We start from the raw sequence: 41,077 nt of genomic DNA, 5'->3' as shown, positions 1-41,077 counted from the left end.
GTCGATATCTTTTTAACTGATACACCGCTTTCGCGAGCAAGCCCGCTCCCACAGGGGGGATGTGTTGTCATGCCGGATTCATCATCCCGTGCTTAAGTTTTCCTTTTTTCAGGGAGAACACGCATGAGCGATTTCAATCCGGGGCGTCGGCGGGTCATGCAGGTGGTCGGTGCCGGGCTGCTGATGCCGGGGCTGGCGCCGGCGGTCATCGCGTCGGTCAAGGATCGGCCGCAACTCACCGACGGCGTGCAGTCCGGCGACTTGCAAGGCGACCGCGCGATGATCTGGAGCCGCAGCGATCGCCCGGCACGGATGGTGGTCGAGTGGGACACCCGTAGCCAGTTTCGCCACCCGCGCCGAGTAGTCTCGGCACTGGCCGATGCGCGCACCGACTTCACCGCCCGCGTCGAACTCACCGGGCTGCCCGCTGATCAGGCGATTTTCTACCGGGTGTATTTCAAGGACGCACAATCCGGCGTCGCCAGCGAGCCGTGGCTCGGCCATTTGCGCAGCGCTCCGAAGGCGCGGCGCAATATCCGTTTCGTCTGGAGTGGCGACACGGTCGGCCAGGGTTTCGGCATCAACCCGGACATCGGCGGCATGCGCATCTACGAATCCATGCGTCTGCGCCTGCCGGACTTCTTTATCCACAGCGGCGACACCATCTACGCCGACGGCCCGGTGCCGGCACAACTGACCACCGAAGGTGGACGTATCTGGCGCAACCTCACCACCGAGGCCAAGAGCAAAGTCGCGCAGACCCTTGACGATTATCGCGGCAATTATCGCTACAACCTGATGGACGAAAATATCCGCCGTTTCAACGCCGAAGTCCCGCAGATCTGGCAGTGGGACGACCACGAAGTGGTCAACAACTGGTCGCCGGGCAAGCAGCTCGACGAGCGTTATCAGGAAAAAGATATCCACACCCTGGTCGGCCGCGCGCGCAAGGCCTGGCTGGAATATTCGCCGATGCGTTTGCAGGCGGCAGACGGCGGCGGGCGAATTTATCGCAAGCTCAGCTACGGGCCGATGCTCGATGTGTTCGTGCTCGACATGCGCAGTTATCGCGGGGCCAACGACGACAACCTCGGCGCAGCGAAACCGTTTTTGGGGCGCGAGCAACTGGACTGGCTCAAGCGTGGCTTGAAGCACTCCAAGGCGCAGTGGAAGGTGATCGCCGCCGACATGCCGATCGGCCTCGGCGTGCCCGACGGTGAAGTCAGCCCGGGCGTGGCGCGCTGGGAGGCGGTGGCCAACGGTGATCCCGGCCCGGCGCAGGGGCGTGAGCTGGAAGTCGCCGAGTTGCTCGGTTTTCTGCGGGCGCAGCAGGTGCGCAATTTCGTGTTCCTGACTGCCGACGTGCATTACTGCGCGGCGCATCACTACCACCCGGATCGCGCGGCGTTTCAGGATTTCGAACCGTTCTGGGAGTTTGTCGCCGGGCCGCTGAATGCCGGGAGTTTCGGTCCTAATCCGCTGGACAAGACCTTCGGCCCGGAAGTGGTATTCCAGAAGGCCCCACCCACGCAGAACGCTTCGCCGTTTGCCGGCTTTCAGTTCTTTGGCGAGGTGAATATCGAAGGGCAGAGCGGGGAGATGAGTGTGGTGTTGCGGGATTTGAATGGAGTAGCGGTTTTCGAGCAGAAATTGCAGCCAGTTTGAAGATCAAAAACAACCCTCACCCCGGTCCTCCCGAAACGTCGGACCGCTTGGAGGGTGAGGGCATTTTTCGATTCGCGGCAATTCTTGTGATTTGCTCCAGTACATCATCCATCTGCTGCATCACTTCGAGATTACTGAACCGCATAACTTCAATGCCCTGACGGACCAGGAAAAGCGTCCGACGTTGATCGTGGATCAAGCCCGCTATTTCATAGTGTTGACCCCCATCCAGCTCAATCGCCAGTTTCAGCTCTACACAGTAAAAATCCACGACATAGGGCGGACATGGAAACTGCCTGCGGAATTTCAGATTGGCGACTTGGCGTGAACGAAGTTTTTGCCAGAGTAATTGTTCGCAATCGGTTTGGCTGCTGCGTAACTGGCGGGCGAACTGAGCGAGAGTGAGGCGATTTTGCATGCTTCACGATCCTTGTGAAGTGGCTGGAAATCTCACTGTAGACGAGGACCCTCACCCCAGCCCTCTCCCGGAGGGAGAGGGAGCCTACGGAGTTGTATCGAGTTGTACATCGACCTGAAAGACCGAGTCGATTACGGATTCGGTGAATCACCTTCATAGCGGCGTAATTCGGCATCCCCAATCAGCGCCCCTCTTTTTCGGGGAGAGGGAGCCTACGGAGTTGTATCGAGTTGTACATCGACCTGAAAGACCGAGTCGATTATGGATTCGGTGAATCACCTTCCTAGCGGCGTAATTCGGCATCCCCAATCAGCCCCTCTCTTTTTCGGGGAGAGGGAGCCTACGGAGTTGTATCGAGTTGTACGTCGACCTGAAAGACCGAGTCGATTACGGATTCGGTACATCACCTTCAGGTCGGCGTATTTATCCGGCATCCCCCAATCAGTCCCCTCTCCCTCCGGGAGAGGGTTAGGGTGAGGGGCTCTTTGGCTGAGTCAGTACACGTCGCGGCGATAGCGGCCCTGTTCGATCAGACGTTCGACTTCGGAGGTACCGAGGATGTCGTTGAGTGCCTGATCGACGCCGGCGGCCATGCCCTGCAGGCTGCCGCAGATGTAGATCACCGCACCGTCAGCCAGCCATTTCTTCAGTTCGTCAGCGGATTCGCGCAGGCGATCCTGCACGTAAATCTTTTGCGCCTGATCCCGCGAAAACGCCAGGTCCAGCCGCGCCAGATCACCATTGATCAACCACTCTTCCAGCTCCGCCCGGCAGAGGAAATCGTGCTGACGATTGCGCTCGCCGAACAGCAGCCAGTGACGCTGCTGACCGTCGGCGATGCGTGCTTTGAGCAGGCTGCGCAATCCGGCGAGGCCGGTGCCGTTGCCCAGCAGAATCATCGGCACCGGTTCGTTTGGCAAGTGGAAGCCACTGTTGCGCCGCACGCGCAGGCTGATGCTGCCGCCCACGGGCGCATGCTCGGTCAGCCAGCCGGAGCCGATGCCGAGGCTGCCGTCGCTGTGTTGTTCCTGACGCACGATCAGTTCCAGCACGCCGTCGGCGGCAATCGAGGCGATCGAGTATTCGCGCATGGCCAGCGGCACCATCGCATCCACCAGCGCTTGTGCATGCAGGCCGACCAGATGCGCGCGATGTTCGGGCAACTGGCGGCTGGCGAGGGCGATTTCCAGTGGCTCCTCGAGGCCGTTGATCTTCACCGTGGTTTCGCCACGAATGCCGAGGCCGTCGAGGAAATGCTCGATCGCCCACGCACAGTTGCGCGGCAACACTTCCACCAGATCGCCGGCCAGCCAGCTGCTGGTGCTCGGCGCCTTCAGGCCCAGCAGGTACACCGGCGCGCCGCTGCTGTCGGGGTTCATCAGTTCGCGGCTGACCAGCGTCCAGTTGTCGTAGCTCGGCGCTTGCCAGGTGTCGACCGGCGCCTGCCCGGTCAACTGTCCGAGCTGGGTTTGCCAGTGACGCAGGGCGTACGGGTCGCCGCTGTCGACTTCGACCGGGGCGAACAGGGTCTTGCCGCCGTGCTCGCCCAGCCACTGATGCAGGCGTCGGGCGAAACCGCAGAAATTCTGGTACTGGCGGTCGCCGAGGCCCAGCACCGCATAGTTCAGGCCGTCGAAGCTTGCAGCGTTGCTCAGCACTTTGCGCTCGAAACCACGCGCGCTGTCCGGTGCTTCGCCGTCGCCGAAGGTGCTGACCACGAACAGCGCGTTATTCGATTCACGCAGATCCTGCGCGCTGACGTTCGCCAGCGGCTGCACCTTCACCGGCAACCCGGCGGCTTGCAATTGCCCGGCGGTCTGCCACGCCAGTTGCTCGGCAAAACCGCTCTGGCTGGCGAAACCCACCAGCCATGCCGGTGCATCAGCGGCCGGTGCCTGAAGACCTTTGCGCGTGTCCTGAATCTGCTTTTTCTTGCGTCGGCGATCCAGATACAGCAGCCACCCGGTGATGAAAAACAGCGGCATGCACACGGCGGCGAGGGTGACGATGATCCGTCCGACGAGGCCGAAATAGCTGCCGACGTGCAGTGCGTAAATGCTGGTCAACAGCTGCGCCTTGAAGCTCTTGTCAGCGTAGCGGTCGACACGTTTGACCACGCCGGTGGCCGGGTCGAGGGTGATCTGGTTCAGCGCGCGATCATGCGGCGAGCTGTCGAGCAGATAGAATACGGTCGCCGGTTGCCCGGCCACTGGCGGCATGCGGATGTTGTAGGCCGACAGGCCCGGGCCGGCAGCGCTGTAGATGCTGCTCCACATCGCCGCATAGTCGGCGGTCGGTGCCGGACCTTCTGACGCCGCGCCGCGACCGCCGCGCACGCGCTCGTTTTGCGGCGCATCGGAAAGCAGTCTGGTCAGGCCCTTGTTGTACCACTCGTACGACCAGGACAACCCGGTCAACGCCAGCAGCAGGTACACCAGCAGGCACCAGGTGCCGGCCACCGAGTGCAGATCCCAGTTGAAGCTGCGGCCCTTTTTCTTCCAGTCGAGGGTCAGCCACACGCGCCAGCTGTTCCACTGGCGTGGCCAGCGCAGATACAGCCCGGAGAGGCAGAAGAACAGCAGGATCAGGGTGCAGGCGCCGGTGATGTTGCGCCCGGTGTCGCCCATGGCGAGAAAGCGGTGCAGTTGCAGCATCAGGCCGAAGAAGTCCTGACCCACGGCGTCGCCCATGAACTCGCCGGTGTATGGGTCGAAGTAGCGCATCTCGCCACGGCGTTCGCCTTTGGGCGGGGTGAAGTAGACGCGCGCGGCGTTGCCGCTGTCGGTTTCGACCCAGAGCATCCCGACTTTCTTGCCGGAGTTCGCTTCGATGTGCTCCACCAACTCGACCGGAGGCAGGACGCCAGCGACCTGTTTTTCCACTTGCAACACCGACGGGTTCAGCGCCCGCAGGATTTCGTCCTGGAACGAATAGGCGGCACCGGTAATGCCCATCAGGGCCAGCACCAGCCCGGCAGTGATGCCGAAAAACCAGTGCAACTGGAACAGGGTTTTCTTCAACACGTCGCTCGCCTTGTCCGTTCGAAAATTGTCATCACGGCGCGCATTATGCCGTGGGTTGTCGAGAGCTTCTTTGATTACGCACAAAGGCCCCGTTCAATCTAATGAACGGGGCCGGATCTGCTGATTGCATTAACTGTGGGAGGGGGCTTGCTCCCGAATGCGTCGTGTCAGTCGATATCTATTTCACTGACACATCGCCTTCGCGAGCAAGCCCGCTCCCACATTTAAAGCATCCATCAGAAGTGGAAGTTGGTGCTCAACAGCGCCGTACGGCCCGCCGCCTGGTTGGCGAAGTGGGTCGAGAAGGCTTTGTCGTAGTAGGTTTCATTGGTCAGGTTCTGCACGTTGAGTTGCAGGTCGACGTTCTTGCTCAGCTTGTAGGCGGCCATCGCGTCGTAACGTACATAGGAATCGACCATCGTGGTGTTGGCCACGCTGCCGTAAACGTCGTCGACGTAGAACGCGCCGCCACCGAGGGTCAGCTTCGGTGTGACCTGATAAGTGGTCCACAGGCTGGCGCTGTTTTTCGGCGTGTTGGGCAACTCGTTACCGTTGTTGATTTTGTTGGCCGGCAGGTCACCGCCGTCCACCTGTTCGCTGTCCATGAAGGCGTAGCCGGCGAACACTTGCCACTTGTCAGTGATCTTGCCGCTGGCCGACAGCTCGATACCTTGCACGCGGGTCTTGCCGGCGTTCTCGTAGGAGGTGGTGTCGACTTGTACGCGAGCGTTTTCTTTCTCGGTGCGGAAGATGTCAGCGGTCAGCGACAGGCGATCGTTCAACAGATCCCACTTGGTGCCGATTTCGTAGTTCTTGGTGGTTTCCGGCTCCATGTCGCTCTTGAGCAGGTTGCCGTTGCGATCCGGGGTGCCGCCCAGCGGGTTGCCTTCCTGGCCTTCACCGAGGGTGTTGCCCGGTGGCGTCGCGGAGGTCGCGTAGGAGGCGTAGATGCTGCCGTTCGGTGCCGGTTTGTAGACCACGCCGAACTGACCGGTGACGAATTCGCTGGTGTCATCACCCTTGGAGGTGGTGGTGCCGGCGTTGTTGTAGGTCTTGTAGTCGGTGTCGAAGTGGTCGTAACGCAGGCCCATGTTCACCAGCCACTGCTCGGACAACTCCAGGGTGTCGAACGCATACAGCGCGTAAGTGTTGGCCTTGGTGTCGGTGCCGGCGTAGTTGCGCGAGATCGCGCCGTTCCACGGATCGTTCGGGTTCGGGTTCGACAGCGAGGTGCAGTTGTAGCCGCTCGATGCACCAATCATCGACGGGGTGCAATTGGTGGTCGCAGCGCTGGTGCGCGGCGTGGTGTCAGTGTTGACGTTGTACGAGGACTTCTGGCCTTCCTCGCGGGTGTATTCGACACCGGTGGAGAAGCTGTTCTTGAAACCGGCGACGTAGAAATTGCCGAACAGGTCAGTCTGGTTGGTGGTGGTCTCGGTGTTGCTGACCCGCGTGTTGGCACGGCGCCAGACGCTGCCATTGTTGACGTTGCCCTTGCTGTCGTCCGGCTGAGTCAGGATGTAATCCTGCATGCTGGTGCCGTGGCGCAGGGTGTTCTTGATGGTCAGCGAGTCGCTCAGGTCATGCTCGATGGCGAAGGTCGCGGTGTCGGTGCGGCCCTTGCGGAAGTCGCGATCCAGACCGTAGAAGTTGCTGTGATCACCACCGGCGTACGGCTTGTCCGGGTTGGACTTGGTGCGTGCTGCCGAACCGCCGGCCGGAATGGTGTAGGGAATGCCCGAGTCCGGGGTGTCGTTGCTTTCCAGATGGTAGTAGTCGAGGTTGACGCGGGTGTCGGTGCCCAGGCCAAACGCCAGGGACGGCGCGATGCCCCAGCGATCGTAGTCGACCTTGTCGCGACCGGCGACGTTGCTCTCGTGGCTCATCAGGTTCAGGCGGCCGGCAGCGGTGTCGCTGAACTGGTAGTTGCCGTCCAGGGTGTAACGCTGGGTCTGGTCGGAACCCCAGGTGAAACCACCATCAAACGAATTGCCCAGGTGCGCTTTCTTGCTCACCAGGTTGATGCTGCCGCCGGCTGCGCCACGACCGCCGATGGCGGAGTTCGGGCCTTTGCTGACTTCAATGTTTTCCACGGCGAAGATTTCGCGACTCTGCGAACCGGTGTCGCGCACGCCGTCGAGGTAGGTGTCGCCCTGGGCGTCGAAACCACGAATGAACGGACGATCGCCCTGCGGGTTGCCGCCTTCACCGGCACCGAAGGTGATGCCCGGCACGGTGCGCAGCGCGTCCTGCATGTTCAGGGCGCCGGTGTCTTTCAGGACTTGTTGCGGAATGACGGTGACCGAGCGCGGCGTGTCGACCAGCGGCGCGGTGTACTTGGGCGAGGAGGCTTTTTCGACCTGGTAGGACGTCGAGTCCTGCGCTTCGCCGGTGATGGCGGTAGCGTCCAGAGCGATGGCATTGCCGGAAGCTTTGCTGTCGGTCTTTTCCGCGGCGAAGACCATGTGCCCAGCAGAGCCGGCGGTGATGGCGACACCAATGGCCGAAGCAAGCAAACGTGGTGAACTGACCGGCAATTGAACCTGTTGACGTGACATTTTTATTCCCCTCCCCAAGGATTTGAGGTCGCGGAATATAGGGTAAACAGGTATTCGTATCAATTGCGAAACATTGTTATTCGCGACGAATTTACATTCTTTACAATTTGACCTTACGGTTTTTGCCGATTCATCCGTCGTGCGGGTTTTACACGGCCAATAAGAATCAATACCATTGGCGCCCCTTTACCATCAGGTACGATCGCCATGCTGCTGCACATTCCCGGCTTGTTCGCGAAAGACGAAGTGCAGCGCATTCGCGAGGCGCTGGAGCAGGCGGATTGGGCCGATGGCAAGATCACCGCCGGCTATCAGTCGGCCAAGGCCAAGCACAATCTGCAACTGCCGGAAGGCCACCCACTGGCCAAAGAAATCGGCGCAGCGATGCTCGAACGCTTGTGGAAAAACCCGCTGTTCATGTCCGCCGCGCTGCCGCACAAAGTATTCCCGCCGTTACTCAACTGCTACACGGCGGGCGGCAGTTTCGACTTTCACATCGACAACGCCGTGCGTCAGCCCAAAGGCAGCATCGAGCGGGTGCGCACCGATCTGTCGGCCACACTGTTTTTCAGCGAACCCGAGGATTACGACGGCGGCGAGCTGGAGATCCAGGACACTTTCGGCACGCAACGGGTGAAACTGCCCGCCGGCGACATGGTGCTGTACCCCGGCACCAGCCTGCACAAGGTCAATGCCGTCACCCGCGGCGCGCGTTATGCGTCGTTCTTCTGGACGCAAAGTCTGGTGCGCGAAGACAGCCAGCGCGCCTTGCTGTTCGAGATGGACGGGGCGATCCAGCAGATCACTCAAGATATGCCCGATCACCCGTCGCTGATCCGCCTCACCGGCACCTATCACAATCTGTTGCGGCGCTGGGTCGAGGTATGAGTTTTCAACTGCGACGCGAAGAAGTACTCGACGGCGCCCAGCTCAACGCCATGCTTGAAGAAAGCCCGGCGCGTGCGGCGCAAGCGATTCTGCTCGCGGCCGGCCAGGGCATTGTTGAAGCGCAGGCGCTGCTTGGGCAGATCCTGCTCGATGGCCGTGGCATCGCTCAGGATCAGCCGCTGGCGCTACGCTGGTTTGGCATTGCCGCCGGGCAAGGGCATCTGATGGCGCGCAACATGCTGGGTCGTTGTCATGAGCATGGTTGGGGCTGTGTCGCCAATGCTGCGGTTGCCGCGCAGCATTACCGGGTCGCGGCGGATAACGGACTGGACTGGGCGATGTATAACCTGGCCAATCTGCTCGCCACCGGGCGTGGATTGGCTGAGGATCAATTTCAGGCACTGGCCCTGTATCGAAGCGCCGCAGAAGCCGGCCACGCCAAATCGATGAACCTGCTCGGACGTTATCTGGAAGAAGGACGGGTGTGCCCGAGGGATCTGACAGCGGCACATGACTGGTATCGACGCTCTGCCGAGGGCGGCGATTTCCGCGGGCAGTTCAGTCACGCCGCGATTCTGGCCCAAGCGGGGCGAATCGAAGAGGCGCTGCAATGGCTGCGCAAGGCGCTGTTGCTTGGCAATGCGAAGTTCTTGCGCATCAGCGGCGAATCGCTGCTGGCATCCGCGCATCCGCAGATACGCGCCATGGGCGCCGAGTACCGTCAGCGCCTGGCGGCCCTCGACGCCGAGGTGCCTGCCCTCCATCAGTCATGAGGGGCGGGCGCCATCAGTCAACCGCGCAACCAGCGACCCTGTAGCGGGATCAGGTAATTGCGGAAGGCCTCGCTGTTTTGGAGCACTCGTCCACCACGCAGCTGAACATCTTCGTTCGGCGCAGCCATGACCGCAGCGAGAAACGCGGATAACGCGTCCGTCAGTTTGCCGGTCTCACTGACGTAGGTTTGCTGATGCGGCACAACCTTTTGCGTGTCGTTCAACTGGCGGGTCTTGTCGTCGTTTTCGCGCAGTTGTTTTGCCAAGGAGGCCACACGCTCCTCACGCTGGGCGAGGCGGGTCTGAATGATTTGCCGCGCCTTTATCAGGTCGTTGTACTTGATCAGCTCGTTGGCTTCGTCGAGAAACTTGTTGGCTACAATCAGTCCGGCTTCCAGCGCTGCACTTTCAGGGGTTTTTGGTTTGCCGCCGAAGATGGCCTTCAGTTGTGCGAGTAACGGTTTGATTCGATCAATGAATGTCAGCTTTTCAAACGCCGTGATCGCCAGATTGAGAACCGCCTCATCGTCTTTCAGTTGAGCCAGCGGGATACTTTCTGCACTGTATTCGCGGTCCAGACTGGTTTTGGCAACGGCCAACTCTTCAAGCCTGAAACGGTTATTACTGATGGTGATGCTCTGCACACCAAACACACCGTTGTGCAGTGACGAGTGCAAGCGGGTCATTTGCTCGGTGTTCAACTTGATCAGTTGCATGACAATCTGCGAATACACCTGGCGTGCTTTTTCGACGTCAGAGTTGGCATCATCACTCTTGATATTGGCCAGCGCTTGCAGGTTTTCGTGCAGTTCGTCAGTCTCCAGTGTCGAAATGGCCGAGGTGATGGTGTTGGCAGCCAGGAGATCCAGTTCACCGATGGCAGCGTTCAAACCGAGCAACTCATCGCTGAGGGCTTTGATATAAAGATTTGCAGAACCTACGATCGCCTGATAGCGGATAGCCTCGCGGCTTTCTTGCAGGCGAGAGAAGTCGGGTTGCATATAGGAAACAGTTGTCATGGATAATTCTTCCTTGTTGGTTAAGTGATTTTTAGTCGAAAGCGCTGATAAGCTGGTTTGCGTTGATTTGCACTGATTTCCAGTTTTTCAGAACAATGTTCAAACTTGATACAAAGCTTCTGAGCGTCAGAAACTCGTGCATATCCATGACTTTGTTCTGCGAGGAACTGATGTAATCGGTAATGGAGATCCAGAGTGTCTCCAGTTGCGAAGTGCTCTGGATAGCGCCCTCTACATATAGCGACATGCTATCCAGGCCCGCCTGGAATTCCATGAGTGTGCCGGCAAGGATATTTTTCTGCTTGACTTGCGCGGCCAGCAACTCTCGTTGCTCGAGCAAGGGCTTCAAATATATCGATTGTTGACGTTCGAGATGTTGATACCAAACCGACGGACTGCCGTTGATAGCAACGATAAAACCAAGAATGTGGTCGAAAAAGTTGGGTTCTGTTTCCTTGGCCTTTTCATCAATACGTTGCTGAGCCAGATCGATGGCCGCATTCAGCTCAGTCAACTGTTGGTTGATTTGCTCATCGCCGGCCAACTTCAATTTCTTGCCAATGTTGACGGCAACCTTTTCGTTAAGATCAGTCTTGAAGTATTTCAGACGCTCGCTGACGTCCTGGCTGCTGAGTTTTTTCTGGTTGATCGAACTTGCGATGAACGCCAGCGACTCCTGAATGGAGCCAAAGCGGTTTTTCTCCTCTTTGCCGATTTCCAATGGCGGAAGTTTGTTTATTTCTTCCTCGGTCAGCGAATCGATGGTGCCAAGATAGTTGACGTAGCCCGGCATTGTCACGATGGCATTGATAATGTCCTGGCCGAAGCTTTCAAGGTCCTCCGAGAAAGTTGCCAGGCTACTGGCCACGCGTTTCATCGAGTATTCGATATCGGCCCAGGAGCTGGCGTTATTGATGATCGATATATAGAGTTCGACAATGTCGATCAGCTCGAGCCCGACAATGCCTGTCTGTTTTGTCTGTAATTGTTTTTCCAGGTCCTCGATGTTACGTGGCAATGTTTTGGTGGCGGAGACGTAGTTTTTGATTTTTCTGACGTCGTCTTTAGTGATAAGCGGGTTTTGGCTTGGTTGCACTTTAAATTCCCTTTAGGTGTGGTTTGAGTCCTCAGGGTAAATTCGAATTGGTATTTAAGTACATGTATTGAGTGTGACGGGTTGTTAGTTATTATTTGTGATTTTTGATATGTTTCGTATTGGCGCGAACTGTCGCCGCTGATTAAGTTTTGTTCTGAGCGAGCAGGTCGTCGCTGTAACTAAATAATCGAGACTAATAATCGAGGGAAATAAAAAAGGCCCATGAAAGCATGGGCCTTTTTTAAACTGGAGCGGGTTACACGTAAAACGATTTCAGCGGCGGGAAGCCATTGAATTCCACGGCACTGTAACTGGTGGTGTACGCACCGGTCGACAACCAGTACAGACGGTCACCAATGGCCAGGTTCAGCGGCAGACCGTACTTGTAGTTCTCGTACATGATGTCGGCGCTGTCGCAGGTCGGGCCGGCGATGACCACTTCTTCCATCTCGCCTTTCTTCTCGGTCCAGATCGGGAACTTGATCGCCTCGTCCATGGTTTCGATCAGGCCGGAGAATTTACCCACATCGGTATACACCCAACGCTCGACGGCGGTGCGGGATTTACGCGCGACCAGCACGACTTCGCTGACCAGAATGCCGGCGTTGGCGATCAACGAACGGCCCGGCTCCAGAATGATTTCCGGCAGGTCATCGCCGAAGTCTTCCTTCAGGAAGCGGATGATTTCTTCGGCGTAGGTTTCCAGGCTGTTGGTGCGGGTGATGTAGTTGGCCGGGAAGCCGCCACCCATGTTGATCAGCTTCAAGTGGATGCCGTCTTCTTCTTTCAGGCGCTCGAAGATCACTTTGACCTTGGCGATCGCCGCGTCCCAGACACTGATGTCGCGCTGTTGCGAACCGACGTGGAACGAGATGCCGTACGGCACCAGGCCCAGGTCGCGGGCGAGGATCAGCAGGTCCATGGCCATGTCGGTCTGGCAGCCGAACTTGCGCGACAGTGGCCAGTCAGCGGTGGTCGAGCCTTCGGTGAGGATACGTACATAGACTTTCGCACCCGGCGCAGCCTTGGCAATGTTGCGCAGGTCGGCTTCGGAGTCGGTGGCGAACAGGCGCACACCCTTCTCGTAGAAGTAGCGGATGTCCTTGGACTTTTTGATGGTATTGCCGTAGCTGATCTGGTCCGGGCTGACGCCACGGCTCAGCACTTTGTCCAGCTCATAGATGGAGGCGATGTCGAAGCTCGAGCCTTTCTCTTTGAGCAGGTCGATGATCTCGACAGCCGGGTTGGCCTTGACCGCGTAGTAGACCTTGGCGAATTCGAAACCGGCGCGCAGGTCATCGTAGGCCTGGCTGATCATCGCGGTGTCGATCACCACGAACGGGGTTTCCTGTTTGTCGGCGAACGCCTTCATTTTCTGAAAGGTTTCGCGCGCGAAATAGTCTTCGACCTGGATCGACATGCTGGAGTGCTCCTATGGGCAAACGGGTAAAAACATGGGTGTAAATGAACGTCCTCCGTATCCCCACTTTGGTTCGCCTACTTCCCAAGGCATGTCGCCGAAAGCAAAAAGGCCACGGGCGTATCTGCCCTTGGCCTTGCTGTCTCGTCGTCAGTACTTGAGCCGGATGGATCGTTTCCAGCATGGACGTTCGGCGCGAACTTTAGGGCGTGAGGGGCGTGAGATCAACTAAAAATGTCGCGTTTTTGCACGCTTCTGACGTACGTCGCGGATATCACTCTTTGTAGCCGACCCAGATGACGGACAGATGTTCCCGGGGAATTTTCATGTGTTAAAAATACCTGCACGTTCGCGGCTTTTGTCGGCTAATTAGCCGGGAAGTGTGATCGGCGCAACATCGGCGACGTTGGCGGCGAGAGGTGGATGTGAGGGGGATTTTGGCCGTTTGGGAGCGGGTGTTTGCAGAGGTTCTGTGAACGCAGCTGTTGAGATTCTTTTCCGCCCTGCGAATCATCAGGAAATTGCACGAATCCTGTGGGAGCGGGCTTGCTCGCGAAGGCATTTTCACAGCCGACATCACCGCCGACGGCCACTACGCATTCGCCAGCAAGCCCGCTCCCACAGGTTTGGAGTTTTTACGCGATTACAGCCTCAGCCGGCGAGACGATATTGGTCTTCATCCCGCGCGAACGACCCGAGCTCAGATAGGCTGCGATCGACTCCTGCGTCACCTCACCGAGGAACACCCGCTCGGCATCCATCACCGGCAGCCACGAACGGTTGAATTCGTACATGCGCGACAACAGGATGCGCAGATGTTCGTCGTACGCCGCGGTGGCGTTGAACTCACGCAGATACTGCGCGCAGGTGCCGGTCTGGCGGTGCAGGTCGCGACGACGCACATAGCCCAGCGCCTTGTTCTCGGCACAGGTGACCACCACATAGCGGCGGTCATGCTCGTCCATCAACTCCAGCGCATCAGCCACCGGGGTTTCGGGGCTGACTGACGGCGCGTTGTCCGCTGCGTCTTCAGCCTTCACCAGCAGCAGGCGCTTGAGGGTGCTGTCCTGACCGACGAAGTTGCTGACAAAGTCGTCCGCCGGATGCGCAAGCAGGGTGTCCGGGTGATCGATCTGCAGCAGTTTACCGGCGCGGAAGATCGCGATCTTGTCACCGAGCTTGATCGCTTCGTCGATGTCGTGGCTGACCATGATCACGGTCTTGTTCAGCGCCCGTTGCATCTCGAAGAACTCGTTCTGGATCATCTCGCGGTTGATCGGGTCGACCGCACCGAACGGCTCGTCCATCAACAACAGCGGGGCATCGGCCGCTAGTGCGCGGATCACGCCGATCCGCTGTTGCTGGCCGCCGGACAGTTCACGCGGGTAGCGATGCAGATACTGCTTGGGTTCCAGCTTGATCATGCTCATCAGTTCGCGAGCGCGGTCGTGGCATTTCTGTTTGTCCCAGCCGAGCAGTTTCGGCACCACGACGATGTTCTCTTCGATGGTCATGTTCGGGAACAGACCGATCTGCTGGATCACGTAGCCGATGTTGCGGCGCAGGGTGACTTCGTCGAGGTCGGTGGTGTCTTCGCCGTTGATCAGGATCTTGCCCGAGGTTGGCTTGATCAGCCGGTTGATCATTTTCAGCGTGGTGCTTTTGCCGCAACCCGATGGCCCGAGGAACACACAGATTTCGCCTTCATTGACGGTCAGGCTTACCGAGTCCACGGCTTTGACATCTTTGCCGTTGCTCTGGAAGGTCTTGCTGAGGTTTTGAAGTTCGATCATTTGAGGAGTCCTTTTGGAGTCAGCGTACGTTGCAGCCACTGCAGGAGAAGGTCGGCGAAGATCGCCAGAAGACTGACCAGCAGCGCGCCGACGATCAGCATCGACATGTCGCTGCGGCTGATGGAGGCGAGGATCAGCACGCCAAGGCCACCGGCGCCGATGGTCGCGGCGATGGTCATCACGCCGATGTTCATCACCACCGCGGTGCGCACCCCGGCGAGGATCACCGGCACCGCAATCGGCAATTCGACCATGCGCAGGCGCTGGCCGAAGGTCATGCCGATGCCGCGTGCAGCTTCACGAATGCCCGGCTCGACGCCCGTCAGGGCGAGGTAGGTGTTGCGCATGATCGGCAGCAGCGAATAGAGGAACACTGCGGTGATCGCCGGCATCGGCCCCAGGCCCTGGCCGAATTTGGAGTAGAACGGCAGCAGCAGGCCGAACAGGGCAATCGACGGCACGGTCAGCAGCACCGTGGCGCTGGCCTGCAAGGGACCGGCGAGGCTCGGGAAGCGCGTCATCAGAATGCCCAGCGGCACACCGATGAGAATCGCCAGCGTTACCGCGATGCCGACCAGGGTGATGTGCTGCCAGGTCAGGTGCATCACCTGCTGCCAGTCGAGGTGGGAAAAGGCGTTGAGAAATTCCATGACTTTTCCTCCTTAGTTGAGTGGGTGCTGGCGCAGGAAATCCGCGGCGACTTTCGATGGGCTTTCGTGATCGACATCGACCCGCGCGTTGAGCTGGCGCATGGTTTCGTCGTCGAACAGTTGCGCCAGCGGCTTGAGTTGCTCGGCCAGTTGCGGGTGCTTGTCCAGATACGCCTGACGCACCACCGGCGCGGCGGTGTAGTCGGGGAAGTAGTGCTTGTCGTCTTCCAGCAGCTTCAAGCCGAAGGCGTTGAGGCGACCGTCGGTGGTGTAGACCAGACCGGCAAACACCTGGCCGTTGCGCAGCGCGGTGTAGACCAGCCCGGCGTCCATCTGCCGGATGTTCTTGCGGGTCAGGTTCATGTCGTAGAGCTTGACCATGCCGTCCAGACCGTCGGAGCGGTTGGCGAACTCGGTGTCCAGCGCCACCAGGTGATTGGTCTTGGCCTCATCGCGCAGCACCTTGTTCAGGTCACTGATGGTGTTGATCTGCGGATACTCCTCGGCGACTTTTTTCGGCAGGGCGAGGGCGTAGGTGTTGCTGAATTTCGACGGGGTCAGCCAGACCAGGCCTTTTTTCGCGTCGAGTTCTTTGACCCGGGCGTAGGACTGTTCGCTGTCGAGTTTCTCGGTGACATGGTTGTAGGCCACCAGCGACACGCCGGTGTATTCCCAGAGCATGTCCAGTTGTCCGCTTTCGTGAGCGCTGCGGGCGAGGTTGCTGCCCAGACCGCCGGTGATCTGCGCGTCGTAGCCTTTGCTGCGCAGGTATTGCGCGGTGATTTCCGCGAGCAGGGTCTGCTCGGTGAACACCCGGGCGCCGAGGCGAATGAGCGGTTTTTCCGCCGCCTGGGCAAATCCTGCGAACAGCATGATGCAGCCTAAGATCAAGCTAAATCGTTTCATAAGTATTCCTTCGCAAAAGCCTTAAGACGGGCGCAAACCGCGTTCCAGCCAGAGACGGCTGGCGAGGGTGACCACGCCATCGAGCAGCAGGGCCATCAGCGCGGTGCACGCGGCGCCGAGCAGCAGTTGCGGCTGATTGTTCAGGGCGATGCCAGGGAAGATCAGGCTGCCGAGGCTGTTGGCGCCGATCAGGAAGGCCAGCGGCGCGGTGCCGACATTGATCGCCAGTGCCACGCGCACGCCACCGATGATGATCGGCACGGCGTTGGGCAATTCGACTTTCCACAACACCTGGCGCGGGGTCATGCCGATGCCGACGGCGGCTTCTTTCAGCGAACCCTGGACGTTTTTCAGACCTTCGTAGGTGTTGCGCACAATCGGCAACAGGGACGCGAGGAACAGAGCGAAGATCGCCGGACCACTGCCGATGCCGAGAACCCCCAGGGCAATCGCCAGTACAGCCAGCGGTGGCACGGTGTTGCCGATATTGAAGATCTGCATGAAGCGTTCAGCGCGGCCGACCATGGTCGGGCGACTGAGGAAGATACCGGCGGGGATGCCCATGACCAGGGCGGCCAGCATTGAAGCGAGGACGAGAATCAGATGAGCTTGCAGGTAAAACAACAAATCGTCGCGGTAGTGTTCGATCGTGTTGATGCCGATCCAGTGGATCAGCAGGGCCAGGAGCGCGATAACCACCGCACCTCCCATCAGCCCTTTGCCATAGCGGATAGCCACAGGCGGACTCCTTTTTTATAGTCGGCGAACGCTCTCCCGTGTGGCATGCCAAGCCTTGGCTGCCGGGAATAAACGTTCGCGAGAAGCAGCTCCTTCAGCACCGGCAACAAGCGGTCTGAAAGCGAGCCATGAGCGCAGCCTCGTCAGGCTAACTTGCTGATTTTTCAGCCCCTGACGAAATGTCGTAACAGGGGATGGACGTCTCCGTGCTTTAAAAGGTTCCCATCTGGGGCAGCATTTGGCCACCCTTAATGTGCTCAACGGTTCGGTTATTGCATCGAGTTGGGCTATAATCGCGGCCCTTTTTTGAATCACCGCCAGGCGATTTCCCATGACCAACCAGGCCGCCGAAGTCGCGAAACGCCGCACTTTCGCCATTATTTCCCACCCCGATGCCGGTAAAACCACGATCACCGAAAAGCTCCTGTTGATGGGCAAGGCGATTGCAGTGGCCGGTACGGTGAAATCCCGTAAATCCGACCGCCATGCGACATCCGACTGGATGGAGATGGAGAAGCAGCGGGGTATTTCCATTACCACGTCGGTCATGCAGTTCCCGTATCGCGAACACATGATCAACCTGCTCGACACACCGGGCCACGAAGACTTCTCCGAAGACACCTACCGCACCCTGACGGCGGTCGACTCGGCATTGATGGTCCTCGACGGCGGTAAAGGCGTTGAGCCACGGACCATCGCCCTGATGGACGTCTGCCGTCTGCGTGACACGCCGATCGTCAGCTTCATCAACAAACTCGACCGTGACATCCGCGACCCGATCGAACTGCTCGACGAAATCGAAGCCGTCCTGAAGATCAAGGCAGCGCCGATCACCTGGCCGATCGGTTGCTACCGCGACTTCAAGGGCGTGTACCACCTGGCCGACGACTACATCATTGTCTACACCGCCGGTCACGGTCACGAACGCACCGAAACCAAGATCATCGAGAAGCTCGATTCCGACGAGGCGCGCGCGCACTTGGGCGACGAGTACGATCGCTTCCTCGAACAGCTGGAACTGGTGCAGGGCGCCTGCCACGAGTTCAACCAGCAGGAGTTCCTCGACGGTCAACTGACTCCGGTGTTCTTCGGTACGGCATTGGGCAACTTCGGTGTCGACCACGTGCTCGACGCTGTAGTTGACTGGGCCCCGCGTCCGCTGGCCCGTGTCGCCAACGAACGTACCGTGGAGCCGGTGGAAGAGAAGTTCTCGGGCTTCATCTTCAAGATCCAGGCGAACATGGACCCGAAGCACCGCGACCGCATCGCCTTCATGCGTATCTGCTCCGGCAAGTACGAGAAAGGCATGAAGATGCGCCACGTGCGTACCGGCAAGGACGTGCGCATCGGCGACGCCCTGACGTTCTTCTCCTCCGAGCGTGAACAGCTGGAAGAGGCGTACGCCGGCGACATCATCGGTCTGCATAACCACGGCACGATCCAGATCGGCGACACCTTCAGCGAAGGTGAAGTCCTCGGTTTCACCGGTATCCCGCACTTCGCCCCGGAGCTGTTCCGTCGTGTGCGTCTGCGTGATCCGCTGAAGTCCAAGCAGTTGCGTCAGGGTCTGCAGCAGTTGGCCGAAGAAGGCGCGACCCAGGTGTTCTTCCCGGAGCGCAGCAACGACATCATTCTTGGCGCCGTCGGTGTGCTGCAGTTTGATGTGGTAGCGAGCCGCTTGAAGGAGGAATACAAGGTTGAGTGCTCTTATGAGCCGATCACCGTTTACTCCGCGCGCTGGATTGAATGCAGTGACAAGAAGAAGCTTGAGGAGTTTTCCAACAAGGCGGTGGAGAACCTCGCACTGGATGGCGGTGGGCACCTGACCTACCTGGCGCCGACGCGGGTTAACCTGGCGTTGATGGAAGAGCGGTGGCCGGATGTGAAATTCCGTGCGACGCGTGAGCATCACTAAGCGCTGAGCTGGTTTGTTCGAAAGCCCCTGAGGTGTAGGCCTTGGGGGCTTTTTTTTGGGGGCTTTGGTCTTGGCGGCCTTTGGGCCGACCAGGTTCTTGGTTTTTTTGTGTACATATCCGTTTTTTTGGTAACGGCTACTAAGGGTTTCGCCCTTACGGCGAGTCACCTTTTCCAAACGCCGAAAAGGTAACCCAAAAGGCTTGCTCCTGCGTTCGGCCCACTCGCTGGGGCTCGGGGTCCCTTCGCTGCGGGATTGATCCGGGCGCAGCGCCTACGGTTTGCTTCGCTGCACCTCCTCTCGCTGTGTTTGGCTTCGCCAAACGGTCGCTGCGCTCCCACCCCCGGATCAATCCCTCCACTCAGCCTTCCGACGTCGCCCGTGGATCAAGATCAAAAGCTTTCGGCGAGCTGACACTCGGCCATTTGAGTGGTGAAAAGCATGCGTTCGGCTCAGGCTCTTCTGTGGGGGCTGGCTCGCCAGCGAAGGCGGCCTGACAGCCGACCAATCTCTACCTGAATACACCGGGTTCAACCTGTGGGAGCGGGCTTGCTCGCGAAGGCTGCCTGACAGCCGACCAGTCTCCAGCTGACCGCACCCATTCCCACTGTAGGAGCCAGCCTGCTGGCGATGGCGGCCTGACAGCCGACCAGTTTCTCTAATCCAATTGAGCGACTGAAGGAAGCTCCTTGCAGGGACTGTAGGACGAATCCGTATTTTGAGATCTCAAGGTTCTTGAACGCGACAACCGGCGCGCTGGACGTTAGTGTTCCAGGTCACGCCAGTCGCTTTGAGAGGTCAATGGAATGACGCGCAACCTCATCCATCTGCTGCGCCCCAATGGCTATTTCAGTCTGATGGCCTGGGTGCTTGCGGCGTTGCTGTTCATCAATCGTCTGAGCAGCATGGTCAAGTTGTTCATGGCGCTGTATCTGCGTCAGGAGCTGGGGCTGGCGATTGAAACCGTCGGCTGGTTGCTGTCGGCCTATGGTGCCGGGTTGTTGGTCGGTTCGATGCTCGGTGGGCTGCTCAGTGATCATGTGCGCACGGCGCGGCTGACGGCGACGCTGTTCTTTGTTTCGGTGTGGGTGTTGATCCTGCTGGGGCTGGTCTCGCAAGTGCCGTTGCTTGCGGCATTGCTGTTGCTCAGCGGGACGATCGATGGGGCCATTCGCACCCTGCACCAACGCCTGATCATGGAGTACTGCGAAGTCGCTCAACGCTCGCGCGCGCAGGCCTTGAGCCGGGTGGCGCGCAACCTTGGCATCGCCGCCGCAGGTGTGGCGGGCGGGGTGTTGGCGCAGATGGATTTCCGTTGGGTGTTTTTTGTCAGTGCGGCGATGACGTTGCTGGCGTTGCTGTGGTTTGTGCGCACTACCTGGCACCGTGAGGTGCTCGAGCCCGATGAGGTGACCGAGGCTGGCACTGGCACACCGTTGCGCGACGCGGCGTTCCTCTGGCTGCTCGGTGCGGCCGTGTTGCTGGGGATGGCCTTCGACACGGTTTACAGCACGCTGGGCAACTATCTGCGCGACTACTACCACTTAAGCACCGAGGCCATCGGCTGGCAGTTCGGGCTTAACGCGATGCTGGTGGTGGCGCTGCAGATACCACTGACGCATTGGGGCGAGCGCTGGGGCTTGCGTCGGCAATTGCTGGCGGGTTGTGTGTTGCTGGCGGTCGGGTTGGGAATGCTGCCGTTTGGTTCGGGGCTGTTTTACGTGTGTTTGTCGACGGTGATCTGGACGTTGGGTGAAGCTTTTTTCATGCCGCCGATGAATGTGCTGGTCATGCGGCATGCGCAGGGCGGCAAAAGCGGCCAGTATTTCGGCCTGTTTTTCATGAGCTGGAGCGCCAGTGCATTGCTGTCGCCGGTGTTGAGTGGTCAGTTGTATGGTCGCTTCGGCGGCCACAGTGTATGGCTTGCAAGCGCGACACTGGCGTTGTTGACCTTGCCGCTGATCTGCTTGGCGACGCGCTCATCGACCCAGGACAAGGCGCTGGCCACCAGCAAACGCACGGCCTCGCTTAGCTGATTCGGTTATAGCGGTTATTCACAAGTGATCTGCCGTACCGGGGCATTTCCCGGGGTTGGTCAGCGTCCTATCTGGTGAACCGGACTGATCGGAACTAGATTTCATTCAGCGCCGGATCGGCACCCCAGGCTTCAACCACGAAAGGATGGAAATGGCTATGAGCATTTTTCAACGCATTGTGCTGTTGCTTAAGGTTTTGGTGATGTTGACGCTTGGCACTACGGCGGCGTGGGCAAGTTCTGCCACACCATCACAGGGGTTTAACGCAGCCCACGGACAAGCCGGTGTGGTCATGCTGGCCAAGTCGGAATCCGAACCGGGCGATCAGGATCAGGGCGGCAGCAAGGATGATGACGACTCGACCACTGACGAGCCGGACACTGACGATGACGAAGGCGACAGCCAGTCGTAAATCGCCGGCAAAAGAAAACCCCTTCTTCCCCGACTGATGCGCAATCGGGGGAGAAGGGGTTTGGTTAACGCTTTAGCGACAACTCAAGTTCCCTGTGGGAGGGGGCTTGCTCCCGAAAGCGGTGAGCCAGTCACCATTATCAGTGACTGTCACACCGCATTCGCGAGCAAGCCCGCTCCCACAATTTCGTCCGCCGTTAATCAGGCGGCGCCGTCGAGGAATTGCTCGGCGTAGTGGCAGGCCACCTGGCGATTATCCAATTCACGCAACAACGGCTCTTCAGTGCTGCAACGCTCGGTCGCGTACGGGCAGCGCTTGTGGAACGCGCAGCCCGGTGGCGGGTTCAGCGGGTTGGGCAATTCGCCGACGATCTTGATTTTCGGCTTGTTCGGGTCCGGGTGAATGGTCGGGGTCGCCGACAGCAACGCCTGGGTGTACGGGTGCAGCGGACGTTCGTAGATAGCGTCTTTCGGGCCCATTTCCACCGGGCGACCGAGGTACATCACCATCACGTCATCGGCCACATGTTGCACCACCGCCAGGTTGTGCGAGATGAACACGTACGCCGTGTTGAACTCTTGCTGCAGATCCATGAACAGGTTCAGCACCTGGGCCTGAATCGACACGTCCAGTGCCGAGGTCGGCTCATCCGCCACCAGCACTTTCGGTTGCAGCATCATCGCCCGGGCGAGAGCGATCCGCTGGCGCTGACCGCCGGAGAACATGTGCGGATAGCGCTGGTAGTGCTCGGGACGCAAGCCGACCTGCTTCATCATCGCCTGGACTTTTTCGCGGCGTTCAGCGGCGGACAGGTTGGTGTTGATCAGCAGCGGCTCGCCGAGTTGGTCACCGACTTTCTGCCGTGGGTTCAACGACGCGTACGGGCTCTGGAATACCATCTGCACGTCTTTGCGCAGTTGTTTGCGCTGGGCCTTGTCGGCGCCAGCCACTTCCTGGCCGGCGATTTTCAACGAACCGGACGACGGCTCTTCAATCAGGGTCAGGGCGCGGGCGAGGGTGGATTTGCCGCAGCCCGATTCGCCGACTACGGCGAGGGTCTTGCCGGCTTCCAGTTCGAACGACACGCCGTTGAGCGCGCGTACGGTGGCGTGCCCCTTGAACAGGCCACGGGAGACTTCGTAGTGACGGGTCAGGTCGCGGGCGGTAAGTACGACGGCCATTACGCCACCTCCTGGTTCAGCGGGAAGAAGCAGCGCGCGAGGCTGTTGCTTTTCGGATCAAGGGCCGGACGCTGCGCGCGGCAGGTGTCCTGCACGTACGGGCAGCGCGGCGACAGCAGGCAACCCTGCGGGCGGTCATAACGGCCCGGGACGATGCCCGGCAGTGTCGCCAGACGCTCGGCGCCCTGGCTGTGTTCCGGAATCGCCTTGAGCAGCGCTTCGCTGTACGGGTGCGCCGGGATGTCGAACAGTTGCGGCACCTGACCGACTTCGACAGCCTGGCCGGCGTACATCACGCACACGCGCTGGGCGGTTTCGGCCACAACCGCGAGGTCGTGAGTGATCAGCACCAGGCCCATGTTCTGTTCTTTCTGCAACGCCAGCAGCAGATCCATGATCTGTGCCTGAATCGTCACGTCCAGTGCCGTGGTCGGTTCGTCGGCGATCAGCAGTTTCGGCTCGCCGGCAATCGCCATGGCGATCGCGACACGCTGGCTCATACCGCCGGACAGTTGGTGCGGGTAGGCGTCCATACGGCTGGCGGCGCCCGGGATCTCTACTTTTTCCAGCAGCTCGATGGCGCGTTTGCGCGCTTGCTTGCCGGACATTTTCAGGTGCAGGCGCAGCACTTCTTCGATCTGGAAACCGACGGTGTAGCTCGGGTTGAGCGCGGTCATCGGGTCCTGGAACACCATCGACAGGTCTTTGCCGACGATTTGCCGACGCTGGCGATTGCTCAGCTTGAGCATGTCTTTGCCGTCAAAGCTGAGCGAGTCGGCGGTGACGATGCCGGGATGCTCGATCAGGCCCATCAGCGCCATCATGGTCACGGATTTACCCGAACCCGATTCGCCTACGATCGCCAGGACTTCGCCTTTGTCGACTTTCAGGTCGAGGCCATCGACAACGGGTGTCGCGGTTTTGTCGCCGAAGCGAACGTTGAGATTCTTGATTTCTAGCAGTGACATGGGAATCTCCTCAGGCGGCGTTCTTGAGTTTCGGGTCCAGCGCATCGCGCAGACCGTCGCCCATCAAGTTGATTGCCAGCACGCTGAGCAAAATGGTCAAACCAGGCAGACTCACGACCCACCAGGCGCGTTCGATGTAGTCGCGTGCCGAGGCCAGCATGGTGCCCCACTCAGGGGTTGGCGGTTGTACGCCAAGGCCGAGGAAGCCCAGGGCGGCGGCATCGAGAATCGCCGAGGAGAAGCTCAGGGTGGCCTGCACGATCAGCGGCGCCATGCAGTTGGGCAGCACGGTGATGAACATCAGGCGTGGCAGACCGGCACCGGCCAGGCGTGCGGCGGTCACGTAGTCGCGGTTCAGTTCGCCCATTACCGCAGCACGGGTCAGACGCACGTAGGACGGCAGCGATACCACAGCAATGGCGATCACGGTGTTGATCAGGCCAGGGCCGAGGATGGCGACGATCGCCACAGCCAGCAGCAGGGACGGCAGGGCCAGCATGATGTCCATCAGACGCATGATGGTCGGGCCGATCATTTTCGGGAAGAAACCGGCGAACAGACCCAGCAGGATCCCCGGGATCAGCGACATCACCACCGACGACAGACCGATCAGCAGCGACAGGCGCGAACCCTGGATCAGCCGTGACAGCAGGTCGCGACCCAGTTCATCGGTGCCGAGCAGGAATTGCATCTGCCCGCCTTCGAGCCACGCCGGTGGCGTCAGCAGGAAGTCCCGGTATTGCTCGCTCGGGTTATGCGGGGCGACCCACGGCGCGAAGATCGCGCAGAAAATCACCAGCAGCATGAACAACAGGCCGGCAACCGCGCCCTTGTTCTTGGAGAAGGCTTGCCAGAATTCTTTGTACGGTGACGGGTACAGCAGGCTTTGATCCGCGTTTGGGGCGGAAGTGGCTACTGAGGATGTTGGAGTGCTCATGGTATGGACCTCAGCGCTGATGACGGATGCGTGGGTTGGCAAAGCCGTAGAGGATGTCCACTACGAAGTTGACCAGAATCACCAGGCAGGCGATTAACAGGATGCCGTTTTGCACAACCGGGTAGTCCCGGGCGCCGATGGCTTCGATCAGCCATTTACCGATGCCGGGCCAGGAGAAAATGGTTTCGGTCAGGACTGCACCGGCCAGCAGGGTGCCGACTTGCAGGCCGACCACGGTCAGCACCGGAATCAGCGCGTTGCGCAGGCCGTGCACGAACACCACGCGCGAGGGCGACAGGCCTTTGGCCTTGGCGGTACGGATGTAGTCTTCACGCAGCACTTCGAGCATCGACGAACGGGTCATCCGCGCGATCACCGCCAGCGGAATGGTGCCGAGCACGATGGCCGGCAGGATCAGGTGATGCAGGGCATCGAGGAACGCGCCCATGTCATCGGCCAGCAGCGTGTCGATCAGCATGAAACCGGTGCGCGGCTCGATGTCGTAAAGCAGGTCGATCCGCCCGGACACCGGGGTCCAGCCCAGGCTCACCGAGAAGAACATGATCAGGATCAGGCCCCACCAGAAGATCGGCATCGAATACCCCGCCAGGGAGATGCCCATCACCCCATGGTCGAACAGGGATCCTCGCTTTAGAGCCGCAATCACCCCGGCCAGAAGACCGAGGATGCCGGCAAACAGCAGGGCGGCCATGGACAGTTCCAGGGTCGCCGGGAAGAGGGAGGTGAACTCGGTCCATACGCTCTCACGCGTACGCAGGGATTCGCCGAGATCGCCGTGGGCCAGTTTGCCGATGTAGTCCAGGTACTGGGCATACAGCGGTTTGTTCAGACCTAGGCGTTCCATTGCCTGAGCGTGCATTTCGGGGTCGACCCGACGTTCGCCCATCATCACTTCCACGGGGTCGCCCGGAATCATGCGAATCAACGCGAAAGTCAGCAAGGTGATGCCGAAAAACGTGGGGATCAACAACCCCAGTCGGCGGGCAATAAAACTAAACATCTTGTGTGGTACCTCATCAGCCGGTTAGGCGTGCCCGGCGACCCTGGGGTCAGGGAGGCCGGGAGTTTCTTATCTACTTCACCTGGGTAGTGGCGAAGTTATTGGTTGTGAGAGGGCTGATGTGATAACCCTCTACGTTGTTGCGCATTGCGGTAAACATCCGGGTGTGGGCCATGCTGATCCACGGTTGGTCCTGATTAAACAGCACCTGGGCCTGTTCGTAGAGTTTGGCGCGTTCGGCCGGATCTACTTTAGCCCGTGCTTCGTCGAGCAGGGTCTGGAATTTCTCGTTGCACCAGCGCGCGTAGTTTTCGCCGTTCTTGGCTGCTTCGCAACTGAGCATAGGCGTCAGGAAGTTATCCGGGTCGCCGTTGTCGCCCGCCCATCCGGCCGACACCATGTCGTGCTCGCCGGCCTTGGCGCGTTTGAGCATTTCGCCCCATTCCATGACGCGGATGTCGATCTTGATTCCGACCTTGGCCAGGTCAGCCTGCATCATCTGCGCGCCCAGCATCGGGTTCGGGTTGGTCGGGCCGCCACCGTTACGGGTAAACAGGGTAAACACGGTGCCTTCCGGAACCCCGGCTTCCTTGAGCAGGGCGCGTGCCTTGTCCAGATCGCGTGGCGGGTTCTTCAGGTCGTGGTTGTAGCCCAGCAGCGTCGGCGGGTACGGGTTGACCGCCACGCTGGCGTTGCCTTTGCCGAACAGCGCGTTGACGTAGGCTTCCTTGTCGAACGCGATGTCGATGGCCTTACGCACGCGCACGTCGCTCATGTATTTGTGCTGGGTGTTCATGGCGATGTACGAGACGGTCATCGCGTCCATCTCGTCGACTTTCAGGTTGCTGTCTTTCTTGATGCTCGGGATGTCATCCGGTTTCGGATACAGCGCGATCTGGCACTCGTTGGCCTTGAGCTTCTGCAGGCGCACGTTGTTGTCGGTGGCAATCGCCAGGATCAGCGCGTCAGCCGGGGCCTTGCCACGGAAGTAGTCCGGGTTGGCCTTGAAGCGCACCTGCGCATCCTTGGCGTAGCGCTGGAAGATAAACGGACCGGTGCCGATCGGCTTGCTGTTCAGGTCGGCAGTTTTGCCAGACTTGAGCAACTGGTCGGCGTATTCGGCCGGGTAGATCGAGGAGAACGCCATGGCGATGTCGGCCAGGAACGGCGCTTCGCGGCGGGTCAGGGTGAACTTGACCGTGTTGTCGTCGACTTTCTCTACGCTTTTGAGCAGTTCCTTGAAGCCCATGCTTTCAAAGTACGGGAAGCCCACGCTCGACAGTTTGTGCCACGGGTGATTCGGGTCCAGCTGACGCTGGAAGCTCCAGACCACGTCGTCGGCGTTCATGTCGCGGGTCGGCTTGAAGTATTCGGTGGTGTGAAACTTGACGCCTTTGCGCAGGTGGAACGTGTACGTCAGGCCGTCTTCACTGATGTCCCAGGATTCGGCCAGTGCCGGAATCACTTCGGTGGTGCCGGGTTTGAAGTCGGCCAGACGGTTGAAGATCGTTTCGGCCACCGCATCGGCAGTGACTGCAGTTGTGTACTGGACCATATCGAAGCCTTCCGGACTGGCTTCGGTGCAGACCACCAAGGGTTTGGCCGAGACGCCGATGGCGGCGCTCAACAACGCGGCAGCAACGGCCGCACGTAGGGGAAGCATTTTCATCGATAACCCTCTGCAATCGGTTGAAGACAAAAACCGAACGGCCGACTCGTCATGAGTCAGCCGTCGGTTGGCGGTTTTTACAGGATGTTGAACGGGATGGTGGTCACGAGACGGAACTCGTTGATGTTGCCGTCAGCCTGGTGCTCGCTCGCGCGGTGAGTGGTGTAAGTCGCGCGAATCGCGGTGGCCTTCAGAGGGCCGCTCTGCACAGCGTAAGAGGCGCCGATGCCGTATTCGTAGTGGCTTTCGCCGTCCATCAGGCTCAGGTCGCCGCGCTTGTCACCTGGGACGGTGTAGGCAGTACCGGTGTAGTGAGTCCCGTCGATGCCCCAGCCGCGAGCCTGATAGATGTTGAACTTCAGGCCTGGCACGCCGTATTCGGCCATGTTGATGCCATAGGCGATCTGGAAGGATTTCTCGTTCGGGCCGTTGAAGTCCGACAGCAGGGAGTTGGCCAGGTAGATGCCGTTGGTTTCGTGCAGGTAGTCGAAGTACTCGTCACCGTTCACTTGCTGGTACGAGAAGGTCAGGCTGTGAGCCTGGTGGGTCAGGCCGAACGACAGCGAGTAGGTGTCGTTGTCGATGTTGCCCATCAACTTTTTGCCTTCGTCGACGGTTTTGTAGTAGTTCAGGCCGGTGGTCAGGCTCAGTACCTGGCTATCACCCAGTTCGTGGGTGGCGCCGAAGTAGTACTGGTTCCAGAAGTCTTCGACATTGGCTACGTACAGGCTGGTTTTCAGACTCTTGAGCGGCTGGTAGTTCACGCCGCCGGTGTAGACCTTGTCAGTTTCCGCGCCGTTGGCGTTGTACTCACTGCGGAATTTCGACAGGCTCTGCTCGGTACGAGGCGAGACGCGGTCGAAACCGGCCAGGTCGAACGACAGGTTGTTGAATTCTTCGCTGTGCAGGCTGATACCTTCGAAGCTCGAAGGCAGCGGACGGTTGCCGATGACGTCGACGATCGGGGTGCTGAAATTCTGACGACCCGCGGTCAGCGTAGTGTTGGAAACACGGAACTTGACGTTGGCCAGACCCAGTTTGCTCCACTGGTCGACAGCGTCGCCGTCGGAGTGCGCCAGGGTGCGGTTGGAGCCGCCAGCAATGTCCTTGCGGTCGCGGTCGAGAGCGATGGCGTTGTAGGCCGCCACCTCGGTGCTGACGCCAACGGTACCTTGGGTAAAGCCCGAGGTGTAGTTGACGATTGTGCCCTGCACCCAGTTGATACGGCGCGGGGTCTTGGTCCGGACCACTGGCGAAGTATTCTTGTCGCTGTTTTTCACGTAGCTGAAAGTGTCGTCGCGACGACGCAGTTCGTTGGCATACCAGTTACGCGTGGTGCCGCCCAGACTTTGTCCATCGACAAAACCTTTGGCCTCGCTTTGGGCGCTGCTGCCGGCCAGAGTGGTCGGTACGAATTCCTGACTGACAGGTTCTGCATACGCCGTAGCGGTGATGCTGCTGATGGCCAAGGCCAGTATCGCGGTGCTGCTCAGTTTCATGGGTGAAGCTCCTTTACTTTCTTTTTATGCCGGCTTTTTTGGGTTGGCCGGTTATTGGTTTAGAACTCATTCACACATCGCAAACGTTTGCAAAAGGCCTGATTGGCGAATTTCGGCAAAGCGCTTGCGTGAGGGGGATAGACAGCCCCCTCAGCGTTGCGGCTAATCGGTTGGGTTAATCGATACTGACGCCCGAGAACACATTGCGACCGAAGGGGCTGACCTTGAAGCCTTCAACCCGGGCGCTTAACGGCTGGTTGACCGTCGAGTGGGCGACAGGCGTGATCGGCACTTGCTGCTTGAGCAACTGCTGCGCCTGTTTGTAGAGCGTGGTGCGCTGGTCGCGATCGGTGACGACCTTGGCCTCTTTGATCAGCTTGTCGTACGCCGGATCGCACCACATGGAATAGTTGTTGCCGCCAATGGCGTCGCAGCTGTACAGGGTGCCCAGCCAGTTGTCCGGGTCCCCGTTGTCGCCGGTCCAGCCGATCAGGCTGATATCGTGCTCGCCATTCTTGGTGCGCTTGATGTACTCGCCCCATTCGTAGCTGACGATCTTCACTTTCAGACCGATTTTCGCCCAGTCTGCCTGGAGCATTTCGGCCATCAGTTTGGCGTTCGGGTTGTATGGACGCTGCACCGGCATCGCCCACAGGGTGATCTCGGTGCCTTCTTTCACGCCGGCAGCCTTGAGCAGCTCGCGGGCTTTTTCCGGGTTGTAGGCGGCGTCTTTGATGCTGTCGTCGTAGGACCACTGGGTCGGTGGCATGGCGTTGACCGCCAGTTGCCCGGCGCCTTGATAAACAGCGTTGAGAATCCCCTGTTTATTCACCGCCATGTCCAGCGCCTGACGTACTTCGAGCTGGTCGAAGGGCTTGTGGCGCACGTTGTAGGCGATGTAGCCGAGGTTGAAGCCCGGCTTGGAAATCAGCTGCAGTTTCGGGTCGGCCTTCAGCGCTTCAACATCGGCAGGGCGCGGGTGCAGAGTGATCTGGCATTCGCCGGCCTTGAGCTTCTGCACGCGCACCGAAGCGTCGGTGTTGATCGCGAAGATCAGGTTCTTCAGCTTGACCCGGCTCGGGTCCCAGTAGTGCTCGTTACCGGTGTAACGGATATTCGAGTCTTTCTGATAGCTCTTGAACACGAACGGCCCGGTGCCGACCGGCTTCTGGTTGATGTCGCTCGGCTTGCCTTCGGCCAGCAGCTTGTCGGCGTATTCGGCGGACAGGATGGCAGCGAAGCTCATGGCGATGTTCTGGATGAACGCGGCGTCGACGCTGTTGAGCGTGAATTCCACGGTCAGCGGCCCGGTCTTTTCGACCTTGGCAATGTTCTTGTTCAGGCTCATCCCGTTGAAATACGGGAATTCGGTCGGATAAGCCTTACGGAATGGCTGTTGCGGATCGAGCATGCGGTTAAACGTGAACAGCACGTCGTCGGCGTTGAAATCGCGCGTCGGTTTGAAGTACGGCGTTGTATGAAATTTCACACCTTCACGCAGGTGAAAGGTGTACTTGAGACCATCCTCGGAAATATCCCACTTGGTTGCCAGTCCCGGTACGACGTTGGTCGCGCCTTTTTCAAACTCGACCAGGCGGTTGTACAGCGGCTCGGCGGCATCGTTATCGGTGGCCGTCGTGTATTGCGCGGTATCAAAACCCGCCGGGCTGCCTTCGGAGCAGAACACCAGGCTGTTGCTGGCGGCGTAACTGGCGGACGTGGCGGCCAACAGGCCGGCGCCCAGCAGTGCGGAAAAAACCAAGGTATGGCGCATGACGCTCCCTCTTTTTTGTAGTGTTGTTCAATGCACCGCGGTCCCGTCCAGGGACGCTGAGGTGGCATTGAGCTCAATCCAGTACGTACAGCAAGCCGGTGGCCCACGCAGAAACTGGTCAGAACCCGACGGTAGGTGCCGTGGGTCTGGCAGTAAATGCGCTGAGTCCTAAAGACTCGTAGGAAAAGGCAACACGTCATGTACCTCCCTGTTAGAGCAGGGTGGAAATGGCTGTAGGCAAATTCCTGGCTAGTCGGCAGAAAAAAAACAGCGGCGCCGCTTTAAACGTCGCCGCTGTTTCTTTTAATTGCTGACGCTGACGCCGTAGAAGGAGTTCAAGCCGAATGGGCTGATCTTGAAGTCCTGCACGTTGGCGCGCATGGGTTGATACACCGTCGAGTGAGCGATAGGTGTCATTGGGACTGCATCTTTGAGGACGTGTTGCGCCTGTTTGTACAGTTCGGTGCGCTTGGCCTGGTCGGTAGTGCGTTTGGCTTCCTTGACGAGGCCGTCGAACTTCTTGTCGCACCACTTGGAGAAGTTGTTGCCGCTGAGCGAGTCGCAGCCGAACAGCACGTTCAGCCAGTTGTCCGGGTCACCATTGTCACCGCTCCAGCCAATGATCATGGCCTGGTTCTCGCCACCTTTGGAACGCTTGATGTACTCGCCCCACTCGTAGCTGGTGATCTTCACGTTCAGGCCGATCTTCTTCCAGTCGGACTGAAGCATTTCAGCCATCAGCTTGGCGTTGGGGTTGTACGGACGCTGAACCGGCATCGCCCACAGAACGATCTCGGTACCTTCCTTGACGCCAGCTTCCTTGAGCAGTTGCTTGGCTTTTTCAGGATCGTACTTGGCGTCCTTGATGGTGGTGTCGTAGGACCACTGGGTCGGTGGCATGGCGTTGACGGCCAGCTGGCCGGCGCCCTGGTAAACCGAATCGATGATCTGCGGCTTGTTCACCGCCATGTCCAGCGCCTGACGTACGCGCAGGTCAGCCAGCGGGTTAGCCTCGTTGCTGCCCTTGACCTTGTCCATCACGTTGTAGGCGATGTAGCCCAGGTTGAAACCGGCCTGGTCAGGCATCTTCAGGGTCTTGTCGGCCTTCAGCGCCGCGAGATCCGCCGGACGCGGGAACAGGGTGACCTGGCACTCGTTCTTTTTCAGTTTCTGGATACGTACCGACGGGTCGGTGGTGATGGCGAAGATCAGGTTGTCGATCTTCACGTCCTCAGGCTTCCAGTAATCCTTGTTGCCGGTGTAGCGGATGTTCGAGTCTTTCTGGTAGCTCTTGAACACGAACGGACCAGTGCCGATCGGCTTCTGGTTGATGTCGGCAGCCTTGCCTTCCTTGAGCAGCTGGGCAGCGTACTCGGCGGACTGGATCGAGGCGAAGCTCATGGCCATGTTCTGGATGAACGCGGCGTCGACTTCTTTCAGCGTGAACTTGACGGTGTGGTCGTCGACTTTATCGATCTTGGTGATGTTGGTGTCCATCCCCATGTCGGTGAAGTACGGGAATTCGGTCGGGTACGCCTTACGGAACGGGTCATCCTTGTTAATCATGCGATTGAAGGTGAACAGCACGTCGTCGGCGTTGAACTCACGAGTCGGCTTGAAATACGAGGTGGTGTGGAACTTGACGCCTTCACGCAAGTGGAAGGTGTAAGTCAGGCCGTCCGGGGAAATGTCCCAGCTGGTGGCCAGGCCCGGGATAACGGCGGTGCCGCCACGCTCGAACTGGCTCAGACGGTTGAACATGGTTTCGGCTGAGGCGTCGAAGTCGGTTCCGGTGGTGTACTGGCCTGGATCAAAACCGGCCGGGCTCCCTTCGGAGCAGAACACCAGGTTAGTCGCAGCGGATGCGAAAGGTGCGGAGGCTAACAAGCCTGCGCCGACTAAAAACGGAATGACCGCGTGTTTAAGCATGTTGGCCTCATGATTTGTTGTCATTTTTTAATATTGAGGTACGACCTCGTGAGTCGTGCCTGCGGATACTTATGCAGGGGCCATACCCAATGCAAGATCCAGAGTGTGAGCGAGCGTTAAACGGTGGCACGTACGTACCTTAATGTCGCATCTGTATAACTTTTGACGCATTTGACCGTTTGCGGGTGGATTTTACGGTGCAAACGAAGCCCCAAAACGGTGCGCTGGTCACGTTGTGCGCGCCGCATTGGGGCTCGGTGTTACTTATTTATACCCACGCCGTAGAAGGGCGTAAGGCCAAACGGACTGATCTTGAAGTCGGTCACTTCCTTGCGCAGCGGCTGGAACACCGTGGAGTTGGCGATCGGGGTGATCGGCACCTGCTGTTTAAGGATCAGTTGCGCCTGTTGATACAGTTTTACCCGTTGCGCCTTGTCGGTGGTCACCTTGGCCTGCTGCACCAGTTTGTCGTAGGCCGGGTCGCACCACTTGGCGTAGTTGCTGCCCTTGACTGCCGCGCAGCTGTAGAGCACGCCGAGCCAGTTGTCCGGGTCGCCGTTGTCACCTGTCCAACCATAGATCATCGCGTCGTGTTCGCCATTTTTCGCACGCTTGATGTACTCGCCCCATTCGTAGCTGACGATGTTGGCCTTGATGCCGATTTTCTCCCAATCCTGCTGGATCATCTGCGCCGACATGCGTGCATTCGGGTTTGAGGCGCGCTGCACCGTCATCGCCCACAGGTTGATGGTGGTACCCGGCGCAACCCCGGCTTCCTTGAGTAGCGCCTTGGCTTTCGCCGGGTCGTATGGCGCGTCCTTGATGTTCGGGTCATACGACCATTGCGCCGGCGGCAAGGCGTTCTGCGCCAGTTGGCCGGCACTCTGGTAAACGGCTTTGATGATTGCCGGTTTGTCGATGGCCATGTCCAGTGCCTGACGGACCTTGAGCTGGTCCAATGGCGGGTGAGTGGTGTTGTAGGCGAGGAAGCCGAGGTTGAATCCGGGCTGCTTGAGCACGCGCAGGTTCGGGTCTTTCTCCATGACTTCGATGTCGGCCGGGCGCGGGTAGCCGCTGACCTGGCATTCGCCGGCCTTGAGTTTCTGCAGGCGTACGGCGGCGTCGGGGGTGATCGAGAAGATCAGGTTGTCGATCTTCACGTCTTCGGGTTTCCAGTAGGCCGGGTTGGCGGCGTAGCGGATCTGCGAATCTTTCTGGTAGCGCTTGAATACGAACGGGCCGGTGCCCACCGGTTTCTGGTTGAGGTCGGCGGCTTTGCCTTCCTTTAGCAGTTGCGCGGCGTATTCGGCCGATTGCACCGAGGCGAAGCTCATGGCGAGGTTTTGCACGAACGCGGCGTCAACGTTGTTCAGGTTGAAGCGCACGGTCTGATCGTCGATTTTTTCTACCGATTTGATCGTGGTGTTCAGGCCCATGTCGGTGAAGTACGGGGACTCGGCGGGGTAGGCCTTGCGGAAGGCGTTGTCGGGGTCGAGCAGGCGCTGGAAGGTGAACAGTACGTCGTCGGCGTTGAAGTCGCGGGTCGGGGTGAAATATTCCGTTGTGTGGAATTTCACGCCTTGCCGTAAGTGGAAGGTGTATTGCAGGCCGTCGCTGGAGACGTCCCATTTTGTCGCCAGGCCGGGTTCGATGTCGGTGCCGCCGCGCTGGAATTGGGTGAGGCGGTTGAAGACGGTTTCGGCGGAGGCGTCGAAGTCGGTGCCGCTGGTGTATTGGCTGGGGTCGAAGCCTGCCGGGCTGGCTTCGGAGCAGTAGACAAGGGTGGTGGCGGCGTTGGCGATTGGGGTGGTTGCGGCCAGGGCCAGGGAGATCAGGAGCGGTTTGAGGGTGGATCTTGGCATGGAGTCCCCGGGTCGATTGGAGGTGGTTGTGTTTTCAGGGTAGCGGGGATTTGGGGGACTTCGGAAATATCGTTTTTCCTGTTGAGATGTCTATCTCGGTATATCTGGGGCTTTTGGGTGCATATCCGTTGCTGCGGTAACGGCGGCTTGGGGTTCCGCCCTTACGGCGGGTCACTTTTTCCAGACGCCGAAAAAGTAACCAAAAAGGCTTGCTCCTGCGTTCGGCCCGCTCGCTGGGGCTCGGGGTCCCTTCGCTCCGGGATCGATCCGGGGGCAGCGCCTACGGTTTGCTTCGCTGCACCTCCTCTCGCTGTGTTTGGCTGCGCCAAACGGTCGCTGCGCTCCCACCCCCGGATCAATCCCTCCACTCAGTCTTCCGACGTCGCCTTACAGATCAAAAGCCGCAGCCGAGCTAACGCTCATCCTGTTGAGTGGTGAAAGCGGGGGGGCGGCTTTGGTTTTGTGGTGGATTTGCCCCTCATCGGAACGCCGCCCGCCCAGCCCTCTCCCGAGGGAGAGGGGGCCGATTTTTGGGCTTTTCAAAATTGGAGTTCGGCTCGGTATTTCATGTCGGCGTAGCTCCCCCAAATACCTCGGTCAGTCCCCTCTCCCTCCGGGAGAGGGCTAGGGTGAGGGTTGGCTTTTGGCTGTTTAAATCTGTGTCAAATAACCAGAACCTTCCCACAAGGTTTTCAGGTTGTCCCTCGGACGCCAGCTCTCTAGCCTTGGGCTGTCGCTGAAAACTCAGCGATCGGGTGTGAGAACCCGCAGGAACTGTTAATCCACAATCAGTACCACCATAATTGCCGCCGGCATTTCTGCTGCTGCAATGTTCTATGGCGGCTGTGTGCGGGCGGGCTTCGGTCCGGCCGGGCTTGTTCCTACCGGTTTCTCACCCCGCACATTGCTGCCACCACTCCGCCGCGTGAGAAACGGCGAGTGAATGGCTTTTGATTAGGAACGCTATCAATGTCCAAGCCTGTCCCCGATCCACCCCCAGAAACAACCCCACTCACCGAAGCCCTCAACGCCGAAGACCTTGCAAAAAACCGCGAAGCGATCAAACGCGCCCTCGACTTCTACCTCAGCCCCGAAGCTACAAAACCGCGCCCCCCGAGTTCGATGTTCCTCGTCCATCCGGGCATCGACACGGAAAGCCTGCTGGCGCATGCCTGTGAATCCCTGGCCTCGGCCAACACCATGGCCAGCGATTTCGCCGATCAGCTCAGTCGTCCGCAGCGCAATACGGCGCTGGCGATTCAGCAGATCATCATGCTCGCTGAGCTGGCGGTGAATCGGGCGCTGGATCGGGTGGATCCGCAGGCTTGAGACCGCGTTATCGTTCATCGCGAGCAGGCTCACTCCTACAGGGGAACGCATTCCAAATTGTAGGAGTGAGCCTGCTCGCGATGGCGACGGAACATTCACCACAAAATCCAGGCACAAAAAAACCGGCGATCAATCTCTGATCGCCGGTTTCTCATTCATCGCACATCAATTCACTGCATCAGCACTTCGATCGAGCCATCGGCGGTCAGGCTGACCTGGCTGGTGCCGGCTTCAACTTCTGGCGTGACCGGTGCCGAATCCGCCATGCCGGCGGCTTTCATCATCATCGGGGCGCGCATGTACGGTTGCGGGAAGCCATTGCTGTTGAGGTTCAGGTTGACGATTTTGTAGCCCTTGCCGCCCAGTGCATCGGTGGCCAGTTGCGCGCGGGCCTTGAAGGCGATGACGGCTTCTTTCAGCAACTTGTCCTCGCTGGCCTTGCGGGTCGGCTCGGCGATGGCGAAGTCCATGCCGCCCATTTTCAGGTCGGTCAGCAGTTCGCCGGTGAGTTTGGACAGGGCGGCGAAGTCGGCGCTTTCCAGGCGCAGTTCGGCGCGTTCACGCCAACCGGTGATTTTCTGGCCCTTGGTGTCGTAGATCGGGTAGCTGTTGCGGCTGCCCTGGTGCAGGGTGATGTCTTTGACTTGCTTGGCCTGGGCGAGTGCCTTGTTCATGGTGGTGCTGACGTCGGCGGCGAGTTTGGCCGGGTCGGTGTTTTGCGCTTCGGTGTAGAGCGTCACGATCATCAGGTCGCGGGCCACTTCCTGGCTGACTTCGGCGCGCAGGGAAATCTGGTTGTAGTGCAGCTCATCGGCGGCTAGCGCCGGAAGGCTGGCGATGCTGCCGACGGTCAGGGCGAGAAGGGCGGCGCTGCGGCGAAATGTGTGCATGAAAGCTCCTTGATGAGGGCGCAGGTGCTGGATCGGGGGGCCTGCGTGAAACCATCAGACTCTAGCTTTTATGCTCCGGTTCGCCCAGTTACAACTTCTATACAGATGTCCGCAAGTTGAAAGCACTCTGTGGTGAGGGGATTTATCCCCGATGGGTGGCGAAGCCGCCCAAATGCTGCAACTAGATTTATTTCAGGAGAATGGGGGCGCAGGTTTTACGACTGCTGCGCAGCCGATCGGGGATGAATCCCCTCACCACAGTTGATCTCTTCATGCCTCGGAATTTCGTGTGAGGTAGCCGATTTTTCTGGTAGCGCCATGTGGTCATTTGCCGCACTTTCGCCTCTCAAAGGCGCGGCTTGGTTATACTCCGTGCGATCCGCCTGGAGCGCTCATCAGGAGAGCTCATGCTCGCCCCCGTACAACTGACTTCCGCCACTCGCCAGAACCTCTGGCGGCTGACCTTCATTCGCACCCTGGTGCTCGCCGCGCAGGCCGGTTCCGTCGGCCTGGCCTACTGGCTGCAACTGCTGCCGTTGCCGTGGGTGCAACTGGCGATGACCCTCGGCTGCTCGATTCTGCTGTGCGTGTTCACCGCCGTGCGCCTGCGCACTTCATGGCCGGTGACTGAACTCGAATACGCCCTGCAACTGGCCTGCGATCTGGTGATCCACAGTGCGTTGCTGTATTTCTCCGGCGGTTCGACCAACCCGTTCGTTTCCTACTATCTGGTGCCGCTGACCATCGCGGCGGTGACGCTGCCGTGGCGTTATTCGGTGATTCTGTCGGGTATCGCGCTGGCGCTGTACACCGTGATGCTCACGCGTTTCTACCCGTTGGAAACTCTGCCGGTGGCCCGCGAGAACCTGCAGATCTACGGCATGTGGCTGAGCTTCGCGCTGGCGGCTGCGGTCATCACGTTTTTCGCTGCGCGCATGGCTGAAGAGCTGCGTCGTCAGGAAGAGTTGCGGGCGATTCGCCGCGAAGAAGGCCTGCGCGATCAGCAATTGCTCGCCGTCGCCACTCAGGCGGCCGGCGCCGCGCATGAACTCGGCACGCCGCTGGCGACCATGAGTGTGTTGCTCAAGGAAATGCAGCAGGATCATCCCGACGCGATGCTGCAGGACGACCTCAAGGTGCTGCAGGACCAGGTCAAACTCTGCAAAGAAACCCTGCAGCAACTGGTGCGCGCCGCCGAAGCCAACCGCCGTATGGCCGTGGAAATGCAGGATGTCACCCAATGGCTCGACGAAGCGCTGAACCGCTGGCACCTGATGCGTCCGGAAGCCAGTTATCGCTTCCAGCGTCTCGGCCAGGGCGCAGTCCCGCGCATGGCACCGCCGCCGGATCTGACTCAGGCGCTGCTCAACCTGCTGAACAACGCCGCCGACGCCTGCCCGGAAAATCTCCAGGTGACGCTGGACTGGGACGCGGAAACCGTGACCATCAGTATTCGTGACCACGGCGCCGGTGTGCCGCTGGCCATTGCCGAGCAGATCGGCAAACCGTTTTTTACCACCAAGGGCAAAGGTTTCGGCCTGGGCCTGTTTTTGAGCAAGGCCAGCGTGACACGCGCCGGCGGCTCAGTGAAACTCTATAGTCATGAGGAAGGCGGCACGCTCACCGAGCTGCGCCTGCCCCACGGCGCCCGAGGAGACCAACATGAGTGACGAAATCCAAGTCGAAGGCGAAGAACTGCCGCATTTGCTGCTGGTCGACGACGACGCAACGTTCACCCGAGTAATGGCCCGTGCCATGGCTCGTCGTGGCTTTCGCGTCAGCACCGCAGGTTCCGCCGAAGAAGGCCTGACCATCGCCCAGGCCGACCTGCCGGACTACGCCGCGCTGGACTTGAAAATGGACGGCGACTCCGGCCTGGTGCTGCTGCCCAAGCTGCTGGAGCTGGACCCGGAAATGCGCGTGGTGATCCTCACCGGTTATTCGAGCATTGCCACCGCGGTCGAAGCGATCAAGCGCGGCGCCTGCAACTACCTGTGCAAACCGGCCGACGCCGACGACGTACTGGCCGCGCTGCTCTCCGAGCACGCCGACCTCGACAGTCTGGTGCCGGAAAACCCGATGTCGGTTGACCGTCTGCAATGGGAGCACATCCAGCGTGTGCTGACCGAACACGAAGGCAACATTTCCGCCACTGCCCGCGCCCTGGGCATGCACCGCCGCACCCTGCAGCGCAAGCTGCAGAAGCGCCCGGTTCGTCGTTGAGAGGTTTTCTGGCCGAATGAGCTGGATTGAATGAAACAGGCGCTACCCTGCATTCGGGTAGCGCCTTGGGTTCAATCTACAACCGTGAAGAATGTTTTTGGCGATGAGTATTGTTTTTCACCCAGTGTCGCTTTGCATTGCGCGTAGAGATCCAGCCCCAACCAGCTTTCCAAGGTAGCTTTTGATACCGGGAGAATAAGCTCGTTGTTTTTACCGCCTTTCTGTTCGGATTTCTTTCCGGAGGCATAACCGATCCAGGCAGCATCGATATGAACCTCGGAGTTTTTGGACCCGAATGTGAATGTAGTTCCCGAATTCCCGAGCTTGCTGATAGACAGTTTGCCATTCCTGATCGAATCGCTGGTTGGAGCATTAAGCGGGTTTTCTTCTTTGTTCATGACCAATTCCTTTCGTTGTCAGAGGGGTAATCTGCTCTCCTGATTCACAGCGAATTCCTTGCAGGAGGCCAGCCCAGTTGATCAGCCTGAATAGCCCCCCTCTACTGTCAACTCTGACAGTCCCGATGAACGGTACGTGCGCTCGCTGCGATACTGAAACCCCCATCAATCTGAACAATCCCTGAATGAGCCAGTCCCACTCTGGCGATAAAACGAACCGATCAACTATGATCGGTGCGTGTCTGTTCTTTTCTTTATCGAGCCTTTTCCATGAATCAGAACGCTGAATATTCCGCGGTCAACGATGCTGTGCGCGGGCAGTTTTTTCGCAAGGTGTGGGCGATCATCACGCCCTACTGGCGCAGTGAAGAGAAGGGCAAGGCCTGGACGCTGCTGATTGCGGTGATCGCGCTCTCGCTGCTGAGCGTGGGCATCTCGGTGTGGTTCAACACCTGGTACAAGGACTTCTACAACGCCCTGCAAAAGAAGGATGAAGCGGCGTTCTGGCGCTTGATTCTGTATTTTTGCGGCATTGCGGCCGTGGCGATTGTCGGTGCCGTGTACCGGCTGTATCTGACCCAGATGCTGACGATTCGCTGGCGGGCCTGGCTCACCGAAAAGCATTTCTCCCGTTGGCTTGCCGACAAGAATTACTACCAGCTGGAGCAGGGCGGTTACACCGATAACCCGGACCAGCGGATTTCAGAAGACCTCAACAAGTTCACCGCCACCACCTTAAGCCTGGGTATTGGCTTGCTGAGCAATGTCGTCAGTCTGGTGTCTTTTTCGATCATCCTCTGGGGTGTATCGGGCAGCATCGAAGTGTTCGGGGTTACGATTCCCGGTTACATGTTCTGGTGTGTGCTGATTTACGCAGGGGTGGGTAGTTGGCTGACGCATTTGATCGGTCGGCGCTTGATCGGCCTGAACAACAGACAACAGCGTTTCGAGGCTGACCTGCGTTTCTCCATGGTTCGAATTCGTGAGAATGCCGAGAGCATCGCGTTGTACAACGGCGAGCCGAACGAGAACCGCCGGCTGAGCAGCCGTTTCGGTCTGGTCTGGCACAACTTCTGGGACATCATGAAAGTGTCCAAACGACTGACCTTCTTTACCGCCGGCTACAGCCAAGCAGCCGTGATCTTTCCGTTTATCGTTGCGGCGCCGCGTTACTTCGCCGGCAAGATCGAGCTGGGTGAACTGATGCAAATCAGCTCGGCATTCGGCAACGTCCAGGAGAGTTTCAGCTGGTTCATCAGCGCCTATCAAGAGCTGGCCTCGTGGCGCGCCACCTGTGATCGTCTGCTGAGTTTCCGTCAGGCCATGACCGATAACGAACAGCGTACGCCGGCCATCGACGTGCAGAATCAGGGCAGTGAATTGCAAGTGCACAACCTCGGTCTGGACTTGGCTGATGGTCGTCATCTGCTGACCAGCGCCGACATGACAGTCGAGCCGGGTGAGCGGGTGATGCTCAGCGGCCGATCCGGCAGCGGCAAGTCGACGTTGCTGCGGGCGATGGGGCATCTGTGGCCGGCGGGCCACGGCAACATCCGGCTGCCGGCGGCGCGTTACCTGTTCCTGCCGCAGAAACCGTACCTGCCGATCGGCACCTTGCGCGAGGCCTTGAGTTATCCACAGCCGGGCGATACCTATGCGCCGGAGCGCTACGCCGAGGTGCTGGAAACTTGCCGACTGCCGCATCTGGTTGCGCGTCTGGACGAAGCCAATCACTGGCAGCGCATGCTGTCGCCGGGTGAGCAGCAACGCCTGGCTTTCGCCCGTGCCATGCTTTACGCACCGCAATGGCTGTACATGGACGAAGCGACGTCGGCGATGGATGAAGAGGATGAGGCAACGTTGTATCAGGCGCTGATCGATCAGTTGCCGGGCCTGAGCATCGTCAGCGTCGGCCACCGCAGCAGCCTGAAGCGTTTCCACCCTAGACATGTGCGGATCGACAGCGGGCATCTGGTGGAGCAGGCCGTGACCGCTTGATCACCACAACCCCCTGTGGGAGCGGGCTTGCTCGCGAAGGCGTCTCTTCAGTCGACAAATCGGTTGCCTGACACACCGCCTTCGCGAGC

31 protein-coding genes are annotated in these 41,077 nt (G+C 59.3%); 10 read left to right on the top strand and 21 right to left on the bottom strand.

Going from position 1 to position 41,077, the window contains the following annotated elements; genetic code table 11:
- Positions 1 to 123: 123 nt before the first annotated feature.
- Positions 124 to 1,665 (top strand): alkaline phosphatase D family protein, encoded by a 1,542-nt coding sequence (locus QMX91_RS08955; protein ID WP_115988230.1) that lies wholly within the window; start codon positions 124 to 126, stop codon positions 1,663 to 1,665.
- Between the two features lie 16 nt (positions 1,666 to 1,681).
- Here QMX91_RS08955 and QMX91_RS08950 read toward each other — a convergent pair whose 3' ends face one another.
- From QMX91_RS08950 to QMX91_RS08940, 3 genes are all read right to left on the bottom strand, one after another.
- The gene (locus QMX91_RS08950) at positions 1,682 to 2,083 is read right to left on the bottom strand and encodes an endonuclease domain-containing protein (RefSeq protein WP_282412573.1); all 402 of its coding nucleotides are present in this window, start codon (positions 2,081 to 2,083) and stop codon (positions 1,682 to 1,684) included.
- A gap of 494 nt (positions 2,084 to 2,577) precedes the next feature.
- The gene (locus tag QMX91_RS08945) at positions 2,578 to 5,106 is read right to left on the bottom strand and encodes a sulfite reductase flavoprotein subunit alpha (protein ID WP_282412572.1); all 2,529 of its coding nucleotides are present in this window, start codon (positions 5,104 to 5,106) and stop codon (positions 2,578 to 2,580) included.
- A 236-nt stretch (positions 5,107 to 5,342) separates the two neighbouring features.
- On the bottom strand, positions 5,343 to 7,664 hold the full coding sequence (locus QMX91_RS08940; RefSeq protein ID WP_282412571.1) for a TonB-dependent siderophore receptor: 2,322 nt from the start codon (positions 7,662 to 7,664) through the stop codon (positions 5,343 to 5,345).
- A gap of 207 nt (positions 7,665 to 7,871) precedes the next feature.
- Here QMX91_RS08940 and QMX91_RS08935 point away from each other — a divergent pair, with 207 nt between their 5' ends.
- Together QMX91_RS08935 and QMX91_RS08930 are read left to right on the top strand one after the other, a co-directional pair.
- Positions 7,872 to 8,552: a Fe2+-dependent dioxygenase gene (locus QMX91_RS08935; RefSeq protein ID WP_282412570.1), complete on the top strand. Its 681-nt coding sequence runs from the start codon at positions 7,872 to 7,874 to the stop codon at positions 8,550 to 8,552.
- A complete protein-coding gene (locus QMX91_RS08930; RefSeq protein WP_282412569.1) occupies positions 8,549 to 9,325 on the top strand; it encodes a tetratricopeptide repeat protein in 777 nt (258 codons plus the stop codon). Before QMX91_RS08935 ends, QMX91_RS08930 begins: the two co-directional genes overlap by 4 nt.
- Before the next feature lie 17 nt (positions 9,326 to 9,342).
- Here QMX91_RS08930 and QMX91_RS08925 read toward each other — a convergent pair whose 3' ends face one another.
- From QMX91_RS08925 to QMX91_RS08895, 7 genes are all read right to left on the bottom strand, one after another.
- A complete protein-coding gene (locus tag QMX91_RS08925; protein ID WP_282412568.1) occupies positions 9,343 to 10,344 on the bottom strand; it encodes an alpha-xenorhabdolysin family binary toxin subunit B in 1,002 nt (333 codons plus the stop codon).
- A 31-nt stretch (positions 10,345 to 10,375) separates the two neighbouring features.
- Positions 10,376 to 11,440, bottom strand: a complete 1,065-nt coding sequence (locus QMX91_RS08920) for an alpha-xenorhabdolysin family binary toxin subunit A (protein ID WP_139055902.1) — start codon at positions 11,438 to 11,440, stop codon at positions 10,376 to 10,378.
- A 256-nt stretch (positions 11,441 to 11,696) separates the two neighbouring features.
- Positions 11,697 to 12,860, bottom strand: coding sequence for a type III PLP-dependent enzyme (locus QMX91_RS08915; RefSeq protein ID WP_027610803.1), 1,164 nt, complete (start codon positions 12,858 to 12,860; stop codon positions 11,697 to 11,699).
- Positions 12,861 to 13,495: 635 nt separating this feature from the next.
- Entirely contained in the window at positions 13,496 to 14,653 is a 1,158-nt protein-coding gene (locus QMX91_RS08910; protein WP_027610804.1) for an ABC transporter ATP-binding protein, read from the bottom strand.
- On the bottom strand, positions 14,650 to 15,303 hold the full coding sequence (locus QMX91_RS08905; RefSeq protein ID WP_007965673.1) for an ABC transporter permease: 654 nt from the start codon (positions 15,301 to 15,303) through the stop codon (positions 14,650 to 14,652). Before QMX91_RS08905 ends, QMX91_RS08910 begins: the two co-directional genes overlap by 4 nt.
- A gap of 12 nt (positions 15,304 to 15,315) precedes the next feature.
- Positions 15,316 to 16,209, bottom strand: a complete 894-nt coding sequence (locus tag QMX91_RS08900) for a glycine betaine ABC transporter substrate-binding protein (protein WP_027610805.1) — start codon at positions 16,207 to 16,209, stop codon at positions 15,316 to 15,318.
- 21 nt (positions 16,210 to 16,230) lie between these two features.
- Positions 16,231 to 16,920, bottom strand: coding sequence for an ABC transporter permease (locus QMX91_RS08895; RefSeq protein ID WP_223008139.1), 690 nt, complete (start codon positions 16,918 to 16,920; stop codon positions 16,231 to 16,233).
- Between the two features lie 358 nt (positions 16,921 to 17,278).
- Between QMX91_RS08895 and QMX91_RS08890 the strand changes: the two genes are divergently transcribed.
- The 3 genes from QMX91_RS08890 to QMX91_RS08880 all read left to right on the top strand — a co-directional run bounded on the left by QMX91_RS08890 (position 17,279) and on the right by QMX91_RS08880 (position 21,310).
- Positions 17,279 to 18,862 carry a peptide chain release factor 3 gene (locus tag QMX91_RS08890; RefSeq protein ID WP_027610807.1) on the top strand — a complete coding sequence of 528 codons (1,584 nt, stop codon included), beginning with the start codon at positions 17,279 to 17,281 and terminating at the stop codon, positions 18,860 to 18,862.
- A gap of 806 nt (positions 18,863 to 19,668) precedes the next feature.
- Positions 19,669 to 20,898 carry an MFS transporter gene (locus QMX91_RS08885; protein ID WP_282412567.1) on the top strand — a complete coding sequence of 410 codons (1,230 nt, stop codon included), beginning with the start codon at positions 19,669 to 19,671 and terminating at the stop codon, positions 20,896 to 20,898.
- Positions 20,899 to 21,055: 157 nt separating this feature from the next.
- On the top strand, positions 21,056 to 21,310 hold the full coding sequence (locus tag QMX91_RS08880; protein ID WP_047291237.1) for a hypothetical protein: 255 nt from the start codon (positions 21,056 to 21,058) through the stop codon (positions 21,308 to 21,310).
- 200 nt (positions 21,311 to 21,510) lie between these two features.
- Here QMX91_RS08880 and QMX91_RS08875 read toward each other — a convergent pair whose 3' ends face one another.
- The 9 genes from QMX91_RS08875 to QMX91_RS08835 form a co-directional block, all read right to left on the bottom strand.
- Positions 21,511 to 22,491, bottom strand: a complete 981-nt coding sequence (locus tag QMX91_RS08875; protein ID WP_027610810.1) for a peptide ABC transporter ATP-binding protein — start codon at positions 22,489 to 22,491, stop codon at positions 21,511 to 21,513.
- Entirely contained in the window at positions 22,491 to 23,459 is a 969-nt protein-coding gene (locus tag QMX91_RS08870) for an ABC transporter ATP-binding protein (protein WP_134785427.1), read from the bottom strand. The genes QMX91_RS08875 and QMX91_RS08870 overlap by 1 nt, the downstream gene beginning before the upstream one ends.
- A gap of 10 nt (positions 23,460 to 23,469) precedes the next feature.
- On the bottom strand, positions 23,470 to 24,396 hold the full coding sequence (locus QMX91_RS08865; RefSeq protein WP_007966702.1) for an ABC transporter permease subunit: 927 nt from the start codon (positions 24,394 to 24,396) through the stop codon (positions 23,470 to 23,472).
- A gap of 10 nt (positions 24,397 to 24,406) precedes the next feature.
- Positions 24,407 to 25,417 (bottom strand): ABC transporter permease subunit, encoded by a 1,011-nt coding sequence (locus QMX91_RS08860; RefSeq protein ID WP_007953665.1) that lies wholly within the window; start codon positions 25,415 to 25,417, stop codon positions 24,407 to 24,409.
- A 73-nt stretch (positions 25,418 to 25,490) separates the two neighbouring features.
- The gene (locus tag QMX91_RS08855; protein ID WP_098967183.1) at positions 25,491 to 27,086 is read right to left on the bottom strand and encodes an ABC transporter substrate-binding protein; all 1,596 of its coding nucleotides are present in this window, start codon (positions 27,084 to 27,086) and stop codon (positions 25,491 to 25,493) included.
- A 77-nt stretch (positions 27,087 to 27,163) separates the two neighbouring features.
- Positions 27,164 to 28,585 carry an OprD family porin gene (locus QMX91_RS08850; RefSeq protein ID WP_134785428.1) on the bottom strand — a complete coding sequence of 474 codons (1,422 nt, stop codon included), beginning with the start codon at positions 28,583 to 28,585 and terminating at the stop codon, positions 27,164 to 27,166.
- A gap of 175 nt (positions 28,586 to 28,760) precedes the next feature.
- A complete protein-coding gene (locus QMX91_RS08845; RefSeq protein ID WP_098967187.1) occupies positions 28,761 to 30,359 on the bottom strand; it encodes an ABC transporter substrate-binding protein in 1,599 nt (532 codons plus the stop codon).
- A 303-nt stretch (positions 30,360 to 30,662) separates the two neighbouring features.
- Positions 30,663 to 32,288 carry an ABC transporter substrate-binding protein gene (locus tag QMX91_RS08840; protein WP_139055907.1) on the bottom strand — a complete coding sequence of 542 codons (1,626 nt, stop codon included), beginning with the start codon at positions 32,286 to 32,288 and terminating at the stop codon, positions 30,663 to 30,665.
- 260 nt (positions 32,289 to 32,548) lie between these two features.
- Positions 32,549 to 34,150: an ABC transporter substrate-binding protein gene (locus tag QMX91_RS08835; RefSeq protein WP_282412566.1), complete on the bottom strand. Its 1,602-nt coding sequence runs from the start codon at positions 34,148 to 34,150 to the stop codon at positions 32,549 to 32,551.
- Between the two features lie 969 nt (positions 34,151 to 35,119).
- Between QMX91_RS08835 and QMX91_RS08830 the strand changes: the two genes are divergently transcribed.
- Positions 35,120 to 35,479, top strand: coding sequence for a DUF6124 family protein (locus tag QMX91_RS08830; protein WP_210558896.1), 360 nt, complete (start codon positions 35,120 to 35,122; stop codon positions 35,477 to 35,479).
- Between the two features lie 170 nt (positions 35,480 to 35,649).
- Here QMX91_RS08830 and QMX91_RS08825 read toward each other — a convergent pair whose 3' ends face one another.
- On the bottom strand, positions 35,650 to 36,369 hold the full coding sequence (locus QMX91_RS08825; protein WP_282412565.1) for an SIMPL domain-containing protein: 720 nt from the start codon (positions 36,367 to 36,369) through the stop codon (positions 35,650 to 35,652).
- A gap of 407 nt (positions 36,370 to 36,776) precedes the next feature.
- On the opposite strand from QMX91_RS08825, the gene QMX91_RS08820 reads away from it, so the two are divergent.
- The gene (locus QMX91_RS08820; RefSeq protein ID WP_202370190.1) at positions 36,777 to 38,039 is read left to right on the top strand and encodes an ATP-binding protein; all 1,263 of its coding nucleotides are present in this window, start codon (positions 36,777 to 36,779) and stop codon (positions 38,037 to 38,039) included.
- The gene (locus QMX91_RS08815) at positions 38,032 to 38,592 is read left to right on the top strand and encodes a response regulator transcription factor (protein ID WP_003221630.1); all 561 of its coding nucleotides are present in this window, start codon (positions 38,032 to 38,034) and stop codon (positions 38,590 to 38,592) included. The genes QMX91_RS08820 and QMX91_RS08815 overlap by 8 nt, the downstream gene beginning before the upstream one ends.
- Positions 38,593 to 38,663: 71 nt before the next feature.
- On the opposite strand, the gene QMX91_RS08810 is transcribed toward QMX91_RS08815, so the two are convergent.
- Positions 38,664 to 38,990 (bottom strand): hypothetical protein, encoded by a 327-nt coding sequence (locus QMX91_RS08810; protein WP_282412564.1) that lies wholly within the window; start codon positions 38,988 to 38,990, stop codon positions 38,664 to 38,666.
- Positions 38,991 to 39,260: 270 nt separating this feature from the next.
- On the opposite strand from QMX91_RS08810, the gene QMX91_RS08805 reads away from it, so the two are divergent.
- Positions 39,261 to 40,988 carry an ABC transporter ATP-binding protein/permease gene (locus tag QMX91_RS08805; protein WP_134785434.1) on the top strand — a complete coding sequence of 576 codons (1,728 nt, stop codon included), beginning with the start codon at positions 39,261 to 39,263 and terminating at the stop codon, positions 40,986 to 40,988.
- Positions 40,989 to 41,077: the final 89 nt, after the last annotated feature.

It is taken from the genome of Pseudomonas sp. PS01299 (assembly GCF_029960145.1).
In the GTDB taxonomy this organism is placed as follows: Bacteria; Pseudomonadota; Gammaproteobacteria; order Pseudomonadales; family Pseudomonadaceae; genus Aquipseudomonas; species Aquipseudomonas putida_A.
The sequence above is the reverse complement of the archived record's forward strand: the minus strand, read 5'-3'. Positions and strand labels throughout refer to the sequence as shown.

Excerpts from the sequence above, each read along its gene's own strand:
- QMX91_RS08910 (WP_027610804.1), bottom strand. The coding sequence starts at position 14,653 with ATGATCGAACTTCAAAACCTCAGCAAGACCTTCCAGAGCAACGGCAAA.
- QMX91_RS08900 (WP_027610805.1), bottom strand. The coding sequence starts at position 16,209 with ATGAAACGATTTAGCTTGATCTTAGGCTGCATCATGCTGTTCGCAGGA.
- QMX91_RS08950 (WP_282412573.1), bottom strand. The coding sequence starts at position 2,083 with ATGCAAAATCGCCTCACTCTCGCTCAGTTCGCCCGCCAGTTACGCAGC.
- QMX91_RS08935 (WP_282412570.1), top strand. The coding sequence starts at position 7,872 with ATGCTGCTGCACATTCCCGGCTTGTTCGCGAAAGACGAAGTGCAGCGC.
- QMX91_RS08845 (WP_098967187.1), bottom strand. The coding sequence starts at position 30,359 with ATGCGCCATACCTTGGTTTTTTCCGCACTGCTGGGCGCCGGCCTGTTG.
- QMX91_RS08905 (WP_007965673.1), bottom strand. The coding sequence starts at position 15,303 with ATGGAATTTCTCAACGCCTTTTCCCACCTCGACTGGCAGCAGGTGATG.
- QMX91_RS08855 (WP_098967183.1), bottom strand. The coding sequence starts at position 27,086 with ATGAAAATGCTTCCCCTACGTGCGGCCGTTGCTGCCGCGTTGTTGAGC.
- QMX91_RS08930 (WP_282412569.1), top strand. The coding sequence starts at position 8,549 with ATGAGTTTTCAACTGCGACGCGAAGAAGTACTCGACGGCGCCCAGCTC.
- QMX91_RS08865 (WP_007966702.1), bottom strand. The coding sequence starts at position 24,396 with ATGAGCACTCCAACATCCTCAGTAGCCACTTCCGCCCCAAACGCGGAT.
- QMX91_RS08830 (WP_210558896.1), top strand. The coding sequence starts at position 35,120 with ATGTCCAAGCCTGTCCCCGATCCACCCCCAGAAACAACCCCACTCACC.
- QMX91_RS08925 (WP_282412568.1), bottom strand. The coding sequence starts at position 10,344 with ATGACAACTGTTTCCTATATGCAACCCGACTTCTCTCGCCTGCAAGAA.
- QMX91_RS08880 (WP_047291237.1), top strand. The coding sequence starts at position 21,056 with ATGAGCATTTTTCAACGCATTGTGCTGTTGCTTAAGGTTTTGGTGATG.
- QMX91_RS08840 (WP_139055907.1), bottom strand. The coding sequence starts at position 32,288 with ATGCTTAAACACGCGGTCATTCCGTTTTTAGTCGGCGCAGGCTTGTTA.
- QMX91_RS08820 (WP_202370190.1), top strand. The coding sequence starts at position 36,777 with ATGCTCGCCCCCGTACAACTGACTTCCGCCACTCGCCAGAACCTCTGG.
- QMX91_RS08815 (WP_003221630.1), top strand. The coding sequence starts at position 38,032 with ATGAGTGACGAAATCCAAGTCGAAGGCGAAGAACTGCCGCATTTGCTG.
- QMX91_RS08890 (WP_027610807.1), top strand. The coding sequence starts at position 17,279 with ATGACCAACCAGGCCGCCGAAGTCGCGAAACGCCGCACTTTCGCCATT.
- QMX91_RS08870 (WP_134785427.1), bottom strand. The coding sequence starts at position 23,459 with ATGTCACTGCTAGAAATCAAGAATCTCAACGTTCGCTTCGGCGACAAA.
- QMX91_RS08940 (WP_282412571.1), bottom strand. The coding sequence starts at position 7,664 with ATGTCACGTCAACAGGTTCAATTGCCGGTCAGTTCACCACGTTTGCTT.
- QMX91_RS08895 (WP_223008139.1), bottom strand. The coding sequence starts at position 16,920 with ATGGGAGGTGCGGTGGTTATCGCGCTCCTGGCCCTGCTGATCCACTGG.
- QMX91_RS08860 (WP_007953665.1), bottom strand. The coding sequence starts at position 25,417 with ATGTTTAGTTTTATTGCCCGCCGACTGGGGTTGTTGATCCCCACGTTT.
- QMX91_RS08915 (WP_027610803.1), bottom strand. The coding sequence starts at position 12,860 with ATGTCGATCCAGGTCGAAGACTATTTCGCGCGCGAAACCTTTCAGAAA.
- QMX91_RS08810 (WP_282412564.1), bottom strand. The coding sequence starts at position 38,990 with ATGAACAAAGAAGAAAACCCGCTTAATGCTCCAACCAGCGATTCGATC.
- QMX91_RS08885 (WP_282412567.1), top strand. The coding sequence starts at position 19,669 with ATGACGCGCAACCTCATCCATCTGCTGCGCCCCAATGGCTATTTCAGT.
- QMX91_RS08875 (WP_027610810.1), bottom strand. The coding sequence starts at position 22,491 with ATGGCCGTCGTACTTACCGCCCGCGACCTGACCCGTCACTACGAAGTC.
- QMX91_RS08825 (WP_282412565.1), bottom strand. The coding sequence starts at position 36,369 with ATGCACACATTTCGCCGCAGCGCCGCCCTTCTCGCCCTGACCGTCGGC.
- QMX91_RS08850 (WP_134785428.1), bottom strand. The coding sequence starts at position 28,585 with ATGAAACTGAGCAGCACCGCGATACTGGCCTTGGCCATCAGCAGCATC.
- QMX91_RS08805 (WP_134785434.1), top strand. The coding sequence starts at position 39,261 with ATGAATCAGAACGCTGAATATTCCGCGGTCAACGATGCTGTGCGCGGG.
- QMX91_RS08835 (WP_282412566.1), bottom strand. The coding sequence starts at position 34,150 with ATGCCAAGATCCACCCTCAAACCGCTCCTGATCTCCCTGGCCCTGGCC.
- QMX91_RS08955 (WP_115988230.1), top strand. The coding sequence starts at position 124 with ATGAGCGATTTCAATCCGGGGCGTCGGCGGGTCATGCAGGTGGTCGGT.